Genomic DNA, 42014 nt, shown 5'->3' on the forward strand with positions numbered 1-42014 from the left:
TGCCAAGTGGGCTCAGAAAAGTGATGCCCGCGTGACCTCTTGGGGTCGGTTTATGCGTGCGGCCCGCATTGATGAACTACCACAAATTTGGAACATTTTTCGTGGTGATATGAGTTTTATCGGCCCAAGGCCCGAGAGGCCCGAGTTTATCAAAGATCTCATCAATAAAATCCCCTATTATAATTTTCGTCACCTTGTTCGTCCGGGGCTCAGCGGTTGGGCCCAGGTGATGTATCCTTACGGAGCCAATGTCGAAGACGCGAAAGAGAAACTCCAATACGAGCTCTTTTACATAAAAAACTATTCAGTCTTACTTGATTTATTGGTGATCCTTAAAACCGCAACAGTGGTCATGTTTGGCAAGGGACGTTGATCACGCACGGTGTTCACTCGTACGTTAGCGGTTTATTTTTCAGTCACAAATTTCCAGAAGAGTTCAGGAAAATTATGCGCTTCCTTTTGGTTCCTCTCAGCTTTTCTGCGAGCGGCAGCGGCTGCTGCGAGAGGGATAGTGGTTTTAACTGAGTCGGAGATCAAAAGAATTTGCATTTCTCGCTCGGAGGGTTCAGGAATTTCTTCCCAAAGGGCATTCGATAAGTCAGTGATGCGCATTTTTTTTGCCCTTTGAGAAGATGGCTTCGGGGGAATGTCAACTTTGTGGAATTCCATTCTTTTGCGATCTATTCGCTTAAAAATCTGAGGGATGCCGCTATCGCCTTCTTTGTAGCTTAAAAGGTAAATAGCTCCGTAGAGAGTGCTAGCGAGCTTCTGACCTCGATATAAGAGCAGTTCTTTTGCTGCCAGAATCTCAATTCGTTGAATGGGGGAAGAGGCTGGAGCTGGAGCTGGAGCTGGAGATGAAGATGGTCTCTCTGAGACATCATTTCTTTCGTAGAGGACAGAGCTAGGAGTGTCAATAGGGACAATGGTTTGCAACCATGTGCTGCCCAAGCGATGCAAAGTGAGCGGCGATTGAAGAGATTCGAGTTCTCTTGCCAATTGAAATGCCGTCAAGACGATTTGCGGCACCTCGTGTGCTTGGTGTGTCCCCCTTCTCCTTTGCTCGTTGGTTGAATATTCAGCGGCGGACAAAACCTCGTTGGCCCTATCTCTCAGGGCTTTGATCAAAAGGGTCTGATCTTCTTTATCCGTAAGGGAATCCATGGCAAGCTGAGATTCTGCTTTGTCGTTAAGTTCTTTCATTGCCTTTAGTTGCGCGGACCTATTTTGATCGTTTTGGTCGGTCATTGTGGCTAGGACTTTTGTGCAGGCCCCAGTTTCAGATGGAGGCCTGTCGCCAGACGGGGTTGCCAATATGGAAGTAGAAATAAAAATCAGCACGATCGCGGGAGTTAAGCGAAACATAATATTTCCTCAAAATAATAAGTTTCCGGTAGCATGCGAGGCCTATTAAAGTCAATGAGGGATCGCGTAGACCTGTCCATTGCTGAACCGGACCACCCGATAGTCAAGGGTTCAGCGCCTCATGCTAGTAGCGAAAAAAATCAATGTTAAAGCAGGCTACTTCCTCCGAAGGCGAGGGCCCCACGATCTTAAGAACATGTTCGACAGCAGAGGGCAGCCATGTTCGAATCTGTTCAAAGGCATCCTTCGATAGAGACATGGGACAACTGTAAAACAAATCCTCTTCGCGACGACGTTCCATAAGCTCCATCCCCTTAATTCTCCAGCTTCGATGTTGCTGGTTTGCGTAGGGAGAATCTGAAGCGAGGTGTGTGTGTTGAGGACCGTAGGTCAACTGTCCTTTTTCTAGGATGACGAGGTCATGGGCCACCAAAAACTCGAGAATGGGTTGGAGGACTTCCATTCCAATTCCCAAGTAGGAGGCAATGGCTTTTGGAGTTCGCGTTGTAGGGCAAGCTGATAAATTTCTAACTCCCGTGAAAAGCCAACTGGAATAGTATACGCTTTTTTCGGTTTCAGTGAATTCCTTGTCCTTTTTGGCACGATTGGATATCTGACGGGATTTTTGAAGAAGTAACTGCTGTTTTTTCTCCAATCGCTGAGTCAGTTTATGGGAGCCAGCTCGCGCGAGCTCAATGAGTAGGAATAAATATTCTTCTTCTTTCTCATTGAGGGCCAGATATTCCGCTAGTTCCGTGCCTTGTTCTAGATTTAGATTTTTTGTACCCTTCAAGATCAGACTTATCATCGACCCACTGATCCCCATTGCTACGGCCAAGCGACTGGCACCGCCTCGTCGTCCCTTTTCCTTGAGCCAGGCCTTTAAGAAATCACGGTAATTTTTGTAGTCAAAAACAGAAACCACGGGCTGCCCTTTTGCGCGATGCTGAAGCCATTCAAGCGGCTCAACAACACGAATAAATCGATTACATCAGAATCTTTACTGTAAGTAAATAATTTCAATTTCTGTTTACTAACAAACTATAGATGCGATGCGCAATTGATGCTATTTCCTGGTCTGGCGATTGAGCCCAACGAGAGAAGTCGTTTGGCGCGTAACTTGAACCCTTTAACCTTTCTAGGAGAATGAAAATGGAAGATCCGAATAAAAACAGGCTCATACTGAAATCCTCTCTGGCCGCGATACTGTCACTTATTGTCGCTTGCGGGCCTAAAGACAAAAATAAGTCCAGTCACATGATCAATCAGACAAACCCACCGGATTCAACTGGCGCGGACTTCACAGCTGCTGGAGGAGGCTCAGAAGCCCCAGCCGCACCGAACCTTTCTTCTGCAAATTCAGGCCACTCGCCGGCCCCAGTCGGTCTTGGAACTACAGACGGAGTAGGTGGCAATGGAATTGATGGAAAGCTGTATGAAGATTATATTTTTCATCCTGAGAAAGAGCCTGCGTTTGTCTCTGTTCTTGGTCCCAAAATGAAGGCATTGGCTAAAGTTTTGAATCTGTTAGGTTCAGCAGACAGCGCTCTCGACCTCTCAAAATTAAATGAAGTTTTTATTGATTCTTTATGGAGAATGAAGACCTGGTATCTCATTCCTTCTGGATTGAAAGTATTGCCCAATGAAACGGTAGGCGCAGCGTTTTTGAGCCAAGATCAAGAACAATACGCTCTCCAGGATAAATTTGGAGTGTGGATAGATAAAAAGGCCTACAACAAAATGGATGAGAGAGCGAAGGCTCGTTTACTTCTTCATGAGTGGGTGGCTAGCCTCTATATTATGAAGAGAGTCTACACTCACAAAGAGATGTGCCGTTATGTTATGGGCGTGCTTGCAGGTATTCCAACGGTAAGAGATCAAATGGGTATAGAGAAAGCTTCTTGTCTTGAGGCTCCTGATGAACCCTTAAGTGAAAATGGTCCAAAGCTTATTCCTGATGATTATGCCCACATACGAGCTGTTACGAACCATATATTCAATTTAGATGAAAATGAAAACCCTGAAACTTTTAAAGCCTTCCTTCAGAAAAACCAGTTATGGGCTGAAGAAGCCAGTGATACTTCTGAAGACAATTTTTCCCTTTCCAAATGGTTCCGACATACTGACAAAAAAATTACCTCGAAGTCATTTGTCGATATGATGGCAACAGCAAAGCGTGAGGAAGAGCTCTCAGGAAAGTGCTACGATATCGTCGATTCTGATCTTCCAGAGGGATCTCAGAATATTATAGAGGATGTTTGTCGTCTCGAATTCGAAAAGCTTTCAGACAACTCACAATTCTACAAGTTGAGTGCAACAAATTCAGCTGGAGAAGTTGTGATTTCTTCGCCCGCATTCTTGGACGGTGGTCAACTGATATATTCTAACAATCTACCCATTAGTAAAAATGGCCTTTACGTGTACAGTGATGTGGCGACTCATTCATTGACAAAGGCGCAATCAAGTACACCGGGGACGGAAGTCTCACAGTTGTCATTTCTATTTACGAGCAAAATGCGCTTTGTAGGTGTCGTTCACTTTTCTAGCCAAATCAGCAGGATAACGACCAAAGAAATAAGCTTGAATAGCGGTGAATTTCGTCAAGCACTATATCTCAATTTCGAAACTCCCAAGCAATTGAATCGTCGATGGGTTACGACATTCTTCGCGGCCAAATCCATTGAATTGAAAGATTTGGATCAAGAGCTGAGAGAGGCTCTCTTGTCCTTGCGAAAAAATGGAGTTTATTCGCCATTCGTGATGGATATCTCAGATGGCAGCAATCAAAACTCGGGCGGAAGAAAGAGAGAATCCGCCAAATAGTACCACTGTTGCAAGGGGGAGTCGCCTCACCATAAGGCGACTCTTCCCAACACTAGCTCGATAGTGAATGCGGGCTAATATGCGACACTGACCGACCGAGGATCCGATTACTCGGGAGCAGAAGTGCGGCATCCCTACCAGCTGTTCCTTCATCTGAACGACATCGAGCATTCCCGGACAAAGGCGCGTCACCCGCAGACCAACGGCTGCAAGGAACGCCTCAACCAGGTCATCCAGAAAGAATTTTATGATGTGGTTCTCAGAAAGACCCGGTACACATCCATCGCACAAATGCAGTCCGATCTGGACACCTATATGGAGTAATGCAATACCCGTCGAACCAACAGCGGAAAGCGCTGCTTGGGAAGAGCTCCCAAACAAACCTGGGATGACGGATATGACCTGTACAAGAAATATGTCCTTGAATCTTCCTCGGTCGATGGCACTGCCATCGCCGAGGCTCGCCCGAATCCCTTGCCCAATTTTGGCGGCCAGAATCAGCTCGAGGACGAATGTTCCAGGAGTCAAAATTTACCAAATCAGAAACTGGAGGTGGCAATCGAAGAACTGATGCACTAAGTTGTGAACAATCTCGACCGAGAGAGTCATGTACACGCACCTAAATACTTCCGCACATCACGAGACGGCTGCTTCATGATCTCTCCGTCCACAACATTTTGAAATATCTCTATAATGAGCGCTCCAGATACGAGGCCAATTCCAACCAGAAGGATTGGTACTCCCAAGACAAACACCACAGAATTGCTGAGCAGAAATAGAATAGCTTTAAAAGCAAGGCTTGCAGTTTTCATCATTTTTTCAAAGAATTTCATATATGTCCTCACCTTCTAAGGCTAAGCTACCAACTCGAATTTGAAATTAAATATAGATTAATAGTATTTAATCTATATGTTATTCATATTACTATCTATTTTCGGGATGCATCGCTGAGAAGAAATATTCCCCCATTTTTCAGATTTTGGTAAGGCTCTAAACATTACCCAGTGATAGATGGCACGCGGCAGAAACCGTCTGAATAGAAATAAGAACCACGCATCTGCTGTTACTGGAACCCTAAGAGAAGGGTTTTTTTGTTTAATTACTCTTGCGATTTTTCTGGCGACACTTTCCGGTGTAGCCAGAGTTCGCCTCATAGTCCACGAAATCAATTTCTCCATGTTCCCATAGTGATGGTAATAGGGATCTTTTTGACCAGCATTAATAGCAGCACGACTCCATTTTGTAGTCTGAGTATTAAGAAAGGAGTCAGATCTCATAAAGCCCGGAATAATCAATGTGACATGAATACCCCATGGTTTAACCTCATACCACAGGGACTCAGTTCCACCTTCAAGAGCAAATTTTGATCCGCAATAACAGGCCATTGTGGGCATGCCGATTAAACCTGCAGCCGAAGAGATGTTAATAATTCTACCGTTTCTCCGCTTACGCATCCCAGGTAAAGCAAGGGCGGCGAGCCTCATTGGTCCAATATAATTAATGTCAAGTAACCCAATTCTATCCTCGGCACTTGCGTCTTCCACAACAGAGCGCATTGCAATTCCCGCATTATTAATCAGAATGTCGAGTCCGCCCAAGCTAGCCTCGCATTCGGCAATCACGGCAACTCTCTCCTCTTTGTTAGTTACATCTAGTGGCCGTAAATAAATTTCATCTGATTCAAAAATTCCTGCCGCACTAAAGCGTTTCAACGACTTTGCTCTGGCTGTCAGTACTAACCGATAGTTTCCATCCTCGATGAGCTCCTTTGCTATTGCGAGTCCTAAACCAATGCTTGCTCCAGTCAGAAGAACGAGTGGTTTGTTCGTTGTCATAAGTCCTCCCTCTTGACTATTCAAGTCATCAATAATTTTCCCGCATTTGAACGTCGAGCATTGCTCGTGTTAATTATTTCAATCTTCTTGCTTTGCATATTAAGAGCAAGCCATGTCCAGCCAGATCTGAATACCTTTAGTGCAGATTCAACAAAGTTCTCTTTTAAGCCCGATTCCGACCCAAATTGCACTTTGATTGATTTCGCTAAAAGGGAATTTGAATTCAAGATTGAGGGGCTAGGTGTGAGGCCCATCCAATAGAAAGTATGATTCCAACTTTGGACTGCATTGTTATACAGGGCGCCATCAGAATCACGTATATTTTCGAGAATGGCGTTTGGCGGCAGACCCTCCATTAGCTTATTAAGCTTTCCAATATAGGCGCTGTGGTGTTTTCCATAGTGATATTGAATTGTTTCTTCAGGTAAGAACGAAGCCTTTGTGAAGTTAAATTCGGGCAGTTTGAACATATTTTACTCCTTAGTTATGTATATTATCGTTGATTTTAGTTGTTTAATAAAATAGATCATTAGTATAGGACCGTTACGAAAAATGAATATATATAACTATAACCATCTTTTTTACTTTTACGTTACTGCAAAGCTTGAGGGCGTGACAGCAGCAGCCAAGCATCTCAATACCAGTCAATCATCGCTGAGCACTCAAATAAACAGGCTTGAAGAAGCTCTAGACAGGGAGCTTTTTCGAAAAGTGGGGCGACGCATGGAATTGACTGACTCTGGCAAAGAAGTATTCAACTACTGTCGACGCGCATTTGATATATTTGACGAAATGTTTGACCAGCTTGATAAGCAAAAATCGTCAATGGGGATTCGAATATCCATAGGCGTGTCTGTTGATATCGAAAGGCCTTTTGTTACAGAGGTAATTGCTAAAGTCTCAAAACAGTATGGAAAGACTGAACGCCCATTGTTAAATTTGATTTCGCTTCATTCTTCACAGCTTATGCAGCTATTAAAGGTTGGCGAGATAGATCTGTTACTGACAACAAGCTTTGGTGTTGATCAAGAGCTAAAGACCCTCGAAGAATTTAATTTGCCCGTAGGAGCATTTGCATCGAATGACCTTTTAAAGAACCTAAAAAAATTTTCATTTGAGTCTCTCATCCGTGATGAAAAAATACCCTCGGTGCTTCCATCTAAATTTACAAGTTTGCGATCTGAAATAGACGGGTTTTTGATACGAAAGAAACTAAGCCCCGTATGTGTATTTGAAAGCAACGTTATATCTTCAGTGATCAGGTCCGCCAGTGACGGCATGGGTCTCACCATTTTGCCATACGTCTACGTCGCAAGGGAGCTGCGATCCGAAAAATTGATTTTATTAACTCAAAAACCTCTTTGGAAGCATAAAATGGCTCTGTTCTCTTCGAGAGCGGGTCTTGACGAAAGACGAAGAGAATATGCTGAAAAATTAATTCAACATTTAACCGGGGCCTCAGAACAATCGCCTCTTTTAAGCAAGGCAGCTAGACATGACTGAATCCATCAAGAATCTAGCTTCGATGATCTCAATCTCTAGTTTAGATGACATTTGGAACTGGTTACAAATTCACAGTCAAGGAGAGCTTGGTTATGTCTTTTTGATCGTTTTGCTGTTCGTTGTTCCGCGACTACTTCTGCGGTTTGGAATCCCCATGGCTTTAACTGCTTTCGCAATTGGTGTTGGCGTATCCTATGGGTTTAGATTTTATGATGAAGACAGCGTGATTCCACTTTTCTCCACGCTAGGGATTATTTCTCTTTTTCTGTTTGCAGGTGTAGAGGTCAATCTCGATTCGATTAAAAAAGCTTTGCGCCCAATTTCAATTCATGTCGGCGTTCGCATTTTGGTTGTTACAGTTATCGCCCTAGTTGTGTCCTCTATTTACGATTTATCTTCAGCTGTATCTCTTATTCTTGCTCTAGCACTAGCAACCCCTTCAACTGGATTTATTTTAGATAGCATTGAAACTTCAAAGGTATCTGAGAATCAAAAATATTGGATTAAACTAAAGGCCATATCTGCTGAACTTGTTGCACTTGGTGCCCTTCTCATACTTTCTCAAATGGAGAGCTTGACCAGTCTAGCTGCTTCGCTAGCAGTGATAGTTCTACTCATCTTAATTTTGCCAGTTATAATTAAAAAAATGGCCTCAACACTTGAGCGACTAGCCCCTGGGTCTGAATTTGGGTTTATCTTAATGTTAGCAATTATATCTGGTCTCATAACCAAAAAACTAGGAGCGTATTATCTAGTTGGTGCATTTTTAGTGGGTATCGTCACGGGGCAATACAAGCGTCATCTTCCGAATGCTAATACCGATCAAATGTTACAAGCTCTTCGATCGTTTTCTACGTTCTTTATCCCATTTTACTTTTTCAATTCGGGACTAAAGATTGCTCACGAGGCGTTTTCGATAAATGCGTTGTTAATCGCCTTGGTGTTATTGATTATTTCAGGTCCAATCAAAATTGTTAGTATTATACTTCATCGAAGAGTTTCAATGAATGAGTCGTGGAAAGACAGCCTTGCAATTGCCGTATCTCTAATGCCCAATCTGGTTTTTGGATTGGTCCTTGCCGATATTTTAAAAACTCAAATGGATCTACCTATTGAAATATTTGGTGGCTTAATTATTTACACTCTTTTGATTACCCTACTTTCTCCAATGATTGTAAAAATACTCCCAGAAAACAAACAAATCGAGATCATTATCGATGCTGAGTCAGCAGACTTTTCAAATAGGCCGAGGTTCAGTTAAGCAGTGTTGCATATCCGGCAATTATTGAAGTGACAGCCGCAATCTTATTTGGAGTAAATATACTTCGTGCCTTTTTGGTTAAGTGGCTTCACCATAGAAATCTGGCGCTTTACTATGAAACTTTGCATAGATTCCTATTTTTAGATTTACTTTCATTAAATAACCACTCTAACGCCCCCAAGACTTTCAATTTTGTGGGGGAAATTTCCTCCAGGTGTTCCAATAAACATTTGATTTTTTTGAATACCAAATCTCTTTGATAGGGCGTCAACAAGTTCAGGAGAAAATATCCCCTTCACCAAGACTAAATCAATTCGTAAATTCGGATATATCTCATCGATGACTCTCGCCTGATACCAAATAGAGGGCGGAATTTTCTTTTTTTCTGAGTAGACATGTACAATCTTAAGTCTTTTGCTTTGCTCATTGAGAAGCACATATTGGGCAGCTCTATTGAGGGTTGATAGGTTGTCGCCCTTTGTATAATAAACCGTTTGTATGGAATTGATGTGATCAACTATTTTTTGCAGCGATTTGCTAAGAATTTGTTTTGTGCCAGGCAGAAGTCCCACAGAATGTTGAATAGCATTGAGCAAAAATTTCAAAATCGTAGTTCTCATCAAAATGAGTAAGACCACACCAAAGGTGACTGCATAATATATTAGAAAAATGCGGGCTCCTTCAACATTTAGAAAAAAATTGCCAACTAAACCTAAAAATACGAGTCCCGCACCGACAATAACCGCTCCCCAATGTGCTCGCGTGGATCGAGGGAGTTTTGCACGCCTTACCTTTAACAGCGCATTCCCGACAGCAAACAGAAACATAACAGATAGAAAGGAGAGGGTATAAACTCCAGCCAGAGAATCAATGTTTCCCGACGTCATCGCAAATATTGAACCGCATATGGCAAAAAATCCCAAGATGATCCAATGGTTTGTTTTTCTTCGCTCATTTTCATTTAACAATACAAATGGCAAACAACGATCTAAAGCCATGCGCTTAGCAAGTCCAGTAACTCCGACAAAGCTTGTTAATACAGCACCAGAAAGAACCAAAAATGCATTTATTCCCACCCAATATCCAAACCATGTAGAACCGCTGTCTGCACCAAGTCGTGCCAATAAATTTGTTTTGTCACTTATAATGGCTGACATCGGAAGCACGCCCAGTGCTAGAATACAAATCAAGGGATTGATAACTGTCACAGCAAGCCACATGTTTTTTAGTGTTTTATCGAAAACCCCTGGACGCTGTTCCTCAATGTAATTTGCTGAGCTTTCAAATCCGCTTATGCCGAGCAGGGCAACCAAATATCCTTTTCCCAAAGCAAAGTACCATGGATCACCAGGCATACTGTGAGTGAGATTATCGAAAGTAGTTGAAAACTGCGTAATAAAACTCCAAAGACCGAACAAAATTAAAATTGTAATAGTCGCCATGTGGACCATAAAAATCCCCAAAGCAACCTTTGCAGATTCTCCAACTCCGTAAATGGTTAGAATCGCAAAGAACAACAGAAGCAAAATCGTGCAAGCCCCTACAGGTAGACCGGGAATTATTGACTTGAGATAGTGAATAGCTTCATTGGCACTAATCACAGCGGTTGCTATATATGACAAAATAGTCAGGCATGCTCCGGCCGCTGCGACTTTCTTTGAAGTTGTGTTGAGCAACAATGTGTAAGTGCCACCATTCATTGGCAACGCGGATCCCACTTCTGAGTAGATTTTTCTAAAAAATAAAGCGTGAAACTCACGAGTAACAGAGCAAGTGGGGCATAAATTCCCGAAACACCAATTGCGAGGGCAGATACGTAGAGGCAGCTTGAAGTTATGTCGTTTCCACAAATAGCTGTAGCTAACCATTCTCCCAAAAAATGTTTCTTTTCGCGATCAAGATGGGCAACATCCGCACTTTGGGACGGCTTAATATTCTCGAGATTTTCAGTATTGCCCCATCCCGCAAAGTCCTTGTCTAGCAGACTTATATTTCGAGTATCTTGTGCATTACCGCCCAATTTGTAACCTTTCCTTCTTGCATAACCAAGCCGACTCAGACAGACGACAAGATTTAAAGATATACATGTTAATTAGCATCGCCCTCAATCTGCCATCTTAGCTCGCGAATCGGCTTAAGAGATTTGCCAACAGTTTTTCGACTTCGTTCTTGTTTTTCAGTCAGTCGGCGAAGCTGTTTTTCAAGCGAACGAATTACTTTAAGTGCCGCGTCCCGCGGATCGGATGCCTTTTCTTCGGCACGAAGCTGTCCTCCACCACGAATAGTGATATTACCTACAAACTTAAAAACTTTTACTGAGGCATCGCGCTTACGGGCGATTGGCCGAAGTAAAAAACTGACCTTATACCTACCATGGCTTTTCGATATTCGACGAACCAGCGTGCCCGCATGTTTTTGCACGAATAAATCTAGGGCTTGGGAAGCTGGACTATCAATAAACTTCATGTAATTACTCCTTGTTATCTCTCTTTGCTTGTTTGCGTTTTGTGCTTGAACTTGCATGAGCCTGCTTTCGCACAACCCCAGTTTTACGTAGGCGTTGCTTTTTTAATTTGGGACTTGCTTTTCTCTTTAGTTTTGACTTCTTTTTCTTCATTTACGCCATCTTTCATGTCTGTTTTTTGTTAACTCAAACAATTAGATCGAATTTAAATCCTACAAAGTCAATTTTTCTAGACAATTCCTTTGGGTATCGTCGTTTTAATGCAATTCGCCATCCAGAAACGAAGGTCTCGTTATCCCAGCTTTTACTAGGGCTTCATTACCTCTAATCAGTAAATCACTCTGAAAGGCCTTTTCAAATTGAACATCAAGAACATAGCTTTTTACTCGAATCTGCATGGCGGGTCTGTTTGCAAAGTTCATTTCTGTTAAAACTAAAGCGACAGGTTTTTTTAGAAAAACGTACGGACTAGTGACAGCGGTCTCATATAAAATCTCTTTTGCTTGCTTAATATCTGTCGACAGGTCCACATGGAAGTTAACCTCAATCAGCATATCCATAGCCCCAAAGTTTCCAGAGGCAACGGCATCCGTAACAAATTTGCTATTGGGGATTGTGACAACAGAATCGTCCAGGGTCACAAGTCGAACTGCACGCAGTCCAATTGTCGTTATCTCACCGTAAATGCCATCGAAAGTTACTCGATCACCCACTTGGAATGGACGGTCGAAAATCAGAATAACTCCAGCAACAACTGAGGCCACCAGGTCCTTCATAGATAGACCTATGGCAACTGCCAAAGTCCCACTTGTTGCGAGAAGTAAGGATTTCGGCGGATTTATCACTCCATAAAGCAAGTACACTCCACCAAGAATATAAATTAAGAAAGAGATAATAGTCACAAATTGAGCTATCACTAGTCTTTGTGATGGAAGTCGCAGCTCTAGCTTTTCCCCTGCAGAGTTGACGGCTTTAGCTAGAATGCCGAGAATCACAACTCCAAGGATGACCAAAGCTATTTTGGTCACGCTAAAAAGTTCAAAAACTTCACTCAGGCTTTCAACATTAGTTTCATTCATACAAAAAATTCTTTCCTACTAAGTAGTAATCAATAGCATTCTGCGCCCGAGACGAAATGCGAATTCGATCTTCTTTATCTGTCCACACCAACTCTTTCTCAGAAGATTCTTTAATAATTTTTCTGATCACCAATTTATTTATGCGAGTTACATCCATTAACTCATCAATTGTAAGACTGTCATGTTTTGCAATGGCTGCCAGGACTAGAAGTGCGTCCTTACTCATATTACTAACTGCTGCTGAGTTAATGAATTTTGGTACTCCAACATGAATCCCACTATCGTCCGTTTGTGATACAGCTGACAACCAATACATCAGGGCTGACCTAGGGTTACCTCTTGACTGTCCCCACAACAGTCTAAAAAATTGAGTTTCAACTTTTTCTCCAAGAATGTCGCCGGTGCCATATGCAGATATTGATTTATCAAATGATCGAGAGTAGCCAGTTACTTTGTGTCTTGCCAAAATCAGATTTTGTATTTCAGAATCCGTCCACATTCTCATTTCATAGACCTGCCCATAAAAATGCTCATCTCCAAACACGCCCTTCAAATAAGTCCATGCATGAGAATTCGCCGTCAGGCACCAAAATATCTTAGTCGTCTTTAGACTGATTATTTCCATAAAAAGACGATATGCTTGAAAGCCACCAATTTTGCCAACGAAAAGATTATGGATATCATCAACCATAATTACGATTTTCTTATCGAGAGTAGACTCCACCCTAATGAAATCTTCAATGGAGTTTATCTGAACTCCAAGATGCTTAGAAAGCCAGTCGAGTAATCTTTCACAGCTGTAGATTTTTGGAGAAACCCAAACGAAGAACTTATCGTTTGAGTTGATTTGATCAAATATCATTTTAACGCTGGTACTTTTGCCTATTCCTCGGCTGCCAACAAGAACCACGAGATCTTCAGGCGACTGGTCGTTGAGCCAACTGTTTATCGTATTCAAAATATCTTTTGCCACCAAAGGTTCGCGATCGATATAAAAGTGCTTTTCGGCAGGTAAATAGTAATCAAATACCGACAGATATTTAGAGTCAGGAGTTTGCAGAGTTTTTGAAAAATCAAATTCTTGCTCGAGCTTTTTTCTTAAAACCTCCGAGAAGAGTCGTTTAAAGAAATTGAATCTAATTAAATACAAAGATGACCACTTAAGAACATCGTGCACTAAAACAAAAATGAAAAAAATTGCCAAGACGCCAAGGCCTAGACGTCGCTCCGTTATTTTTTTAAAGTGTGACCTTGCTTTTGGAAATCGCACCTGAAAAGCCTGCAAGATTTCAATTTTCCAGAATCGAACTTCGTTTACTACGACAAAAAGGCTGGCCCAGGTTGAAATCTCATAGACAATTCCAAATACTAAAGCCCGCCTTAAAGTATCCTCAACAATATAAAGTAGGACAAAACGTGCGAAGAAAAAACGTGACAGTCTCCTTGCTGTGTCTTCAGCCCTTTGACTAAGATCACTATTCAATTCTAATATTTCTGAAGAAAATATGAGTTCAATTAAGATTCGAAGCACTAGGCGGACGGCCTTATAAAGGAAGTAGATCTCTAAATAAAAAATAACTAATGAAAACTCTGCAAGATCGGTCTCTTCTATCAAAACTCTAGCAATATGGATGCTGGCAACCATGCCGAGCGATGGAACGAAGGGATTCAGCCGACTGATCCAAAGTGCCAATCGGGTTCTTTGTTTATAATCTAATATAGATCGCGCTAGAACTTGTTTGCGCAACTGATCTAGTTTCTCCGCTGTCAATTTTAAGAGTTTATGTGCGAGAATGGGGAGTAACATTAGCCCAATTAAAATCATGATCTGTCTTGCTATATCAACCCAACCCTCAAAACCACGATTCCACTTTGCTTTGAATTCAACTATTTTGTTAACACTACCTCCAAGCAATTTTAGTGGTAATAAACGTACCTCTGTTGCTACTCCAGTGATCGTGTTTTCATTGAGGCTTCCAATGTTTTCACAAGAGCTGCTTGTTTCGCACAATTTTATCAGCTGTGCCCTTAGGCGCCCCGAATCGCTAACGAGTCGGAAATTAATAGCCCTGAAATCAAATAGGAGTTTCTGCCTTTGCTCCGATAGCTCCCCTAGTCTCTGCTTAGCCTTTAAATGAAGTTCGATGTAATTCTGAAACTCCTTTTTGTTTCCATGTTTATTCTTGGGATCCACTAAAGGCTTAGGAAGGGCAAAATCACTGGTAACATCAAGTTTGGTAAATGCAGTGAGTAGGAGCTTTGCCGCCGATCTCCAAATGGTGTCCACGGTATCGAATTGACTATCGATTTTTTTCCCGGACAGATCAAGGCTCGCATGCCTTGAAAGCTGATCTCTGAGTTCGTCTAGTTTTTTACGTTCTGTCTTAATGTTCTCAAGAAAACCAATATGCTCAGTTTCTATATCAACAACAAATTTTTCCAATAAGGAACGCGCAGAGAGGAGTTCGTCACCAGAAAAATCACTTTCTTTTGATATGCTTTTTTCTCTAGTTATCAAACCAGCTTGTGCCTGACCGAGTGACTCTTTACTTTCAGCTAATTGCTTCTCAATTTGATAAGAGTCCAAATCTTTTTGTCTTGCGGCCTCAAATGTAGCGATTAAATTGCCCCTCTCAGACCTCTCGGTCTTAAGGAAAAGTAATCTTTTCGTATTTAAGGCAGCTTGTTTTTCTGCGGCCTGAGATACCAAATTCATACTTTTTTCGTCTTTAGCGCACTCGCTGTAATCCTTGTACTCTTCCTGCTTTAAGATTTCAGCCCTGTTCGTTAGTTTTGATAATTCAGAGATTCGTTTTTTGACGGACTCTTCATCCTCTAAATTGACTTGAAATAAAACCGTGAGCGGAACATCAACTGGACCTTTAGACCCAAGAAGTGAGGCCATGCTTATCAAGGCTGAATCGAGATTGCTGTTTTTAGACTGAAGGTTGTTGATAGCCATTGGGCAATCTATATTTGAAGTCTGTTCAGCTGCCATGCCTATGACAGAGAAAAAGGTAAAGACGACTGACAAAATTAAACGTATTAGTCCGGAAAAAATGGCTGGTTCTTGATAAGATTTCACGTATTGGCATTCACTTGTTCGTAAATGCTTATTTTTCATATCCGCTTTCGATTTAATTTTTTTAAGTCGGAAGCTTTGCTTGAGAACACCCACTGATCAATTTCCAAGGTGCTAAATCGCCATTGATGTCCCACTCGCTGGCATGGAATCTTATTACCCTCAATCCAGCGGTAAATAGTGATTGGTGCGATATTTAGGTGGGCTGCTACTTGCTCAGCAGTGAGCCAAACCTTGTGCATCATTGCATATCCTCTAATTTTTTTAAATGAGGCAATATGATCTAAAATGATAAGTAAAGATAAAGCAAGATAATATCTTGAGTGAGCATCTGTTTCGCCTTTGAGTATGCGTCTTTGACAGCCTTCGCGTTGAAGGTGACGCTCCTATAGCCTTTTTCATTCTTTACATAGTTTGGCATAGAGACTCTTCTCTTTTCTCCTTTTTTCGAATATGGATGACTCGGATATCTGAGCCTCGAATGGTAAAATAGACAAACACATGATGAAGCGTATCTGTTAGGCCAAGTATTCCATATCTTGATTCATTCACCTTGGGGCTTACCTGCTCATCAAGCGCCCTGATGCTACCAATGCCAGGGTAACCCGTTGAGGGTTAAGAGGGAAAACCTAAAATCCGAGGTAAGCGCTAATCTTTTCCAAATAGTTCGCCACGTGACCAGCTCATGCATTGTGGAAGATGCAAATGAAACATCAATCAGCGTCTTTTTCGGCTCGGAAGCGAATCCAGGCTCTGAAAAAGAGCCTGGCATTTCGAGTGAACGAGGCCCCGCGTGCGTTTGGAGGGAATACTTTGGCAGAGGGCAAGGGCTTTTTTTTGGGAGAATTTTCGCGGGAATTCAATTTCTGGGAGATTGACGAACTGATGGGATTTTGAGGGTGAAAAATATAAGTAATCGATGAAGGCCTTTTCCATGTTGGCCACTTTCAAGTAGGGCTTTATGTATTCATAGCCGGTGAAAAAATCGGGGTGGCAGTGGTGGAAAGAAAACACGTCCAGCGGGTTTTCGATGAATTTGGTTCGATCCAGAGTGACGGCATCCCTCCTCTTGAATAGCTCCCCAAATTGTGCTGCTCTTAAAGTGATCCTGATACTCGACGAGAATATTTCCGGTCCACCTTTGTTGCGAGCTGGTGGCTAATAAGTAAGTGAAATCGTTCAATAGCAGGCCGTATGTCCATTCATTTAATAAGACATTTTATAGACTTTTAAGTCTATAAAATGTCTTATTAAACGTGTTATTAAATGTATCATTAAATGAATTCATAAATGGTACGTGACCAAATGGTGTCTGGTGCTTTGATGTTGAGTCACTATGGAGGCACAATGTCTGAATGTCATCTCTGGGGGCAAATGTCGCAATGGCTTGGTATATCTAAAATCGGCTGTATTTGGTCAGATTGCGGATCGCAAATTGGCCCAATCTAAGGCAAGCCTGCGGCAGATTCAGTCCTTCAGTTTCTCGATAGATTCGCCACGTATTTTTTGCGGACTCAAATTTATTGGCGGAACGGGACTGGTTGACAATACGGTATCGGGCCAGGTCTTCATTGAGGCCTTCGCAACGAAATCCGCGTTTGAGGAGGTTCAACCACAGAATGAAGTCCTCGTGCTTTGATTCCGTAAAGGATACCTTTCCAACTTGATCTATATCGAGCATGACGGTCAGGCAGGCGATACAATTCTGTTGAAGCAGCCTTTCGTAGGTCGTTTGACGAGGGACCCCAATGATCCTTCCAATGCGCTTTTCGTTCAAATCAATTCGTCGAAAAGCCGTGCAAGTGAATGAGTAGTTATTTGTCCTCATAAAATCGACTTGTCTCTGCAGTTTCTCAGGAAGCCAGAAATCGTCGCTATCTAAGAAAGCCAGAAACCGGCCGTGAGCTAATGAGATGGCATAGTTTCGGGAAAGGGCAAGCCCTCGTCCCTCTGGGACCTGAACAAATTTAATCCGCGGATCCTTGTCTGAATAGCCTTGGACGATTTCTGGAGTTTTGTCGGTCGTTCCCGAATCTGCAACGACGAGCATTTCCCAATTCGTATAAGTTTGATCCTGAACAGACTTAATCGTTTTATCGATGTAAGCCTCAGAATTGAAAACTGGGGTGATAATTGAAACGAGTCCATCACGACTGGGACTCGTGGAGCTATTCAACGCCGCCTCAAGGCTGGGCACCTTTTCGTGTTCCATTTTATTTCTACCAGGGAGACCATCGCCATCGCCATCGCCATCGCCATTACCAATTGCCATCGCGTATTTTTGCCAAGTACTGGCCTATAGATTGAAGTACAATCTGATGGCAATCCTCCACTATTCCATAGTTCTGGAATTCAAAGTGAAGTGAAACATCACACAGTTCTCTGGACTTGCCGCCGCCAAAGCCCGTGAGGGCAATTGTCTTTAGGCCCATTTTGCGAGCGACCTCAAGACTCTTGACGATGTTGGGACTTTTACCACTGGAGGAGATCGTGATTAAAACGTCACCCTCTTCTCCATACATTGCCACTTGAGTCGCAAAGACCTCATCATATCCGTAATCATTGGCAATAGCGGTCAGCATCGGTCCGTTTGCACTGAGAGACAAAACCTTAAGGGGTGGCTGACCGGGGCTTAAAGTTCCCTTTCCTAAATCGCACGAGAGGTGATCTGAGATTCCTGCTGAACCACCATTGCCAGCGATTAAAAGTTTTTTTCCTTTTTGGGAGGCCTGGAAAATCAATTCAAAAGCGTGATCAATATTTTTTAACGGAACCGACCTAAGAGCCTGATCCAGCGAAGTGCGATATTCCGAAAAATGAGCGGAAGCTGTCTTGCCGTCAAATATATGATTAAGGCGTCTTGGATCTTGTGAGGTCATAAACAATTGTATAGTTGAAGTGCCCTTAAAATAGAAGAAGGGATTGTGATTATTTCGGGTGCCCAGCCAACCCCAAGATATTTTGGTTACCGACAATCTAATGCAGCGCATGATTTTAATTCCGGGCTAACTAAGGAGCCTCGCTTGTCAGCGGCGCAGTGAAGGAATAGATTCGGTCACCTAAAAACGAAGCGGGAGAGCGAATTTGAAAGCGGTTATTTTGGCTGGAGGTAAGGGGACTCGCCTTGGCTCCTTGACTGAACAAATCCCTAAAGTGTTATTGCCGATTGCAGGCAAGCCTGTTCTTGACTACCAGTTTGAATGGTTGGTTCGAGAGGGAGTGAGAGAGGTGTTGCTTCTCACGGGTCACATGACCGACAAGATTAGGGAGCACTGTGGGGATGGATCAAAATGGGGTTTAAGAATTTCATTCATTGAGGAGGCAGCACCTCTTGGCACGGCTGGTGCTCTCAAGGAAGCCGAAGATTTTTTGCTAGAGGACTTTCTCGTCGTTTATGGTGACGTCTTGGTCGACATGGATCTCTCGGCTTTCATCAATTTTCATTGTGAGCTTGAGGACCCATGCGCGACTCTGATGGTTCACCCAAATGATCATCCTCATGATAGCGATTTGGTGGAATTTGATAAGTAATTTCGGATAACAGCTTTTCACGGAAAGCCACACGATCCCAATCGTTTTTATCACAATTAAGTTAATGCGGCGGTTTATATCTTGAGTCCTCGAATTTTTAACTACCTCCAAAGAGGGGTCCATCTGGATTTAGGCCGGGATGTGTTTCCTCACTTGGTGAAGAGTGAGAGATTTTATGCCTATCCTTCAGCAGAATATTTGAAAGATATGGGTAGCCCAGACCGATTGGCTGCCGTAGAGGCAGATGTTTTAAGTGGTAAGGTGAAGCTGCATCATCGTCGAAATTCTCGTCCGGCGGTGTTTCTGGATCGTGATGGAGTCCTTTGTCACCATGTTGATTTTCTCAGAGATTTGGGCGGTCTGGTGTTGTTTGATGATGTGCCAGCGGCCTTATCGAAATTAAATCGTTCAGATTTTTTAGCGATCGTGATTACCAATCAGCCGGTGGTTGCGCGGGGTTGGGCAGATGAAGCGCAGGTTCGCGAAATTCATAAAAAAATGGAGACACAACTTGGGCGTTCGGGTGCTCGTTTTGATGCCATTTATTTTTGTCCGCATCATCCAGACAAGGGATTTCCGGGCGAAGATATGACTTACAAAATCACTTGTGAGTGTCGCAAGCCGAGCGATGGAATGATTCAGGAGGCAAAACGGTTTTTCAACATTGATCTTTCAAGGTCCTACGTTGTTGGAGATACCTGGCGTGACATCGGCGTTGGTCGAACTGCGGGACTGAAAAAATGTCTCGGTGTAAAAAATGCGGTCGGTCGGGTCGGTGAATTTCGTGATCAGATTCCAGATAAAATCTTTTTGAATCTTGCGGAAGCGGTTGATTTTATTTTGGAGGATTCAAAGTTAGACGTTCACTCAAATTCGGTGTCAGCGACAGCAATTCAGCATGAGGGTCATAAGGGGGGGCATTAAGAATGATCATCACCAAAACTCCATTTCGAATGAGCTTTTTTGGAGGAGGCAGTGATTTGCCGGAGTTCTATCGTCAATCACCGGGGGCCACACTGAGTGTGACGATCGACAAGTACATGTACATATCGACTCACGATTTTTTTGAGCGTGATCAATACAGAATGAAATATTCTCGAACAGAAACGGTCAGTTCCGTCGCAGAGATTGAGCATCCTATCTTGCGTGCGGTGGTTCGTCGTCTGAATATTGCTGGAGGGATTGAAATTAGCTCTATTGCAGACATTCCTTCTGGCACAGGACTGGGATCTTCTTCAAGTTTCACCGTAGGAGCCTTACATAATCTTTATTCGAGAAGGGGTGATTTTGTTTCTAAAGAGCGAATTGCCCGAGAGGCCTGTGAGGTTGAGATTGGTGATTTGGGGGAGCCCATTGGAAAGCAAGATCAATATGCTGCTGCCTTTGGAGGGCTCAATATTATTTCCTATGCTGCGAGCGAGCAGGTCAATGTTGAGCCCATCTATTTGAAATCTGATCTTCATGAGGCTTTTCAGGATCATTTGTTGCTCTTTTACACGGGCAAGAGTCGATCTGCCGCTTCTATCCTTTCTGAACAAAAAGCGAACATGATGTCGGACCAAAAGGTTGAGCAACTCAAGAAAATGGTTGCAATGGTATGGCAGGGTCGGGAATTGCTTCACGAGGGGCGTTTCGATAAATTTGGGAGCTTGCTTCATGAGAGCTGGTTGCTCAAAAAAGGAATGGCAAGCGGAGTTTCCAATGTTGAGATCGATCGCTCCTACGAAATCGCCATGAGTGCGGGAGCTTTTGGTGGCAAACTTCTTGGCGCAGGTGGGGGCGGTTTTCTGCTTGTCTGTTGCGCGCCCGAGAAAAGACTTGCGATCAGGGAGGCTCTAAAATCTCAAGGCCTAGAGTACAGGGCTTTTCGTTTTGAACAGGATGGATCTAAAGTGATCTATGCCGAGCAATGAATGAGCTGGCATTGCAGAAAGCAAACGGAAAAAGAACTTGGCACATGATATGAGAGCACTCATTCAAAAAAATCCCATACTTACTTTGCTTACTCTTGTTGGTTTTGCCCTGAGAGCCTACGGAATTGGTAGCAATAGCTTGTGGATGGATGAGATCCGACAGGTTGGTTATTACTATAGTACCGAGAATGTGTTTCATTTGATTTACAAGGCGGCGACTCAGCAGCAACCACCGCTTGATTATCTGATTGGCTATGTGATTGGTTTGTTTCTTCCCTTTCATGAAGTGGTTGCTCGTCTGCCTTCTTTGGTGTTTGGGACCTTGCTCATTCCGTTAACCTATCAGTTGGTGTCGCTGATTTATAACTCTCGGGTGGCTTTACTTACTTCAATATTCGTGTGTTTTTCACCGTCCCTTATTTATTACTCTCAGGAGGCTCGGCCGTATTCTATTTTTCTGGTGCTCTTGACTTGGACTCTGATCTCTTACTTTAAAGCGATGGATTCTAATTCGGACACGGGGTGGAAGAAATATCGACTTGCGAGCTTTTTCACTCTAATGAGCAGGGGATTAGAGCCTATTCTGGGGCTTGGTTCATTATTTTTAACTTCAATGGTGATGTGGAAATCTATAGGTACTAAGAACGAGTCGCCTTCAACCCCGCCGCCGCAGAATCTCTTTAAGCGCTATTTCCGGTTTACTGTGACTTCTGGATTGTGGTTTTTGCCCTTTTTATTGTTTATTATTTCCAAGTCGCGAAAATATTTAGCGGGTGGAACTGGTACCGAAACCTCGAGTGTATCGTGGGCAAGCTTTTCTCCCTTTAGCCACCTTTGGACGGCTCTGAATCAAACACTCCCTCAGCCGACCCTGGGTATCTTTACCTTAGCAACACTTGGCTTGATTCTTTGTCTCATTGAACGAAAGAAGCACCCTAGGGCCTTGTTTATTTCGGTGTTCTTTTTTGTGTTCATGATTGTGCATACGGTGGTTTTTCATCTATCGGTCAATCCTGAGCTGGCGGGCCTTGCGCCCAAATATGTTCTTTATTCGCACATTCCTTTTCTTTTCCTAGGTTCCGTCAGTATGAGCTACTTGTTCGGACTTTTTGAGAACTTGGTAGGCTTAGCGAAAGCCCGTCGGCTAGTGCCAGGTTTGGTGGCTTGTTTAGTGGTCGTATTTACACTTAGCCAACTTCCGAAATTGAAAGAAGTCTACCGAACTCACAAAGTCGATTATCGTTCGGCGGGTAAGTACTTAAAAAAGAATCTCAGCTATGGAGATGTTATCGTCCATGTGAGTTTTTTGCCCATGGGTCATTTAGAGCACGGATTTTGGGGTGAAGGGCTTTATTATAAAACTCCGGCGCCTACCTGGGGCATAAGTGAAGCCGTTAAAGCGATTAAAGCCAATCCTCACAGAAATAATCGTATTTTCGTCGCGGTCCATGAGGCTCCTGAAGAGCCTATTAATCACTCCCCTCATTTAACCGAATTTACGGCAAACGGGATTAAACTCTTCCATTTAGACAAAAGGATCATTTCGACAAACTGGGGGCAGGAACTCGATCGCCTTATTGACGAGTTAATCCCGCTATTTCCTCAAGAGGGAGCTCGCGCAAAACTATACTTAGCTAAATGCCAGTTGCTAGCGACCACCGATGAGGCCCAAGCTCGCCAGTCATTTGCAGCTGCTCAATCTCTCTATCCAAATTTGAAATTTGAAAGTGAATGTAACTAAAACCTACTGCCGAGAAGCAGTTCAGACCAAAGGCGTTTCAAGAAGCGAATGCCAGTGGGAATACTCTGCGCACCCGTTTCGCCAGCGATTCTCGGCCCCTCAACCGTTGGGAATTCGACGATGTTGATTTTTTTCTTCAGTGCTCTCATCGTCATTTGGTACTCAATCGTATAATCGTAGGCCGATAGATTGAGATGGGTTGCGGCCGCTTTGGTGATCCCTCGATAACCATTAATGGAATCTGTGATGTATGGTCCCTTGCTCCTAAAAAGCATGTTCGCCAAAAAGTTAAAAGCGAGATTGGCCCATTTCCGCCATTTTAAAAGCTGTCCGTCTTCTTCGTTAACCGACTCTCGCATCATTCGTGAGGCAATGACGAGGTCGGCACCCTCATCAAACAACTTTCGAAATTTGCCGAGATCCTTGGGATCTTCATTGCCATCCGGCGAAAAGAACACGTAAGCGTCCGCATCGATTTCACGGAAAGCCGTTAGAAAGGCATCGCCCCTACCTCGCTTACTTTGTGATAAAACCCTGATATTATTCTCTTTAAAAAACTCTACGGTACCATCAGTAGATCCACCATCAACAGCACAGATCATATCAAACCCAGCATCCGGCCCAGGCTTTGGCAACATCGGAAGCATTACTTTTAAACAATCGAGCTCGTTACGAGCCAGTATACATAGAGCGATTTTTTTCATATTCATCCCAAAACCATTTAATGGTATTTCTTAAGCCGTCTGCGAACAAAATATTCGCTTTAAAGGCAAGCTCTCGTTCCAACTTTGAGGTGTCGCACATTCGTCGTGGTTGGCCGGTGATTCCGGCCGGGTCAAAGATCGGTTTGATTCGAGTATTTCGAAGTTCTCCAACCATTTCGGCAATCATCAAGGCCACATCGCAAATCTTTATCTCCTCTTGAGCTCCGATATTGATCGGATCAGCTTTTGCGTAGCGAGCAGCCACCTCGATAAGTCCTCGAGCAAAATCATCGACATACAGAAAAGACCTGGAGTGGGATCCATCGCCCCACACCGGGAAAGATCCACCTTCACAAGTCATGGCCTTTAAAATCAAGGCCGGGATCACGTGCGAAGACTTCGGATCAAAATTATCTCTCGGGCCATAGGCATTATAAGGTCGTGCTATGGCGACCGACATTCCAAACTCAAAGGCATATTGCTTGGTGAGATATTCTTCCATGCGCTTAGACCAGCCATAGCCCGAGTTTGTGGGTTCTGGCTCGTCCTTCATGCCTTCTTCTTCGGGCGTTGGCAGGCTACAGTGGCGTGGGTACACACAGGCGGTGCTTGTGACCATAAAGCGCTCAGCTTTATTTTCTTTAGCCGCTTTGATCGTGTTAAAGAAGGACTGCAAATTTTCCTGAAAAATTGTCGCCGGATGATTTTTATTGTACTCAATACCGGCAACTGAAGCCGCAAGGCTCAATACGATGGGGCAACCACCCATAGCATCAAAAGTTTGTTTGTAGTCAAACAAATCACATTTTCTCAATTCGACATTCGATCGCAGGTTGGTCAAAAATCGAGGATTCGATTGGCGTGAGAGCACCACTGGTCGTGCTTCAAGCTCAAGCAGTTGTTCGATCAAGTGAGAACCAATAAATCCTGTTCCCCCTGTAACAGCGACTCGTTTTCCTCTAAAAAACTGACGAGTGTCCTGGTGGAAATCAGCTTTCTGCACGCCTGTTCGATAGGCACTCATTAAAGTTTCATCCTGTCTGCAACGCCTTCAGCCGTGAGATCTGCTGCGACCATTATCTTCACTAGGTCATCAAAACTAGTTTTTGGCTCCCAGCCAAGCTTTTCTTTGGCACGAGAGTAGTCACCTATCAGTAGGTCCACCTCAGTGGGGCGGTAATAACGGGGATCAATTTCAACAAAGTCCTGCCAATTCAAACCCACAAGGCCAAATGAGCGATCCAAAAAGTCCCGAATCGTCCAGGTTTGGTTGGTTGCAACCACATAGTCATTGGGCTCACTGTGCTGAAGCATCATCCACATGGCTTCGACATAGTCTTTGGCAAAACCCCAGTCCCTTTTGGCATCGAGGTTTCCGAGATAAAGCTTCTTCTGCTTTCCCGACAAAATGCGCGCCAGCGCCATAGTGATTTTTCGAGTCACGAAGGTCTCACCACGTCTGGGGCTTTCGTGATTGAATAAAATCCCATTGCAGGCAAACATGTTATAGGCCTCACGATAATTGACAGTTTGCCAATAGCTAAAGACTTTAGCGCATCCATAGGGACTGCGAGGGTAGAAGGGCGTGTCTTCATTTTGTGGCACGGCCTGAACTTTTCCGTACATTTCAGAGCTGGACGCCTGGTAAAAGCGGATATCACGAGCCGCGCCAACATTTTTAATCGCTTCAAGCATTCTCAGTGTACCCATCCCCACAATGTCGCCGGTGTAAATGGGTTCATCGAAAGACACTCGCACGTGGCTTTGCGCTCCTAAATTATAGATCTCCGTCGGCTCAATTTTATCAATGAGCTTTTCTAAACAGCTGGCGTCTGAAAGATCACCATAATGGAGGTGAAGGCGGGCATCGGCATCGTGAACATCATCAAAAATGTGCATTATTCTGCTTGTATTAAAGGAAGAGGATCTTCGGATAATCCCATGCACCTCATAGTCCTTTTCAAGGAGTAGGTCTGCGAGGTAGGAACCATCTTGTCCAGTGATACCCGTTACCAATGCTTTTTTCATAAAAAGAATTCCTTTACGCATTTAGAGACATATTCAACGTCTTGTTGAGTCATGAGTGGGTGAGATCCCCAAAATAATCCACGATCCATGACCGCATTGGCACCTGACAAGTCGCCGACCACTCGGTGTTTGATATTTTTAAAAGCAGGTTGGCGCGCTAAATTTCCAGCGATCACTGGTCTTGTTTCTATTCCTGATTTTTCCAAATGGCGCTGCAAACGATCCCGGAGGTCCTTCGACTCACAAAGCACGGGAAAGCCAAACCAAGTTGATGAGGCCCCAGGGGTGGTTCTCATGGGTACAACCGCTTTATTTTTTGCATGTAACCACAAGTCTTCGATCCAAAAATTTGCAATTTCAACTCGCCTTTGGTTAAAGCCTTCAAGTTTACCGAGTTGCTTCATCCCAAAGGCAGCATTGATCTCTGTCGGCCTGACATTAAAACCGGTATTAATAAACAAAAAACGCGGGTCGATATCCGCATGCTTGGCCTCAACAGCCGCCTTGTTTTTTAAATGGCGAGTCCAACCATGAGCTCTGAGGCAGCGAAATAATTCCGCCATCTCATCGTTATTGGTCACAATCATCCCGCCCTCGATAGTGGTAATGTGATGGGAGAAGAAAAAACTATAGGTGCCGACATCACCAAAGGTGCCGACAAATTGATCATTAAATCGAGTGCCTAGAGACTCACAGGTGTCTTCTATAACCCAAATCTTTTCTCGTTTAGCAGAAGATAAAAGCTCTTTTAGAGGTGCCGAATTGCCTAAAACGTGGACAGGGCAAATAGCGCCGGTATCTTTGCTATAGGCATTTTCAACCGACGCAACACTCATTTGTAGTGATTCTGGGTCGCTATCGACGAGCACAGGGATCAATCCAGCCTGAACAATGGGCCAAACGGTCGTCGACCAAGTCACCGCCGGAACAATCACTTCTTGCCCAGGTTCTAATTTCATTGCGCCATGAACACTCGTCGGGCATTCTGAATTAACCAAGGCGAAAAAAGCCAAAAGGTTTGCACTTGAGCCCGAGTTAACAAAAATGGCGTGTTTGGATCCTATGTAGTCCGCAAACATTGCTTCAAAAGAAAGGCAACGTTCGCCAAAAGTGACAAAGCCTGATCTCAGGACATCAATAGCGGCCGAGATCTCTTCTTCTCCAAAAGTCGAGGCATTTAATGGGATTTTCATCGAGTAAACCTACCTCTTCCTTATAGAAGAGGCAAGCTCCCCACAGAACCCGCCGTGCGGATTTCCCGCAACGGGCTCTTCAAAACTTGGTTCGTGTTTATTTGACATAAGGACTCCATCCTAAGTGTTTCAGTTGAGTCGTTTCCGGGGGGAGGGGCAGAGGCTCTCTCGAGAGGAGTCTCTTGAACATTTCCCAGGTGAAGGACTTTGTCTGAGAGCGTGCCTTATTTCCGTTTAAAGCGCGGACTGCCTGGTGCAGATTCTCCACACTGATGTGGCTGAACAGGTTATTAAAAACAAGTTCGAGATTCTTCGCCGATAACCCTATTCGTGCCCAGCTGTTCAGCTCCAGAGTGCGAGCTGCTGATCCCGTGTATCCAGTTCTGCGATTGGACGGGGAAGAGTGTTCACGATTCAAGTTCTGTCGTTCCCTTCGCTCAGTGCGCATTACCACACTTCCACGCTACTATGAAACGATCTGACTTCCTTGGAGAGGACATCGCAATTAGACTTGATTTTGACGTCTTGCTTAATCACTTTGTTTCCTTTCTGTCCCCTCAAGGATATCCTGGGTTCCTTCAACAAACCTTGTTCACATTCCGCGTACTCGGACACCGGAGGGTTCTTTGGGTTTGGAGGTCCCCTCAGATATTGCCTTCGCGCTAGCATTGCTGCTCGTGCTATACAGTCTCGGCACCCTCATTCATAAGCTGACGAGGCTCAATAACTTCACTTGCGTTGCGGCCTATGAACTTTCTGTCTACGCTTCACTCTGGTTGTTCCATGGAGGTCCCCATGTCCGTCCAGCTTGCAAGACTCGATACAGGGCTCCGTTTGCAGGATTACCCTGGTGTGCCTAGATACTCTTCATGAGTATCCCCTCACACTGGCTCGTTGACGCTTAGCGCCTCGGCGCACCTAGGCAACAACCTAACCAGAGCAGGACATATTTTCAACGCCTATTTTGGCGAAGTTAGACCTAATTTATCGGCCAAAAACTGGCGATTCAGCCCATAGTCAACCGCCGGTGCTCCAACGACTTGGTCCCCGCAACTCCGTCAGATTCACTACGACGAGAACTCCAAATATATGCTCTGTTGCCGTCGGCGGGACTTGGCACTTAACTGTCTCACCTGCTAGTTCAACCGAGCTTTGTTCGACGGACGTTGGCAAGGTTTCTCACAGAGCTTCCGATCAAGCAACAAAGATAAGTTAAATAATGTAATCGCGAGCTCCTGGCGGTTAATTCGCTTACGGCACTGGATGCAGTGGATACGATTGATTCAAGACTCCTGAATTACGAAACGATTAGCTACTCTTGGCAACACTTGTTCTTAACGCACATACGTACCCCACTGCAGCAGCAGATAAATAGAAGTAGAAAATATAGATTGAGATAGTTAGAGCAATTTCTCTTGAAATGCCAAAGATCCCAAGAAGCCCAATTAATCCGACTTCTCTGACCCCAATTCCTGCGAAGCTTATCGGGACTAAAAGTGCAATGGTCAGGGCGCCATTTATCCATGACCAATCCCAAAATGAAAGTTGAGCACCAAATTCCAAACCGAGCATGTAGAATGTCCAAACATTAAATATCTGAATAAGGATCGCAAATAGGAAATTTGTCAGTAAGTGGCGTTTAAGTGACATGTTTTGGAAACAGGTTAGGACAGGAATAAGTCGATTAAGCAATTTAATTGACGAAAGCAATTGCTTGAGAAAATCATTCATAAAATTGGTTCTAAGCAGAAAGAAAACTAAACACAAAGAGACCGATGCCGTTAAGAATATTATCCGAAATATTCCCAATTGAGGTGTGGTGGTAAAGTGCAACCCGACAGTTGAAAGTAAAAATACAGTAAAAACAGAAACCAATTTGTCAAGGGTAAGAACAAGTGCGCCATATGCAATTCGGTCTCTCGATCTGAATAGGTAACCTCCTCTGACGAATTCCGTGGTGATTTGACCTGGCAGAAATAGTCCGTAAAAATAGCTGATATAAGTTGCACTAATAACGGTGCGTATTCTTAAGTCCGGAGCAATCTGAGTTAGTCGTACACCATGTAACACTATAATTATATGGCTGACCAGGGTCAGAAATATAAAATTAAACAGACTTGGATTTTTTAAAATATGGATCAATTCTACTAAATTAATTTTTTTCCATACAATGAATATAAAAATCAGGGATATTACTATTTTTAGGGAGTTTTTTGCTGCGCTGCTATTTATTTTCATTGAACAAAACTTGCCTAAGTTTGGAGAAACAGACGTTGATCGAAAACGAACGTGTCACAGTATCAAAGCCATTCTCTGCCAACTTTCTTCTAAGATTTTTATCAAGAACCAATCGTTCAATTGCATCTACCCAATCTCTGGTTGAATGGGCTAAAAGGCCATTCTGCCCATTTAAGATAAAGTCTTTAACCTGCCCAACAGGCGATGCAACTACGGGAACTTTAGCACTCATATAAATACAGGCTTTTAATATCCCTCTAACCCGAGATGACTCCACATCTTGCAATGGAAAGAGGCCAATATCCATCGAGGTCACTAACTTAAACATTTGCTCCTGAGTGTAGATAGGAATTGCGGTGTATTTAACCTGCTCGAACTCAGGGAAATTGGCATGCCCTTCGCCAGTTCCCACCAACAGTAAGTGAATATTTTTATTTTTAGAAAATACTTTTTCTAGAGCTTCCCAAATCTCAAATAGATTGTATGCGGTATTCGGGCTACCTATCCAGCCAATGATGATTGGATCATTCTCTACTCTTTCTGATCGTTGATGTTTAGCAAAAGATTCAGTCTGGGGATAATCGGGAATGACAGTTACGTCGCTATTGAACTGCCTTGCATATTCGGCGGTGAGCTCATTATCAGTCGTGACAGCATCAACAATTTGTAAAACGGTGTCAAAAGTATTCTCAACAGTCAGCCGATTCGATTTCCGGTTGTTCAGCCAAATCGCATCGCCAAAATCCAGGACGAGCCGTGCGTTACTGTGCTTCTTGAGGTTTCTAATAAATCTGAGCGACCTCACTTTTGACATGTATATTACGTCAAAATGTTTGGCCGTGCGATAAATATGGTAAAATAGAACCAAGTCAAATACGTTCAGCAGTAGTTCCTTAAACCCAGTGTTAAGAGTTCTATTTCTAGCGGTTGCATTTGAAGACTCGGTTGGTGGCCATAGGAGGCCCCCCAGAATTTTAAATAGAACTGAGGTAATACCCATATTTGATTGCAGAAATCGCACAAGTCTAGAAGATAACCTATTTTTTGTACACAGCATTGATATTGTGAGTTTGAAAAAGATCTTTATAAATGAGGCCACGTACTACGCCACTAGGAATAGCATCACCGGCTTCTAGTATAACAAGTACATTTTTTTTCAAATTATTTCCTCTAGAGATAATGAGCTAGGCAGTCTTGATAGTAATTCTTCGTAATCAAAAGACCATCATCTAATTCACATGATGGAGCCCAGCCCAAAATATTTTGAATCTTTTCATTGCTATAAGTGGCATCTCCGATTTCTAAGACTTCCCGCTCTTTGGGCCAAGGGATCTTCTTTACCTTTCCGCCCACTATCGAACAAATTCTGTCCGCAACTTCTGCTACCGAAATGTGGCTTTTCGAGACTGCGAAAAAGGCTTCTCCATTCGATTCCTCTTTTGTTGCGGCAGTTATTAGTGCATTCACAGAGTCTTTAATAAAGCTAAAATTGCGAATTTGGTAACCCTCGCCAAAAAGTGAGATTTCCTTATTCTGCAGTGCCAATCCAATAAAATAGTTAATAAAACCGAACTCAGGACTCTTGATACATGACCTTGGACCGAAATTATTGGCCAGGCGAACCACAGTGGTCCTTAACTCATAGGCCTTTGAATAGATCAGAGTGTATTTCTCAGCCGCTGATTTATTTGCTGAGTAAATATCTAATGGGAACTCTGAATGCATTTCGTCGGCCGGAGCATATAGATTTTTTCCAATCTGCGTACTGGTTCCAATTTGAACAAATTTTGCGTCTGGCGAAAATCTCCTTATTGCCTCCAAGCAATTGATTGTACCCCTACAGTTAACCTCAATATCAAGAATAGGCTCTTTCATTGAGTTTGGATGTGAGGTATAGGCGGCACAGTTAAAAACAATATCATGCCCTAAAACAGTCTGCGCTAAACCTTCTTCATTTCGGATATCATTTATAACCAAATTCACATCAGATCGAAAATCTTGAATATTATATAGATTGCCACCAGATTTTGGATCTAGAGAATCAAATATTGTGACTCGAGCTCCCATTTTTAAGCATTCCTGAGTCAAGTTGCTTCCAACAAACCCTAGTCCGCCTGTTATTAGTATCTTCTTGTTTCTAAGAATTTCGTTAGTCGATGTATTAGTGGGCACGATCGATCAATCCCCTTAATTTTTCTGCGATAAATTCAATTTGCCCTTCTGTTATATTCATTGCGCCAGGTAAGTTGATCCCTCTAGAAGAAATCTCATAGGAATTTACATTTACGTGTTCATATTTTTCTCGGAGATTGTAGGCCGGCAAAGAGGAAAGTGGATAGAAGAAGGGCCGTATCGGAATGTCAAATTTTGCTAACTCTGAAATCACAAAATCTTTTGTCATTTTCAATTTTTTGCTGAAGACTAATCCAGTTATCCATGCGCCATTTTCAACATCTGCTGATTCTTCGTTGAACTGCAGCCCATCAATCCCAGAAAGAAATTCTTTATATTTCCTAAGCGTCCAACGCTTCATTTCTATAAGTTCATGAATTCGTTTAAATTGACCATGCCCCAAAGCAGCCTGGAGGTTAAACGGCATATACTTACACGTTATTTCCTCATTAAAGTAGGTTTGACCACCAGGACGACGACCGTGATCTCGAAGGACCATGCATCGGTCATAAAGATTCTTATCGTCAGTTAAAATCATTCCACCTTCACCTGTTGTCAAAGTTTTGGTCCGGTGAAAACTAAAAACTGAGGCAACACCGAATTTTCCAGCCCGCACTCCTTTATATTTTGACCCTAGGGCTTCTGCGGCATCTTCGATAAGTGGTATTTGATGCATTTTCGAGATTTCACAGAGCCGATCCATTTCAGCCATATTTCCAAAAAGGTCGACTGCAATGATTGCTTTAGTGTTTTTCGTAATATTTTTTTCAACTTGATCGGGGTCAATACACCAATTAGTTGGCAATATATCTGTGAGGACAGGAGTGGCCCTAACATACGTGATACCGGCAGTTGACCCAATCCAGGTAATCTCCGGAGCAATGACCTCATCTCCTTTTTTAATCTTGAGCGCAGTGAGCAGAAGGTGAATTGCCGTAGTGCAATTTGGTGTCATGACTCCAAATTTTCTACCGTGCCACTGTGCAAATTCATTTTGAAAGTCTTCCACATAATTATAGGGCTTTTCGTACCAACCGGTTTTCATTGCATCCAGCACGCAATCAATTTCTACTTGGGTTATAGATGGTCCTGCCGCATAAATTTTCTCCATTAGTGAATTCCTCGCTGCAATGCTATTAGGTCTACTAGTTCTATTCAGCACTTTCCTCTCTTTAGTTCAGTCTATGTTTGTCTTGAAAACATTTCGAATGGTGTATTGGGTTTGTTTGGTAGTTGCATAATAATTTTTTAAAATAACATCAGAAATAAGCCCAAATATGAATAGCTGAAGTGAGCTAAGATAAAGTGAAACCGCAATCAGTGGTAAAATATTTTTGAAGAGATCATTTCCTACAAGGGAGAAGTAAATTCCAACGATAGTAGTAAGAATTCCTGCGATAAATAGAACTACGCCAAGGCCACCTAAGAGATGTAGAGGTCGCCCAGCATACTTATTCCAAAACCAAACAGAGATCATGTCCAAAAAACCTTTTATGGTGCGCTTCCAGTTATATTTCGTTTGCCCAGCGTCGCGGTGACGATGATTCACTATGATCTCTCCTATGCGAAACCCTTTTATTTTAAGGAGGGCAGGGATAAAACGATGCATTTCCCCAAACAAATTGATCTGATCAAAACACTCTTTCTTGTAGATCTTTAAAGAGCAGCCGCTATCGTGAATTCCATCTTTAATAAGAAGCCCCCTTAAAAAGTTTGCCCCCCTAGAAACAATTTTCTTCAAAAAAGGATCTTTTCTATTTTTTCGCCACCCCGAGACAGCGTCGACATCATTTCCCCTAATATATTCAAGAAGATTGGGGATGTCTTTTGGATCATTCTGCCCATCGCCATCCATCGTGACAATATATTCATATTGCGCCGCTTTAATTCCCGCATCAATTGCAGCCGTTTGGCCAAAGTTCTTTTTGAACTGAATATATTTAATCGGTTTTAGGGATTTTACTGTTTCTGATGTGTTGTCCCGGGAGCCATCATCGACAAAAATTATTTCGAATACATAGTTTTCAGCAACGCAAACATCAGCAATTTCGCTATGCAGCTTTTTGATGCTCTCCGCTTCGTTATAGATTGGCACAACGATGGATATTTCTGGTATTTTTAACGACATTCTATAACCCTCAACTGCTATATTAACCTTGTCTGGATTTATCAAGACATTTTATTTGAATTCGTGAGGAAAGGCCTATTAAGAGTCGTCTTGGGCTTCTAACACTTTGGATCAGGAATGTGGGATCAACTATGCTAGCTTCAAAGGGTGGACGATGGAATTGGCTGTATCTGTTCCATGCAATCAGCTAAACGCGCCAAACGCTAGTCTTATCGGCGACCTTGGCCTAATTTGCTTGCATTTTAGGTAACGAGATTCTAGTTTTGGTGCCGAAGTTTTAAACATCTTTAGGACATTGCCCTAGTTGCTGTTTATCTATTTTTTTTGTGTTAAACTGGAGGTTTAGATGGATAAACACAACGAATACAAATGCGTATTCTGTAATAACAAAATAGTGCTTTTTGTTTCTTTTGGAAATCAACCTATCGCGAACGGTTTTTTAACGGCAGATGGTTTTTCTAAGGAATATTTTTTCGAACTTTCTGTGGGTTTTTGTCCAGAATGTTTTTTGGTGCAACTATTGGAGCAACCGACTCCTGAAATGATGTTCAATGAAAGTTATGCCTTTTTTTCCGGTACATCAAACTCTATGATACAGCATTTTCAGAATTTTTCCGATGATATAGCCACAGCCTATTTAACGCATAAACCCAATAGCTTCGTAGTCGAGATCGGATCCAACGATGGAATTATGCTTCAAAACTTTAAAACGCAGGGGTTTAAGCATCTTGGTATTGAGCCGTCTTTGAACGTTGCTAATGTAGCCAGAGGCCGGGGAATTAATGTCCTAAACAAGTTTTTTAATTCGTCTACTGCGAAAGAGGTCAAACTAGAACACGGCAAGGCCGACGCAATTTTGGCTGCAAACGTATTGTGCCATATATCTGATATTCGATCTGTTTTCGAGGGCTTTCGAGAGCTACTACACGATGGTGGAGTCATTGCTTTTGAGGATCCCTATTTGGGAGATGTGATTCAAAAAAATTCATATGATCAAATCTATGATGAACACATGTTTTTATTTTCGGTAAATTCGGTGTCAAAATTAGCCGAGAGTTTTGGATTTGAAGTCATTGGCGCGGAGCATCAGATGACCCACGGCGGCTCTATGCGTTATTATTTGGGTATAAAAGGTCAACACAAAGTTAGTGATAATGTCCTAAGAATTATGAAGGCAGAAAAGGAATTAGGAATCACCGAGGTTGGTGGTTTTTTGAAGTTTAGCCAAAATTGTGAGAACTCCAAACGTCAACTATTGGATCTTTTGATCAAGCTTAAAAATGAGGGCAAGAAGGTCGTTGGTTATGCTGCAACTTCAAAAAGCACGACTGTATTGAATTACTGCAATATTGGTCCGGATCTCATCAGCTATATCTGCGACACAACTCCCATCAAGCAGGGCAAGTTTAGTCCCGGCGTCCATATCCCTATCGTTCCATATGAGCAGTTCTCAAAAGATAGACCGGACTTTGCGGTCCTCTTTGCGTGGAATCATAAAGATGAGATTTTTAAGAAAGAGCAGCAATTTATGGATCGTGGCGGAAAATGGATCTTTTTCGTACCCGAAGTACACGTAGGATAAATGAGCATTGTTGAAAACACTTATGAAGGTGAAATCTTAGGGTTTCGAATTAAAAAGCTAGTCAGGCACTCTGATGAGCGTGGAGATTTTCGCTGAAGTCCTTCGAAGCAATGAATTAGATTTTAAAGACTTCGCTCAACTTAGTTCATCATTGGTCTATGAAGGAATTGTGAAGGCATGGCACTTGCACAATATACAAACCGAAATGATGACTAACTTATCAGGTGTTGTGAAATTTGCTTTTTATGATAGTCGCAAAAACTCACCTTCCCATGGACTGATTTTAGATTTTTTGGTGGATGCAAGTGTAAATCCGTTGGCCTTTGTTGTGCCTCCAGGGGTGGCGCACGGATATAGAATTGTTCGTGGGCCAGCAGTGCTTTGTTATTTAACTGATCGGATATATGATCCCAATGACCAATTAAAAATCGCCTATGATGACAAATCAATCGGTTACCATTGGGGGCCTCCTAAAATTCAATAGAATCGTGTTTCTAATATGTTCAAGGAAAAATAAGGGATGAAAGTAGTAGTAACTGGTGCCTGTGGGCATATAGGATCAAGGTTAATTCGAGAAATACCTAAGGCGTTACCCAATTCAGAAGTTTGGATGCTTGATAACTTCTTCGCCCAACGGTATTGTTCGTTGTTTAATTTACCCGAGAACTACCGATATCACTTTGTCGAAGCTGACGTCGCAGAAATGGACCTTGGACCGATATTTGAGTCGGCAGACGTGGTTATCCACTTAGCTGCGATTACTACGGCAGCAGCATCTTTTGATTCGAAAGATTTAGTCGAAACCGTTAATTTTAATGCAACAAAAAATGTCGGTGAACATTGTTTGCGAGCGAAAGTGCCATTGGCCTATGTTTCTACCTCAAGCGTCTATGGTACCAAGGCTGATCAAGTTGATGAGAACTGTCGCAGTGATGAGATTCAGCCGCAGAGTCCCTATGCTGAAACTAAGTTGGCCGAAGAGCAATTTATCCAGACGCTCGGTGAGCAGGGGCTTAGATTTGTAATTTGTAGATTTGGGACGATATTCGGCGTGTCCAATGGAATGAGATTCCATACAGCAGTTAATAAATTTTGTTTTCAGGCTGCTACTGGACAGCCTCTTACAATATGGGAAACGGCATTAAATCAAAGACGTCCCTATTTGGCTTTGGAAGATGCTGTGCAAGCGATCATTCATACTATCAAAGAATCGATATTTGACGCAAGTGTTTACAATGTCCTCACATTGAATTCGACTGTTTCAGAGATTATTGAAGTAATTAAGGAATTTGTACCCGATTTGCAAATTCAATTGGTGAAATCCAAAATAATGAATGAATATTCGTACTCGGTAATGTGTGAAAAGTTTAAGGGAACTGGCTTTTCTTTCAAGGGTGACCTCAAGAAAGATATCTTTGAAACCATACAACTTTTGAGAAATGTGAGATCAATTGAAAGAAACACCCAATGATATAGTACTTCTCAATGACTTTAAGAGATTTTGGTCAGACGTCGGCACCGAAGCGACCGCCCGATTTCAAAAAATTGGGGAAAGTGGCTGGTATATTTTAGGAACTGGCGTGGAGAATTTTGAAAAATATTTGGCCAAATTCAGTCGTACCCAACACGCAATTGGCTGTGGAAATGGTCTTGATGCATTGGAAATATCCCTCCGGACTTTGGGGCTAAATCCCGGTGATCTTGTGTTGACAACCCCTCTTAGTGCATTTGCAACGTCACTTGCGATTGTTCGCGCAGGAGGCACCCCTGCCTTTGTAGATGTGGATTCAAATGGACTAGTAGATCTCGATTCTGCGAGCCAAGCATTGTCCTCGCATCCAGAAATCAGATTTTTTGTTCCGGTTCATCTCTATGGGCACCCATTAGATTTGCACAAATTAAAAAAACTTAAGGAGAAGTTTGGATTAAAAATAGTGGAAGATTGTGCGCAAGCAATTGGTGCGAAATTTGATGGGATCCCTGTGGGTACGATTGGTCAAATGGCGGGTCTGAGTTTCTATCCAACGAAAAACTTAGGCTGCATGGGAGACGGTGGCGCGATTTTAACGCGGGATCTTGAATTGGCTTCTAAGGCTCGCACAATTAGAGACTATGGACAATCAAGCAAATATATCCACGACGAAATTGGATTAAACAGTCGCTTGGATGAGGTCCATGCAGAGGTTTTGGAGATGCTCCTAAGAACTCGGCTCGAAAAATATACAAGCCGAAGATCAGAGATCGCGAAACGTTATCATGCGGGGAATTTCTAATCCAAATATTGGATTGATGAAACTCGCGAAAGAAGTGGAATCTGTCTGGCATCTCTTTCCCATATTGTTTCGAGATGCTGATGCTCGGCAAAATTTCATTGCCTTTGCGACAGACAGTGGCGTTCAGACGGGCATTCACTATCCAAAATTAATTTCGGAGCAAACGGCACTAGATGGGCGAAAACAAATTCTTTCTTCATTAGGGATGGCTGAAAAATTTGCCAGAACTGTTCTTTCATTCCGATTTCTCCTTCTTAAAGGATGCGGAGGTCGATCGAGTGATTGATGTTTGCAATCGGTGGAATCGGCCACGAAAATGAAAAATATGCGGACAAATGAAGGTCCATTGGCAGGATATTGCGAATTACAATCTTTGCCATTGGAATATTTTTTATTCTCATGGCTCCCCAGAGTCGAATATTGTAATCAGGCCTTTACCGGGCACCATAGCTTCAAATCTGCAGTACACATAAGTGCATTTTAAGCACCTAGTAGAAACTGGGAAATTATCAAGATCCGATCAATTTTCTCCTCAGAATCCTGAAGGAGTAGGATTCCCAGATGATGGATTTCTATTTTATTTGCCAAGAGTTTTTCCTTTTGTAACGGATCAGGATTTTGTTGTTTTTCGGGTTCAATCAGCATTTCTTTCTTCAGTGTCAGCCGCTCTAATCACTGAGATTGCCTGGTTAGTCATTGGGCCAATGGGTGCACTTGGTGCCTTTCTATTTTGGATTACCTCACCCCTTGTTTACGCATTTTAACCAAAACATGATGGCTGAGCCCTATTTGCTTTTTTGGTCTGTGCCTCGTGGCATTTGGTCTGCCAATCAGATCTGGCACATTGGATAAAATTGATCCACATTTTCACTCCATGTACTGGATTGGGAATACATTGGTCTTTTACGCCGGAATCTTCTTCACTATAATTGCAAGCTAGATGGGATTAGCTTCATTCTACCCTGGGTTATTTGGCTTTGGTTCCAAGGAATAAGGGAATTAAGCGGTTGAGCGTGTCTATTGCCTTAGGTGGATTTGTGTGGGTTTTAGTCTGGTATATTTTACCCGCGGATTTCTTAGGCATCAAAACAGTACTATTTCAGTTGGTTCTACGTCACTAGGATTATTGTCTAAGTTTTGGGATGGACTTCCAATTTTACGAAGTTACGAATTCCTCATTGGAGAAGGGACAGTACACTTTGGTTTATCTGCAATAACCTTTTTGTCCCTTTATTCCTGGCGTAAAAAATACCCCATGCTACTAAACTATGTTGTCGTACCTTGGTGTTTTGTGTTTGTCATAAGAAGTATTATATTTTTGGGATTTAGTAGTAACCATAGCTACTATCAATTTCCATACCTACCTGTTTTGGCAATGGGGAGTGCTGTGTTTTTTGGGTCGATTTTTCAAATTATCTTCAAAAAATTCGTACTAAGAAAAATCTCCAATCGTATTTTAAACTTAACTTTGATCCTGATGGTTATTTTTATTGGAATTCAGTATGCCAATAAATTTGTCAAACCACTTTATCTTGGATGGAGCCCAGCGGCTGTTAACACTCAAGATCAAGCTGAATTGCAAAATTTTTTGAAATCAAAGCCGAGAAATATTAGGTGTATTGGTAATGATTTTTGGGTTTCGAACGTTTGTGACGGTGAATATTTTGAGTATCCACAAAGCCCTATAGAAAAAATTTGTATTGATAGAAACCTAAAATACTACTCCTATATCATTGGCAATACGACCAATCAGCTAGATATTAAATTTCAAAATGAGAATTCTATTGAATTTAGGAATGATTCCTACTTTGTCGTCAATTTCCAGTAAATTTTGTTCAACTCAAGGCAATTCCTCATTGGAAGGGAAATCATATTGATATGAAATCGGGACTTCCTGGTGGGATTAGGTGGGTTTTAATTTTGTAATCATAGGTCTTGCGGGAACTCCGGCATAGACAGAATTTTCAGGAACATCTTTGGTTACAAGTGCCCCGCCGCCAATAACTGAGTTTTTCCCGATAGCTATTCTTGGTAGTATTGTGGCGCCAGCGCCCACCCACGCACCTTCCTTCAGAAGGACATTACCACATAAGGTCGCACCTGGACCAACTTCGGTAGAGTCTTGAAGTTCGCAATCATGGTCTACACTAGACTTGGTGTTTACAATACACGAGTGTCCGAGTATGACATTAGGTTGAATTATCGCGCCCGCCATAATTTGAGCACATTCTCCGATCTTAACATTTTTCGCAATACAAGCCGTAGGGTGCACCAGGGTAACTGGGCGCAATCCACATTTTTTCAGCCGTTTAGCAATATTTAGGCGAGCCTTGCCATGAGGGTTTCCGATTGAAACTACGAATCCGATTTCTGACCTTTTAGCCTGTTGAGCGATCCACCCATCAAACGTGCTGCCATGGAAAAGAGCAACATCTGAAAAAGGAGATTTAATTTCAGGAGTGTCATCAAAGATAGCCAGTAAATTACTGGAGAAAAGGCGCAGAATTTCCCTGTTGACAACACTTTGCCCCGTTCCGCCCCAAAAAATTATATTTTTAGTCAGACCATTGCAGCGCAAACGCAAATCTTTCATAATACCCCTAGTAATGAGAAGGAAATTTGTTAGTTTGATGTTATCACAATTTAGAAATCAAGTCGTATTCAGATAAATATTCCCGTTTCCCTATAACAAGCGACTACATGATAACAAGCCTTCCTGGCCGTTCTCACTGAGTTGACCCCGCCGGGCTCCTGGGGAGCCCATGAGACCCCGCCGCGAGCGGCGGGGAGGTTCATTATTTCCTAGCAACAACGACCATGCGTCCCGAACGGTCTTTGCCTATGGCGAAATATATAATCGAAGGAATAATCCCGTAAAGACGACCGAAGGACCTCTTCATTTCAGGATAAAATAGTGAATTCTTGAATAGAGAAAACTACGAATAAAGTCGAATGGCACCCGGTCATTGTAGACTTTTACTTCCCTAAACCCAATACCATTCAAAATCTTTGGAAATACCCTCTGCCGTAAAATGAACCTATGCCGGGGCAAATCTATCCCAAGCCAATGATTTAACCAAACCTCTTTTCCCACGAATCGTAACAGGGTAACTTCAAAACAGAATTCCCTTTGCAGAAAGCCCATTGGTATAAATATTAGATAGCACTTCAATTGGAGCATTCAAATGCTCCAATACATATCTAGCAATCACGCAATCATATGTCTGACTAAATAAATAACCCTCAACGTTGCTATTTTTTAAATCGATCTCAAAAATCTGAGCAGCAACCCTACACCCCTCTATACTCTGCTCCAATCCGGCAACCTCAAGCCAGCATTTTAAATACGATAGAAATTCTCCGCTACCAGCTCCGACTTCAAAACAATCCTTAACAGCTTCTGCAAGAACGTCGCATTATCTTATAATCAGTGCCAAATTTAACCTTTCGTAACCACCCCTTCAAACCCAGCCGTGGTTGATAGGGAATATATTCATTAGGATAGTACCTGCTCAATTCTGGTAATCCATCTTCGGATATGAAAAACCAAGTTGGCAGGAATTGCAGAATGCGACCCGAAACAGCTCAGACATGCCCTTGGACAGATAAAAATCTGGAGCCATTAACTCGGTGGTGAGGTCGGTAGAACGACAAACCGGACATTTATCAATCGCAGATTGACCTGCTTGGCACTTTTGGACCTTCATTGGAATGTCCGTGACGCATTAGATCTAGTCCCAGAAATAGTTGAAGTTTAGAAGCTGACAGGTCCAAACATGCTTGCTTTCAATAGGTTACAACACTTATCGAGACAATCAGAAAGTACCAACCAACGATGAGAAATGTAGTCAGCCTTAAGAAGAGAAACAAGAAAAAACCGCTGGTCCACGCTAAAATTGTAGACGATCGGAATGATATTTTCGAAGGTCTTTCAGGATCATTACTATCTATTGGTCTCAAACTATCCTAGGTAGCTATACTGCCTGTTGAATTGTGCGCTCTTTCAGAATTTGAATCTACAGCCTGTTTCTCACAATTACCTCTAAAATAAAGCCTCCTAGTGATACTCCCTACTTTTCACTTGGAACATTGCAGCGAAATCTACTCCATCGTGAATTTTAATTCGATGAACAATGTCTTTCCAGTGATAGCTAATACACAAGACTAAAAAGAGGTGGAATGATGGTATTAATTACCGGCGGAACTGGTTTCCATTGGCTCTCATGTTGCTGTCGACCTCATTGAACTTGAGGTCATCAAATCACCTAATTGACAACATACTGCAATAGCAGCCCAGAATCATTAGCAGAATTTGGCAAATAACTGGTGTTACCCTATCTCTATTGTGGGCGATATGCGGGGAGGAGACACTTTTGGGCCGAGTATTTCACACCTATAAAAATATTGATTGCGTAATTCATTGTGCTGGATTGAAGTCAGTTAGTGAATCATCAAAATCGCCATTGGACTATTTTGACAATAATGTAAACACTATTTCTCTATTAAAGATTATGGCTGAGGTAGGCGTAAAAAATAATCTTTAGCTCGTCTGCTACCATTTATGATGCCAATTTTGCCTCTCCATTTGATGAGTCTTCACCAAAATTAGCAACGACACCTTATGGCCAATCAAAACTCATTATCGAGGATCTGCTCGAAAATATTTGCAGATCGGATGAGGAGGAATGGAAAGTAGTCATACTTCGATATTTTAACCCTATTGGGGCACACCTAGCGGATTAATTGGAGAATGCCCCAGAGGTATTCCTAACAATCTATTCCCGTTCATATTGAAGGTCGCGAGCGGCGTAATGGCCAACTCCCGAAGCTTTGCATTTTCGGTAATGATTATCCTACCCCGATGGAACCGGAACGAGGGATTACATACATGTATGCGACCTCGCAGCCGGACACGCTCAATCTTTGGCGTTACTATCAAATAGGTCCATTGTTAGACAGCCCGACCATATAACTTGGGTACGGGAGACCCCTCAGTGTTCTCGAACTTTTAAAAATTTTTCGAAAATACGAACAATGTCAATCCCATTTGAAATAGGCCTAGAGCTGCCTTGGGCTCTCCAATTGTCTATTCAAACGCT

At 42.7% G+C, this 42014-nt stretch carries 45 protein-coding genes and 1 pseudogene (1 of these 46 only partly in view); 20 read left to right on the plus strand and 26 right to left on the minus strand.

Annotated features, from left to right (window positions below; translation table 11 throughout):
- Positions 1–373 carry the 3' portion of an exopolysaccharide biosynthesis polyprenyl glycosylphosphotransferase gene (locus IPL83_20800; GenBank protein MBK9041558.1) on the plus strand. The gene continues 1055 nt to the left of window position 1, outside the view, so 373 of the gene's 1428 nt are visible here — the last part of the coding sequence; its start codon lies beyond the left edge, outside the window; the stop codon is at positions 371–373.
- Positions 374–405: 32 nt separating this feature from the next.
- Here IPL83_20800 and IPL83_20805 read toward each other — a convergent pair whose 3' ends face one another.
- On the minus strand, positions 406–1365 hold the full coding sequence (locus IPL83_20805) for a hypothetical protein (protein ID MBK9041559.1): 960 nt from the start codon (positions 1363–1365) through the stop codon (positions 406–408).
- 124 nt (positions 1366–1489) lie between these two features.
- The gene (locus tag IPL83_20810) at positions 1490–2290 is read right to left on the minus strand and encodes a TIGR02147 family protein (protein ID MBK9041560.1); all 801 of its coding nucleotides are present in this window, start codon (positions 2288–2290) and stop codon (positions 1490–1492) included.
- A 227-nt stretch (positions 2291–2517) separates the two neighbouring features.
- Here IPL83_20810 and IPL83_20815 point away from each other — a divergent pair, with 227 nt between their 5' ends.
- Positions 2518–4188 carry a hypothetical protein gene (locus IPL83_20815; protein MBK9041561.1) on the plus strand — a complete coding sequence of 557 codons (1671 nt, stop codon included), beginning with the start codon at positions 2518–2520 and terminating at the stop codon, positions 4186–4188.
- Positions 4189–4311: 123 nt separating this feature from the next.
- A complete protein-coding gene (locus tag IPL83_20820; protein MBK9041562.1) occupies positions 4312–4512 on the plus strand; it encodes a transposase in 201 nt (66 codons plus the stop codon).
- A 281-nt stretch (positions 4513–4793) separates the two neighbouring features.
- On the opposite strand, the gene IPL83_20825 is transcribed toward IPL83_20820, so the two are convergent.
- From IPL83_20825 to IPL83_20835, 3 genes are all read right to left on the minus strand, one after another.
- On the minus strand, positions 4794–5021 hold the full coding sequence (locus IPL83_20825) for a hypothetical protein (protein ID MBK9041563.1): 228 nt from the start codon (positions 5019–5021) through the stop codon (positions 4794–4796).
- A 72-nt stretch (positions 5022–5093) separates the two neighbouring features.
- A complete protein-coding gene (locus IPL83_20830) occupies positions 5094–6023 on the minus strand; it encodes an SDR family NAD(P)-dependent oxidoreductase (GenBank protein ID MBK9041564.1) in 930 nt (309 codons plus the stop codon).
- 20 nt (positions 6024–6043) lie between these two features.
- On the minus strand, positions 6044–6493 hold the full coding sequence (locus IPL83_20835) for a superoxide dismutase [Fe] (GenBank protein MBK9041565.1): 450 nt from the start codon (positions 6491–6493) through the stop codon (positions 6044–6046).
- Between the two features lie 82 nt (positions 6494–6575).
- On the opposite strand from IPL83_20835, the gene IPL83_20840 reads away from it, so the two are divergent.
- Positions 6576–7526, plus strand: a complete 951-nt coding sequence (locus IPL83_20840; protein MBK9041566.1) for a LysR family transcriptional regulator — start codon at positions 6576–6578, stop codon at positions 7524–7526.
- Positions 7519–8787: a cation:proton antiporter gene (locus tag IPL83_20845; GenBank protein MBK9041567.1), complete on the plus strand. Its 1269-nt coding sequence runs from the start codon at positions 7519–7521 to the stop codon at positions 8785–8787. Before IPL83_20840 ends, IPL83_20845 begins: the two co-directional genes overlap by 8 nt.
- 155 nt (positions 8788–8942) lie before the next feature.
- Here IPL83_20845 and IPL83_20850 read toward each other — a convergent pair whose 3' ends face one another.
- The 8 genes from IPL83_20850 to IPL83_20885 all read right to left on the minus strand — a co-directional run bounded on the left by IPL83_20850 (position 8943) and on the right by IPL83_20885 (position 15964).
- Complete coding sequence (locus IPL83_20850; GenBank protein MBK9041568.1) at positions 8943–10487, minus strand: APC family permease; 1545 nt, start codon at positions 10485–10487, stop codon at positions 8943–8945.
- Complete coding sequence (locus IPL83_20855; protein MBK9041569.1) at positions 10484–10807, minus strand: hypothetical protein; 324 nt, start codon at positions 10805–10807, stop codon at positions 10484–10486. Before IPL83_20855 ends, IPL83_20850 begins: the two co-directional genes overlap by 4 nt.
- Before the next feature lie 68 nt (positions 10808–10875).
- Positions 10876–11253 carry an HPF/RaiA family ribosome-associated protein gene (locus IPL83_20860; protein ID MBK9041570.1) on the minus strand — a complete coding sequence of 126 codons (378 nt, stop codon included), beginning with the start codon at positions 11251–11253 and terminating at the stop codon, positions 10876–10878.
- A 4-nt stretch (positions 11254–11257) separates the two neighbouring features.
- Positions 11258–11404, minus strand: coding sequence for a hypothetical protein (locus IPL83_20865; GenBank protein ID MBK9041571.1), 147 nt, complete (start codon positions 11402–11404; stop codon positions 11258–11260).
- 104 nt (positions 11405–11508) lie between these two features.
- Positions 11509–12330: a mechanosensitive ion channel gene (locus tag IPL83_20870; protein ID MBK9041572.1), complete on the minus strand. Its 822-nt coding sequence runs from the start codon at positions 12328–12330 to the stop codon at positions 11509–11511.
- Positions 12323–15454, minus strand: a complete 3132-nt coding sequence (locus IPL83_20875) for a hypothetical protein (protein MBK9041573.1) — start codon at positions 15452–15454, stop codon at positions 12323–12325. Before IPL83_20875 ends, IPL83_20870 begins: the two co-directional genes overlap by 8 nt.
- A complete protein-coding gene (locus IPL83_20880; GenBank protein MBK9041574.1) occupies positions 15451–15657 on the minus strand; it encodes a helix-turn-helix domain-containing protein in 207 nt (68 codons plus the stop codon). The genes IPL83_20875 and IPL83_20880 overlap by 4 nt, the downstream gene beginning before the upstream one ends.
- Before the next feature lie 160 nt (positions 15658–15817).
- A complete protein-coding gene (locus IPL83_20885) occupies positions 15818–15964 on the minus strand; it encodes a BrnT family toxin (protein MBK9041575.1) in 147 nt (48 codons plus the stop codon).
- A 153-nt stretch (positions 15965–16117) separates the two neighbouring features.
- Between IPL83_20885 and IPL83_20890 the strand changes: the two genes are divergently transcribed.
- Positions 16118–16309, plus strand: coding sequence for a hypothetical protein (locus IPL83_20890; GenBank protein ID MBK9041576.1), 192 nt, complete (start codon positions 16118–16120; stop codon positions 16307–16309).
- Between the two features lie 499 nt (positions 16310–16808).
- On the opposite strand, the gene IPL83_20895 is transcribed toward IPL83_20890, so the two are convergent.
- Entirely contained in the window at positions 16809–17684 is an 876-nt protein-coding gene (locus tag IPL83_20895) for a glycosyltransferase family 2 protein (GenBank protein MBK9041577.1), read from the minus strand.
- Entirely contained in the window at positions 17671–18402 is a 732-nt protein-coding gene (locus IPL83_20900) for an SIS domain-containing protein (GenBank protein MBK9041578.1), read from the minus strand. The genes IPL83_20895 and IPL83_20900 overlap by 14 nt, the downstream gene beginning before the upstream one ends.
- Before the next feature lie 94 nt (positions 18403–18496).
- On the opposite strand from IPL83_20900, the gene IPL83_20905 reads away from it, so the two are divergent.
- From IPL83_20905 to IPL83_20920, 4 genes are all read left to right on the plus strand, one after another.
- Positions 18497–18943 (plus strand): nucleotidyltransferase family protein, encoded by a 447-nt coding sequence (locus IPL83_20905; GenBank protein ID MBK9041579.1) that lies wholly within the window; start codon positions 18497–18499, stop codon positions 18941–18943.
- Between the two features lie 81 nt (positions 18944–19024).
- On the plus strand, positions 19025–19867 hold the full coding sequence (locus IPL83_20910) for an HAD-IIIA family hydrolase (GenBank protein ID MBK9041580.1): 843 nt from the start codon (positions 19025–19027) through the stop codon (positions 19865–19867).
- 2 nt (positions 19868–19869) lie between these two features.
- Positions 19870–20856 carry a GHMP kinase gene (locus IPL83_20915; protein ID MBK9041581.1) on the plus strand — a complete coding sequence of 329 codons (987 nt, stop codon included), beginning with the start codon at positions 19870–19872 and terminating at the stop codon, positions 20854–20856.
- 37 nt (positions 20857–20893) lie between these two features.
- Positions 20894–22597, plus strand: coding sequence for a glycosyltransferase family 39 protein (locus IPL83_20920; GenBank protein MBK9041582.1), 1704 nt, complete (start codon positions 20894–20896; stop codon positions 22595–22597).
- On the opposite strand, the gene IPL83_20925 is transcribed toward IPL83_20920, so the two are convergent.
- Genes IPL83_20925 through IPL83_20940 form a run of 4 tightly spaced genes read right to left on the minus strand, consistent with a single transcriptional unit; the run spans position 22594 to position 26522 of the window.
- The gene (locus tag IPL83_20925; GenBank protein MBK9041583.1) at positions 22594–23301 is read right to left on the minus strand and encodes a glycosyltransferase family 2 protein; all 708 of its coding nucleotides are present in this window, start codon (positions 23299–23301) and stop codon (positions 22594–22596) included. The two genes, IPL83_20920 and IPL83_20925, sit on opposite strands and share 4 nt — an antisense overlap.
- Positions 23267–24325 carry an NAD-dependent epimerase/dehydratase family protein gene (locus tag IPL83_20930; protein MBK9041584.1) on the minus strand — a complete coding sequence of 353 codons (1059 nt, stop codon included), beginning with the start codon at positions 24323–24325 and terminating at the stop codon, positions 23267–23269. Before IPL83_20930 ends, IPL83_20925 begins: the two co-directional genes overlap by 35 nt.
- A complete protein-coding gene (gene gmd, locus IPL83_20935; protein ID MBK9041585.1) occupies positions 24325–25338 on the minus strand; it encodes a GDP-mannose 4,6-dehydratase in 1014 nt (337 codons plus the stop codon). The genes IPL83_20930 and gmd overlap by 1 nt, the downstream gene beginning before the upstream one ends.
- Complete coding sequence (locus IPL83_20940) at positions 25326–26522, minus strand: DegT/DnrJ/EryC1/StrS family aminotransferase (GenBank protein MBK9041586.1); 1197 nt, start codon at positions 26520–26522, stop codon at positions 25326–25328. The genes gmd and IPL83_20940 overlap by 13 nt, the downstream gene beginning before the upstream one ends.
- Before the next feature lie 626 nt (positions 26523–27148).
- On the opposite strand from IPL83_20940, the gene IPL83_20945 reads away from it, so the two are divergent.
- Positions 27149–27382, plus strand: coding sequence for a hypothetical protein (locus IPL83_20945; protein MBK9041587.1), 234 nt, complete (start codon positions 27149–27151; stop codon positions 27380–27382).
- A 448-nt stretch (positions 27383–27830) separates the two neighbouring features.
- Here the strand turns inward: IPL83_20945 and IPL83_20950 are convergent, their stop codons facing one another.
- The 5 genes from IPL83_20950 to IPL83_20970 form a co-directional block, all read right to left on the minus strand.
- Entirely contained in the window at positions 27831–28760 is a 930-nt protein-coding gene (locus IPL83_20950; protein MBK9041588.1) for a flippase-like domain-containing protein, read from the minus strand.
- Complete coding sequence (locus IPL83_20955) at positions 28747–29760, minus strand: glycosyltransferase (protein MBK9041589.1); 1014 nt, start codon at positions 29758–29760, stop codon at positions 28747–28749. The genes IPL83_20950 and IPL83_20955 overlap by 14 nt, the downstream gene beginning before the upstream one ends.
- A gap of 170 nt (positions 29761–29930) precedes the next feature.
- A complete protein-coding gene (locus IPL83_20960; protein MBK9041590.1) occupies positions 29931–30935 on the minus strand; it encodes a GDP-mannose 4,6-dehydratase in 1005 nt (334 codons plus the stop codon).
- The gene (locus IPL83_20965) at positions 30922–32043 is read right to left on the minus strand and encodes a DegT/DnrJ/EryC1/StrS family aminotransferase (protein MBK9041591.1); all 1122 of its coding nucleotides are present in this window, start codon (positions 32041–32043) and stop codon (positions 30922–30924) included. The genes IPL83_20960 and IPL83_20965 overlap by 14 nt, the downstream gene beginning before the upstream one ends.
- Positions 32044–32109: 66 nt before the next feature.
- Positions 32110–33060 carry a glycosyltransferase family 2 protein gene (locus IPL83_20970; protein MBK9041592.1) on the minus strand — a complete coding sequence of 317 codons (951 nt, stop codon included), beginning with the start codon at positions 33058–33060 and terminating at the stop codon, positions 32110–32112.
- Between the two features lie 346 nt (positions 33061–33406).
- On the opposite strand from IPL83_20970, the gene IPL83_20975 reads away from it, so the two are divergent.
- The 7 genes from IPL83_20975 (at position 33407) to IPL83_21005 (ending at position 38743) form a co-directional block, all read left to right on the plus strand.
- A complete protein-coding gene (locus tag IPL83_20975) occupies positions 33407–34642 on the plus strand; it encodes a class I SAM-dependent methyltransferase (protein ID MBK9041593.1) in 1236 nt (411 codons plus the stop codon).
- A gap of 73 nt (positions 34643–34715) precedes the next feature.
- Positions 34716–35126: a dTDP-4-dehydrorhamnose 3,5-epimerase family protein gene (locus IPL83_20980; protein ID MBK9041594.1), complete on the plus strand. Its 411-nt coding sequence runs from the start codon at positions 34716–34718 to the stop codon at positions 35124–35126.
- 36 nt (positions 35127–35162) lie between these two features.
- Positions 35163–36113 (plus strand): SDR family oxidoreductase, encoded by a 951-nt coding sequence (locus tag IPL83_20985; GenBank protein ID MBK9041595.1) that lies wholly within the window; start codon positions 35163–35165, stop codon positions 36111–36113.
- Positions 36094–36915 carry a DegT/DnrJ/EryC1/StrS family aminotransferase gene (locus IPL83_20990; protein ID MBK9041596.1) on the plus strand — a complete coding sequence of 274 codons (822 nt, stop codon included), beginning with the start codon at positions 36094–36096 and terminating at the stop codon, positions 36913–36915. The genes IPL83_20985 and IPL83_20990 overlap by 20 nt, the downstream gene beginning before the upstream one ends.
- On the plus strand, positions 36899–37201 hold the full coding sequence (locus IPL83_20995) for a DegT/DnrJ/EryC1/StrS family aminotransferase (GenBank protein ID MBK9041597.1): 303 nt from the start codon (positions 36899–36901) through the stop codon (positions 37199–37201). Before IPL83_20990 ends, IPL83_20995 begins: the two co-directional genes overlap by 17 nt.
- 187 nt (positions 37202–37388) lie before the next feature.
- Positions 37389–37679, plus strand: coding sequence for a hypothetical protein (locus tag IPL83_21000; GenBank protein ID MBK9041598.1), 291 nt, complete (start codon positions 37389–37391; stop codon positions 37677–37679).
- Between the two features lie 362 nt (positions 37680–38041).
- Positions 38042–38743 carry a hypothetical protein gene (locus IPL83_21005; protein ID MBK9041599.1) on the plus strand — a complete coding sequence of 234 codons (702 nt, stop codon included), beginning with the start codon at positions 38042–38044 and terminating at the stop codon, positions 38741–38743.
- Between the two features lie 75 nt (positions 38744–38818).
- Here the strand turns inward: IPL83_21005 and IPL83_21010 are convergent, their stop codons facing one another.
- Positions 38819–39508, minus strand: a complete 690-nt coding sequence (locus tag IPL83_21010) for an acetyltransferase (GenBank protein ID MBK9041600.1) — start codon at positions 39506–39508, stop codon at positions 38819–38821.
- A gap of 520 nt (positions 39509–40028) precedes the next feature.
- Positions 40029–40313: pseudogene (locus IPL83_21015) on the minus strand (methyltransferase domain-containing protein).
- A gap of 975 nt (positions 40314–41288) precedes the next feature.
- Here IPL83_21015 and IPL83_21020 point away from each other — a divergent pair.
- Positions 41289–41459, plus strand: coding sequence for an NAD-dependent epimerase/dehydratase family protein (locus IPL83_21020; GenBank protein MBK9041601.1), 171 nt, complete (start codon positions 41289–41291; stop codon positions 41457–41459).
- The gene (locus IPL83_21025) at positions 41449–41658 is read left to right on the plus strand and encodes an NAD-dependent epimerase/dehydratase family protein (protein ID MBK9041602.1); all 210 of its coding nucleotides are present in this window, start codon (positions 41449–41451) and stop codon (positions 41656–41658) included. Before IPL83_21020 ends, IPL83_21025 begins: the two co-directional genes overlap by 11 nt.
- Positions 41659–42014 lie beyond the last annotated feature (356 nt).

The sequence above is a fragment of the Bdellovibrionales bacterium genome (assembly GCA_016716765.1).
In the GTDB taxonomy this organism is placed as follows: domain Bacteria; phylum Bdellovibrionota; class Bdellovibrionia; order Bdellovibrionales; family UBA1609; genus JADJVA01.

What these genes read in the sequence shown, in the direction of transcription:
- IPL83_20985 (MBK9041595.1), top strand. Translation starts at nt 35,163, where the DNA reads ATGAAAGTAGTAGTAACTGGTGCCTGTGGGCATATAGGATCAAGGTTA.
- IPL83_20865 (MBK9041571.1), bottom strand. Translation starts at nt 11,404, where the DNA reads ATGAAGAAAAAGAAGTCAAAACTAAAGAGAAAAGCAAGTCCCAAATTA.
- IPL83_20805 (MBK9041559.1), bottom strand. Translation starts at nt 1,365, where the DNA reads ATGTTTCGCTTAACTCCCGCGATCGTGCTGATTTTTATTTCTACTTCC.
- IPL83_20955 (MBK9041589.1), bottom strand. Translation starts at nt 29,760, where the DNA reads ATGGGTATTACCTCAGTTCTATTTAAAATTCTGGGGGGCCTCCTATGG.
- IPL83_20880 (MBK9041574.1), bottom strand. Translation starts at nt 15,657, where the DNA reads ATGATGCACAAGGTTTGGCTCACTGCTGAGCAAGTAGCAGCCCACCTA.
- IPL83_20940 (MBK9041586.1), bottom strand. Translation starts at nt 26,522, where the DNA reads ATGAAAATCCCATTAAATGCCTCGACTTTTGGAGAAGAAGAGATCTCG.
- IPL83_20965 (MBK9041591.1), bottom strand. Translation starts at nt 32,043, where the DNA reads ATGGAGAAAATTTATGCGGCAGGACCATCTATAACCCAAGTAGAAATT.
- IPL83_20890 (MBK9041576.1), top strand. Translation starts at nt 16,118, where the DNA reads ATGAAACATCAATCAGCGTCTTTTTCGGCTCGGAAGCGAATCCAGGCT.
- IPL83_20970 (MBK9041592.1), bottom strand. Translation starts at nt 33,060, where the DNA reads ATGTCGTTAAAAATACCAGAAATATCCATCGTTGTGCCAATCTATAAC.
- IPL83_20915 (MBK9041581.1), top strand. Translation starts at nt 19,870, where the DNA reads ATGATCATCACCAAAACTCCATTTCGAATGAGCTTTTTTGGAGGAGGC.
- IPL83_20975 (MBK9041593.1), top strand. Translation starts at nt 33,407, where the DNA reads ATGGATAAACACAACGAATACAAATGCGTATTCTGTAATAACAAAATA.
- IPL83_20845 (MBK9041567.1), top strand. Translation starts at nt 7,519, where the DNA reads ATGACTGAATCCATCAAGAATCTAGCTTCGATGATCTCAATCTCTAGT.
- IPL83_20930 (MBK9041584.1), bottom strand. Translation starts at nt 24,325, where the DNA reads ATGAGTGCCTATCGAACAGGCGTGCAGAAAGCTGATTTCCACCAGGAC.
- IPL83_20835 (MBK9041565.1), bottom strand. Translation starts at nt 6,493, where the DNA reads ATGTTCAAACTGCCCGAATTTAACTTCACAAAGGCTTCGTTCTTACCT.
- IPL83_20925 (MBK9041583.1), bottom strand. Translation starts at nt 23,301, where the DNA reads ATGAAAAAAATCGCTCTATGTATACTGGCTCGTAACGAGCTCGATTGT.
- IPL83_20860 (MBK9041570.1), bottom strand. Translation starts at nt 11,253, where the DNA reads ATGAAGTTTATTGATAGTCCAGCTTCCCAAGCCCTAGATTTATTCGTG.
- IPL83_20815 (MBK9041561.1), top strand. Translation starts at nt 2,518, where the DNA reads ATGGAAGATCCGAATAAAAACAGGCTCATACTGAAATCCTCTCTGGCC.
- IPL83_20830 (MBK9041564.1), bottom strand. Translation starts at nt 6,023, where the DNA reads ATGACAACGAACAAACCACTCGTTCTTCTGACTGGAGCAAGCATTGGT.
- IPL83_21010 (MBK9041600.1), bottom strand. Translation starts at nt 39,508, where the DNA reads ATGAAAGATTTGCGTTTGCGCTGCAATGGTCTGACTAAAAATATAATT.
- IPL83_20875 (MBK9041573.1), bottom strand. Translation starts at nt 15,454, where the DNA reads ATGAAAAATAAGCATTTACGAACAAGTGAATGCCAATACGTGAAATCT.
- IPL83_20850 (MBK9041568.1), bottom strand. Translation starts at nt 10,487, where the DNA reads ATGAATGGTGGCACTTACACATTGTTGCTCAACACAACTTCAAAGAAA.
- IPL83_20895 (MBK9041577.1), bottom strand. Translation starts at nt 17,684, where the DNA reads ATGGCAATTGGTAATGGCGATGGCGATGGCGATGGCGATGGTCTCCCT.
- IPL83_20995 (MBK9041597.1), top strand. Translation starts at nt 36,899, where the DNA reads ATGCGGGGAATTTCTAATCCAAATATTGGATTGATGAAACTCGCGAAA.
- IPL83_20825 (MBK9041563.1), bottom strand. Translation starts at nt 5,021, where the DNA reads ATGAAATTCTTTGAAAAAATGATGAAAACTGCAAGCCTTGCTTTTAAA.
- IPL83_20950 (MBK9041588.1), bottom strand. Translation starts at nt 28,760, where the DNA reads ATGAAAATAAATAGCAGCGCAGCAAAAAACTCCCTAAAAATAGTAATA.
- IPL83_20870 (MBK9041572.1), bottom strand. Translation starts at nt 12,330, where the DNA reads ATGAATGAAACTAATGTTGAAAGCCTGAGTGAAGTTTTTGAACTTTTT.
- IPL83_20840 (MBK9041566.1), top strand. Translation starts at nt 6,576, where the DNA reads ATGAATATATATAACTATAACCATCTTTTTTACTTTTACGTTACTGCA.
- IPL83_20980 (MBK9041594.1), top strand. Translation starts at nt 34,716, where the DNA reads ATGAGCGTGGAGATTTTCGCTGAAGTCCTTCGAAGCAATGAATTAGAT.
- IPL83_20900 (MBK9041578.1), bottom strand. Translation starts at nt 18,402, where the DNA reads ATGCGCTGCATTAGATTGTCGGTAACCAAAATATCTTGGGGTTGGCTG.